This is a genomic window from Streptomyces sp. NPDC053426 (assembly GCF_055585405.1).
This window is the reverse complement of record NZ_JBVJKE010000004.1, coordinates 56013-113683: the sequence shown is the minus strand read 5'-3', so window position 1 is coordinate 113683 and position 57671 is coordinate 56013. Positions and strand designations below refer to the sequence as shown.

The window sequence follows — 57671 nt, the reverse complement described above, 5'->3', positions numbered from 1 at the left end:
CGTCGAAGTGACGGCCGGTGCGGACCGCCGCGTGGCGCTGTCCCGGGCCGGGACCCGAACGGGCTGCTGTGCACGGGGACGCTGACCGTCACCGCCCGCACGGGCACCGACTGGGGCGTGCCGTGGCTCGACCGGCCCGGCTCCTGCCCGGTGACGGTGCGCTGGTCGCGGGCGCCGGGCCTGCCCCGAGGGCTGCCGGACGGCCTGGGACCGGCCGTCCGCGTCGAGGACGCCGACGGACCGGGCAGCACGCTCGACCTGCTGTTCACGTCCAGCCGCCCGGCCGGTTCGGCCGCCATCCGCCTCTCCCCCCGGCCCGGCGCCCTGAAGGGACCGCACTCGGCCCTGCCGTCCTGCCGGGTGGGGGATCGAGAGCGCGTGCCGGCGGCTTTCCCGGTCACCGGCGGCCGCCGGGACGACGTGCGGCCGACGCTGCGGCAGGAGCTCGCCCGCGGGCCCGTCCGGTTCGCACCGCGGGCGACCGCCCCGGACGGGCACTGGTGCACCTTCGCCGACCTGAGCCCGCAAGCCGTGCGCACCGCTCCGTCCTCCCGCACCGTGTCCTGCGACCCGTACCGCCCACCACCTGACCGGTCTGCGCCCCACCGGGCGGCTGCGCCGGCTTCGCGACGCCGCGTACGCCGGTTCCCGCCACGGGCGGACCGGCGACGGTCGCGACGAGTGAGACGGGTTCTCCGACGGTGGGTGCCGACCGCCGGCGGATGACAGGAGGCCCGGCCGCCGGACGCGGCGGCATGGACGGCAGGGCTTCCTCGGACGTCAGTGGCGTCCCGGACGACGGATGGTACGAACCACGCAGAATACGACGGCCGCGGCTCCTACGGCGCCCAAGGCGACCGAGGAAGCGCGGCGGGCGACGGGGCCGCTGACCGGCGCGAGGTCACGCAGCCGGTCGAACACGCTGAGGGGGACGCCTCGCAGGGCGTTGCCCGGCGGGCGCCGCGGCACGCCGGGGTGGGGGCGGGTCGGAGCGGTCGCCCGCACCGTCTCCCACGCGGCGCCGATCCGCCGCAACCGACGGTCGCTGAACTCGTCCCGAAGACGGGGCAGCAGCTCGTCCTCCTCGTCCCGGATGTCCTGGCGGATGAGGCTGAACGCCTGCTGGATCCACTCGGCACGCCGGGGGTCGTCGGGCGACTTCTCGACCCGTGCCACCAGATCGTTGATCGCCTGGTGTTCCTCCTCCACGCGACCGGTGAGTTCCTCGCCGTGGGGGGCCGCACGGCGCAGGAGGGGCCACAGGACGGTCTCCTCCGCGAAGGCGTGGCTGAACACCAGCTGGACGATGTCCTGCCACAAGGCGTCGAGCTCGTCGTCCGCACCACCGGCCAGCCAGCGGTTCATCATCGTGTCGAGCCGGGCGTGGTCCCTGCGCTGGCGCATCAGGATGCTGCCGTTGCCTCCCAGCGCTGCGGAATCCCGGCGGGTGATCGAGATGGTCACGGCCGCTCCTGCCTCGCGGTGACGCCTGATACCCGGACCGGTGCCGTCCTCCGTGCCGGAGGGGCGGCCGGCCCGCGGAGTCCGGGTTCCCGTCACAGGCGCGCCCCACCCTCCGACACCGTTCCTTCTGCGGCCTTGGTCTGCGCGCCTCCTTCGCCCGTGCCGCCGGCGTGGTCCGTCGACGGAGCCTCCGTCTTCCGCCCTCGCCAGGTGCTGGAGGGGCCGTCAGGCGGCCAAAGCGCGTCGAGGGCGCACCGGTGTGTCCGAGGTCGGCGCCCCTGGGCGGCGGGCGGGTCACCGTCGTCTGCCGCCGGCTGCCGTGCCGTCCGGTCCGGTGAGGTTGCGGACACGCTCGCCGATGAGCACGGCGTCCGCCCGCTCGGTTGGCCCACCAGGGGGAATCACGCGGCCTGCGGACATGAGTGGTGGCTGGAAAGCGTCCGTCGTGAACAGACTGAGGACCACGTCTGTGCTCGTCGCCTGAAGCGGGGTACCCCGGCGGCGCGCGGATCCCCCCTCGTTCTCAGGAGGCACGGCCCATGACGTTCAATCCTCTGGAGCAGCGGGGCATCCCGCTGGACCGCCAGCTACGCAGCTGGCGTGAGCTGAACGTGGACCCGATCGACCCCGACCACTGCGACCCGTACACCCGGTGCCGGATCATCACGATGAACGGGATCGAGGTGGAGGCGATCCTGTTCAGCCACCAGCTCGCCCGGCACACGGTCGATCCCGAGATCAAGCGGCAGCTGGCGCGGGTGCGCTACATCGAGGCGCAGCAGCAGAAGGTCGTGAACTGGCTGCTCCCCGGGGTCTCCTCGGTGCTGGAGACGACGATCGCGTACGAGCAGGTGGCGGTGGACCTGACGGCGTGGGTGGCCCGGATGGAGCCGGACCCGTACCTGAAGCAGGCGTACCAGTTCGGTGTGCTGGAGGACTTCGACCATCTGTACCGGTACGCGAACCTGTACGAGATGATCGAGCACCGCAAGGCGGAGTCGATCGTCGACGGCCTGACCGAGGTCATGCCCGGCCGGCCCACGAGGTTCCACCACCGCAATCCGGTCGACAACGTCCGCGACCCCTACGCCAAGGACGAGACGAACCCGCTGTCCAAGCTGCACGCGCTGACGATCATGTCGGCGGAGCAGCAGACCATGAACTTCTACATGAACACCGGCCCCACCTACATGGAGCCGATCGCCCGCCAGCTCTACCAGGAGATCGGGCTGATCGAGGAGGAGCACGTCACCCACTACGAGTCCCTCGTGGACCCGGGCGAGACGTGGTGGGAGCAGCTCGTCAACCACGAGTACAACGAGTGCTACCTCTACCACTCCTTCATGGAGCAGGAGAGCGACCCCGAGGTCAAGGCGATCTGGGAGCTGCACCTCAACATGGAGCTGGAGCACCTGCACGCCGCCTGCGATCTGATGCGCCGCCACGACGGCCGCGACCCCGCCTCCGTGCTCGCGCCCGAACTGCCCAACGTGCTCACCTTCGAACCGAACAAGGGCTACCTGCGGGAGCTGCTCGACACCCAGATGGACCTCACGACACTGGGCGCGGGCTACGTGCGTGAGGCGCACGAGCGTTTCGAGCAGATGCAGGAGCAGATCCACGGCGGCGAGGCACCCCCCAGCGACCGGGTGATCCACGAGCACCAGGACATGTTCGGCCGCGAGTACCGCGTCCAGACCGAGGGTGAACACCCCGACCCCGCGCAGCGCGAGAAGTAGGGAGGCCGGGATGTCCGAGCTGAAGACCCCGCACGCCGGGGACGACAAGGCCGAGGACGACGACGTCGTCTCCCTGCTGATGCGCCAGCACGGCGACATCCGCAACCTCTTCGACGAGGTCGAGGCCACCAGGGGTGAGGAACGCCGCGACGCCTTCCGCCGCCTGGTGCGCCTGCTGGCCGTGCACGAGACCGCCGAGGAAGAGGTCGTCCACCCCTTCGCCCGCAAGGGCTTTCCCGGTGGCGAGCAGGTCGTGAAGGAACGCCTCGCCGAGGAGAAGGCCGCCAAGGAGACACTGGCCGCCCTCGACGAGCTGGACACCGACGACCCGAAGTTCATGCCCCAGCTGCTGAAGCTGCGCAAGGACGTCCAGGAGCACGCGCGGGCCGAGGAACGCTACGAGTTCACCCACATCCGCCGCAGCGCCGGCGCCGGCAGACTGGCCGCGATGGCGAAAGCGATCAAGGCCGCCGAGGCGATGGCACCCACCCGGCCCCACCCGGGCGTCGAGTCCGGAGCGGAGAACATGGCCCTGGGTCCCGTCGCCGCCCTCATGGACCGCACCAAGGACACCGTCCGCAAAGCCATGGGCAAGTAGGTCCGGGACAGCCGGCCGCGACCGGGGCCGGGCCCATGACCCGGCCCCGGTCGTCCCATCGCCTCGGTAGTCCGGCTCCTCGGCGCCTCCCCGGGATCCTGTACGCCGACTGCGTACGCTCGTGGTGTCAGTCCAGGAGTTCCCGTCCGGTGGCGCGGCCCACGATTCCCGCCAGGCGGCCGGTCCGGCGAGGAAGACCGGCGTCGGCACGAGCCGGGAGAAGTTCTCGGATGCGCCGAGTGCGGTGGCCCACGCGGCCTCCACGGCTCCGGAGACGATCAGGACGACCCATGCCACGGTTCTGTGCCTTCGGGCCGACGGGAACGGCGGGCGGGTCAGTCGGTGGTGGTGATGCCGCCGGTGACGGCGATGACCTCCCCCACGGTGAAGCTGGAGTCGGCTTCGGAGGCCAGGTACACGTACACCGGCGCGATCTCCTCCGGCTGCGCGACGCGTGCGAGCGGACCCTCACTGCCCAGGTGGGCCAGACCCTCCTGCGGCATGTTCGGGTCGGCGACGTTCAGCACCGTCCAGGTGGGACCGGGCGCGACCACGTTCGCGCGGATGCCGTCCTTGGCGAGGTGCTCGGCGATGGACTTGGTGAAGTTGACCAGCGCCGCCTTGGACGCCCCGTAGTCGATCATGGTGTCGCTGCCCCTGAGGGCTTCCTCCGAGGCGGTGGCGATGATCGCGTCGCCCGCCCGAAGGTGCGGGCGCGCGGCCTGCACCAGGTGGTAGTAGGCGTACACGTTGACCTTGAACGACCTGTCCCAGTCCTCGAAGCTGAGCTGCGAGAGGTCGGTCTGGCTGTTCAGGTGCGCCGCGTTGCTCACCAGGATGTTCAGCCCGCCCAGCTCTCGCACCGTCCGCTCGACCGTCTCCCGGCAGAACGAGCCGTCGGCGAGGTCGCCGGGCAGGAGCAGGCACCTTTGCCCTGTGGCCCGAACCGCGTCGCGGGTCTCCTCGGCGTCCGGCTGCTCCTCGGGGAGGTACACGATGGCCACGTCCGCGCCCTCGCGCGCGTACAGCAGCGCGACGGCGCGGCCGATGCCCGAGTCACCGCCGGTGATGAGCGCGACCTTGCCGCGGAGCTTGTCCGCCGCGCGGTAACGCTTCGCCTCGTAGCGCGGCCGTGGGCGCATGTCCCGCTCCAGCCCCGGGGCCTGCTGCCGCTGCTTGGGGTAGGGCGGCTTCGGCTCCGCGCCGTTCTGCGAGCCGGTGCTTTCGGTCCTGCCGTTGTCCTGCACGTTCGTGAGCCTCCTGAGGACGTGGGTCACGCTCGGCAGTCAGGTATCCCACGGGCGGCCCCGCACACACCCGGCCAGGCCCGTCGGCTGACGGACGACGGGCTCAAGGGCGTGCTGACCGACCGGCGACCTGCTCCGGGCCCTGTCCACCGACCGGGCCCGACACCGGCCCCCGGACCTCCTGGCCGCCGGGTACGGGAACACGTCGGATTGGCGGGCCCGGGCCCGGGGCACACGGGTCGGTGCATGACCCACGTGAGCGATGGTGACGAGGGAGGCTCCCGATGCTCTTGGCACACCCCGTCGTGCTGAAGAACCTCATCGAGCAGTACGAGACGCTGCGCGCCCTGCACGCCGAGGACGGCACCGAGGAGGCGCGTCGCCGTATGGAAGACGTCGCTTACACGCTGTGCGTGTCGACCGGGACCCGCGACGTCGACGCCGCCCTCGTCGCCGCCCGCCACCGGCTGCCCGGAGCGCGTACCGAAGACGACTCCCTCCTGACCACCTGACTGCCCCCGGCATCGCGCCCCACCACACCATGACCAAGACCGCCGACCTGCCGACGTTCAGCAGCCTCGATGAGCTCACCCGGCTCATCACCCGCCGCCGCGGCCTCTACGTGCGCTGGTCCCGCGGGCCGCAACGCGACCTGCCGAAGACGAGCAGCACGGACGACCTGACCGGGATCAAGCTGCCGGGTCTGTCGGCCAGCCCGCTGGACCTCGAAGACTGGTGGGGCGAGCGACCCGTGCGCGTCTGGGTCGCCCGTCGGCTGTACGACTACTGCCACCTGCCGCACGTCAAGGACGCCCGCGCCCGGCCCTGGGTCCTGCACGGCTCCGAGACGGCCCGCGGGCCGGACAACGAACCACTGGTGACGGAGATCGAACCCCTCGGCTGGATCGCCGACCAGGTGATCACGGACGCCTGCCACATCGTCACCGAACAGCCCGGGCGCTGGGGCCCGCTCGATCGGGACGAGCCTCCTGGGCGGCTCTCGCCCTCCCCGGGGAGGCCGCCGAGGTGGGACGGCCGTCAGTGACCCTCCGGCGGCGTCACCGCCTCCGGGCCCGGTCGCGAGGCACGGGGCCGACGTCCGCCTGTCGGCCGGTGCGGACCGCCGCGTGGCGCTGTCCCGGGCCGGGACCCGAACGGGCGGCCAAGGCGTCGGCGACGGCGCCGGTGGTGAAGGCGTACACCGTCTTGTGCAGCAGGTCGACGACCAGTTCACGACGCGGCCAGGTCTGGGGCGGAGCGCCGGCACCGGTGGCGTTCTCCAGGATCTGGTCACTGGTGATGCGGACGACGGCGAACTTCCCCGACGACCAGGGCCCGCGCAGCCCGGCGTGCGCCATCACCGACCGCAGCACGCCGAGGAGGGCGCCCTGCCCCACGTGCATGGCCAGGTTCACCGGCACGGGCTGACGGCCGGGATACTCCCGCATGCCGGTCAGACGTTCCAAAGTGCGGGCGGGCACGTGGGAGTCACGGCGACCCGTCAGCCGTTGCTCCGCCTTCTCGCCCAGCGTCATCACCAGCACCCCGGCCGTGCCGGCCACCAGCCCCTGCCACAGCGCGCGCTTCATCATGCCGCGGCGAGTACCCAAGGCTCCCCGGCCTACCTGCCGACGCCCCTCGCCATGTGCTGGAGGAGCCGCCCGGCGGGTGCGTTCGGCCTGACGGGGCCGCGGCGCGGTGTCGGGGTGGTTCCGGTGGTGACGTGGACCTTCGACAGGCTCATCGCCGTCCGGCCCGAGGGCCCGAGGGGGGGTGGGTGTCCTTCAGGTGGCGTGTCCGATGCCGTGGCTCTTGGGTGCGCCCTGTCCCTCACCTCGTGCCGGAGGGCCCGTACGATGAGCGCGTGACCAGGAGCACCCGATCCAGCAGCCGCCCGGCCGGGCGGCTGTTCGTGCTGCTGGTGATGGCGGTGCTGGCGGGTGTGCTGGGTATGCACGGACTCGCCCCCGGTGTGGCGGTGGCGGCGCGGGCGGGTGCCGGTCACGAGATGGTGACGGCCGCGGCGGACGGTGTTCCGCACGCGGGCGCGGGGTGCATGCACACGGACGGTGGATCGAGTCACCTCGATCATGCCGACGGGACGTGTGCGGCTGCCGGAATCGGGTCGGCGTACACGCCGCCCGTGCTGACCGGCGGGCTGCCGGCCGCGCCCTCGGCCCCCGTGTCCACCGCGGCGGCCATGAGGTCGTCCCATGACGGCCGGGCGCCGCCCGATCTTTCCGAGCTGCAACTCCTGCGGATATAGAGCGGCCCGCTCGGCACCCCTGTGCCCGGTGATCTCCGGTGACGGGTGCCGTGCTCTCGCACGCTCTGACATCCGTTCCGACCGCGCGCCGTGAACGGCGCGCGCCGAGGAGTTGCACCACCATGATCCACACGCGTTCACTCGTCCGCCGTACTGCCGCCGTCGTCGCCGCGGGTGCGGCAGCGCTCGTTCTCGCCGCCTGTGGCGGGGACGGCGACGGCGACGCCTCGGCCTCGGCCGGGCACGGCGGTCACAACGCCACCGCTTCCGCCTCCGCATCGGCTTCGGCTTCGGCTTCGGCTTCGGCGTCGCAGGGGCGGCACAATGCCGCCGACGTGGCCTTCGCGAAGGGGATGATCCCCCACCACCGTCAGGCGATCGAGATGGCCGACCTCGCGCCCGGCCGGGCGCAGTCGGCCGAGGTGAGGAAGCTCGCCGCGGACATCAAGAAGGCCCAGGGCCCGGAGATCAGGACGCTCTCCGGCTGGCTGGCCTCGTGGGGCGAGGAGGTGCCCGCCGAAGGCACCATGGACCACTCCGCGCACGGCATGGGCGGCATGATGACGGCCGAGGAGATGACCGGGCTCGGGAACGCCTCGGGCAAGGCGTTCGACACCGCCTTCATGGAGCTGATGATCAAGCACCACGAGGGCGCGGTCGAGATGGCGGAGACCGAGCGGTCCGACGGTGCCCACGGGCCGGCCAAGAAGATGGCCGGGGAGATCATCACCTCGCAGAGCGCGGAGATCGAGCAGATGAACGAGCTGCTCGGCGAGGACTGACCGCATCACGCTCCCGGGGAGCCGAAAGAAGGGGAGGGCGGGCCCGATGGCCCGCCCTCCCCCGTCGGGGAAGCGTCTCAGCTCGCGGCCTTGAAGCCGCGCAGCCGCAGGGAGTTGCCGACCACGAAGACCGAGGAGAAGGCCATGGCGGCTCCGGCGATCATCGGGTTGAGGAGTCCGGCGGCGGCGAGCGGCAGGGCGGCGATGTTGTAGGCGAAGGCCCAGAAGAGGTTGGACTTGATGGTGCCGAGCGTCTTGCGGGCGAGGCGGATGGCGTCGGCGGCGGCGCGCAGGTCGCCGCGGACCAGGGTGAGGTCGCCGGCCTCGATGGCGGCGTCGGTGCCGGTGCCCATGGCCAGCCCCAGGTCGGCCTGGGCGAGCGCGGCGGCGTCGTTGACGCCGTCGCCGACCATCGCGACCGAACGGCCCTCGCCCTGGAGGCGCTTGACGACGTCGACCTTGTCCTCGGGCATGACGTCGGCGATGACGTGCTCGGCGGCCACGCCGACCTCCGCGGCCACCGACTCGGCGACGGCCTTGTTGTCCCCGGTGAGGAGGATCGGGGTCAGGCCCAGGGCGCGCAGCCGGGTGATGGCTTCGGCGCTGGTGTCCTTGACGGCGTCGGCGACCTCGATGACCGCCCGTGCCTCGCCGTCCCAGGCGACCGCGATCGCGGTGCGGCCCGCCGCCTCGGCGTCGGCCTTGGCGCGTGCCAGGCCGGCGGGCAGGTCCATGGCCCACTCGGCGAGCAGCTTCTCGCGGCCGACGAGGACGGCGTGGCCGTCGACGATGCCCTGCACGCCGAGACCGGGGACATTGGCGAAGTCCTCGGGCACGGGCAGGGTGCCCACGCGGGCGGTGGCGCCCGCCGCCACCGCCTGGGCGATCGGGTGCTCGGAGGCGTGTTCCAGGGCGCCCGCGAGGCGCAGCACCTCGGCCTCGTCGGTGCCGTCGGCGGTGTGGACGGCGAGCAGGGTCATGCGGCCGGTGGTGACGGTGCCGGTCTTGTCGAGGACGATGGTGTCGACCTTGCGGGTGGACTCCAGGACCTCGGGGCCCTTGATGAGGATGCCGAGCTGGGCGCCGCGCCCGGTGCCGACCATCAGCGCGGTCGGCGTGGCGAGGCCCAGGGCGCAGGGGCAGGCGATGATCAGTACGGCGACGGCGGCGGTGAACGCGGCCGTCAGGCCCGCGCCGTTGCCGAGCCAGAAGCCCAGGGTGCCCAGCGCCAGGGCGATCACGACCGGGACGAAGACCGCGGAGATCCTGTCGGCGAGCCGCTGGGCGGCGGCCTTGCCGTTCTGCGCGTCCTCGACCAGCTTCGCCATCCGCGCGAGCTGGGTGTCCGCGCCGACCCGCGTCGCCTCGACCACGAGCCGGCCGCCCGCGTTCACGGTCGCGCCGGTGACCGCGTCCCCGACGCCGACCTCGACCGGCACCGACTCGCCGGTGAGCATGGAGGCGTCGACGGCCGAGGTGCCCTCGACGACCGTGCCGTCGGTCGCGATCTTCTCGCCCGGACGGACCAGGAAGCGGTCGCCGGCCTTCAGCTCGGCGACCGGGATCTGCTCCTCACGGCTGCCCACCCGTCTCCCACCACCGCCCTCAACCGAGAGCGCTTCGCGCTCGCCCCCGTCGTATCGCAGCACGGTGACGTCCTTGGCGCCCAGTTCCAGCAGGGCCTTCAGCGCGGCCCCGGCCTTGCGCTTGGAGCGGGCCTCGAAGTAGCGGCCGGCGAGGATGAAGGCGGTCACCCCGGCGGCGGCCTCCAGGTAGATGTTCCCGGCGCCGTCGCTGCGGGCGATGGTCAGCTCGAAGGGGTGGGTCATGCCGGGCGTGCCGGCGGTGCCGAAGAACAGCGCCCACAGCGACCACAGGAACGCCGCCGACGTGCCGACCGAGATCAGCGTGTCCATGGTGGCCGCGCCGTGCCGGGCGTTGGTGAAGGCGGCCTTGTGGAACGGCCAGGCGGCGTAGGTGACGACGGGTGCCGCCAGCGTCAGCGACAGCCACTGCCAGTACTCGAACTGCAGCGCCGGCACCATCGCCATCGCGATGACCGGGACGGCCAGCAGTACGGCGGTGATCAGCCGCTCCCGCAGCGGCCGGAGCTCGTCGGCGGGTCCGGCGCTCTCCGTGCCGGGCGCGGGCTCGGCACGTACCGGCTCGGGTTCGCGGGCGGTGTACCCGGTCGCCTCGACCGTGGCGATCAGCTCCGGGACGGACACGTCACCGCTGTAGTGGACCTTGGCCTTCTCCGTCGCGTAGTTGACGGTGGCGGTGACCCCGTCCATCTGGTTGAGCTTCTTCTCGATCCGGGCGGCGCACGAGGCGCAGGTCATGCCGCCGATGGCGAGTTCGACCTCGGCTGTGTCGGGGACCGTGGTGGCCATTGCTGCTCCTCGGGCTGATCAGGACGGAGGGAACGTGGGAGAAGGGGGCCGGGCCCTCGGGCGGGCCCGGCCGGGGCGCGGGCCCGTCAGGCCGCGCGGCCGGTGAGCTCGTAGCCGGCGTCGTCGACGACCTTGGCCAGCAGCGCGTCGTCGGGCTCGTCCGCCGTGGTGACGGTGACCTGGCCGGCCTCGAGGTCGACGTCGACCGCCAGGACACCGTCCAGGGCGCCGATCTCCTTGGTGAGCGTGGCCTTGCAGTGCCCGCAGGTCATCCCGGAGACGTCGTAGACGGTGGCGGTGCCCTTGGTCGCCGTGGTGGTGGCGGTGGCGGTGGAGCAGCTGCCGTCAGGGGTGCAGCAGGACATGGTTCCTCCTAGACGAGACGAAACGAGATGAGGGCGTACCCCTGGGGGGTACCGCCGACGCCAACCAGGTATACCCCCTCGGGGTATGTTTGGCAAACGTCGACGACCCGCTTGCACATACCCCCCAGGGGTATATAGTCGGAGTCCGGTCCAGCAGAAGCGGCGACCCGACACCCACACGAGAGGGCACGTCATGAACACCGGCGTAAAGATCACTGCTTTCGCCGCCGCGCTCGCGGCCACCTTCGGCACCGCCTACGGCGTCGGCACGGCGGTCGATCCCGCCGCCCCGGACCGGGAACCGGCGGCCCACGCGGAACACGAGAGCCCGGCGCCCTCCGGCCGCGGCGGACACGCGGACACGGCCCCCGCGGGCCTGCAGATCTCCGAGGCGGGATACACCCTGGACCTCGGGACGCCCCGCGTGACCGCGGGAGAGAAGAGCGAACTCCGCTTCACCATCCGCGACCGGGACGGACGGCGGGTGACCTCCTACCGGCGCGAGCACGGCAAGGAGCTCCACCTCGTCCTCGCCTCGCGCGACCTGGTCACCTACCGGCACCTGCACCCCACACGGGCGGCCGACGGCACCTGGAGCACCCCTGTCGACCTGCCCGCCGCCGGCACCTACCGGGTCTTCGCCGACTTCACCCCGGCCGCCGAAGGCGCCGACGGCCTCACCCTGGGCGCGGACCTCGCCGCCTCCGGCACGTACAAGGCCCCCGCCCTGCCCGAGCCCGCCGCCACCGCCTCGGTCGACGGCTACACCGTCGCACTCCGCGGTGACCTGCGCCCCGGCAAGGCCTCCGAGCTGACCCTGAGCGTCAGCCGCGACGGCCGCCCGGTCACCGACCTGGAGCCCTACCTCGGCGCCTACGGCCACCTGGTCGCCCTGCGCTCCGGCGACCTCGCCTACCTCCACGTCCACCCGAACGGCGAACCCGGCGACGGCACCACCGAGCCGGGACCCGACGTCTCCTTCACCGCCACCGCGCCCACCGCCGGGACGTACCGCCTCTTCCTCGACTTCCGGCACGACGGCACCGTCCGCACCGCGGCCTTCACCGTCCACGCCGGGAAGACCGCACCCGCCGGCACACCGGAGCCGACGGCCGGTGAGGAGCACGGCGAAGGCGACCACCGGCACTGACCCGAGCCCGGCTTCGCGACGCGGGACGGAACTTCCGGGAACGCCTCCGGCCCCGACCCCATACGATCAACACCGTGGCGGAACTGGTGCGGCCTCTGGGGACCGGCGATCCGGAACGGCTCGGGCCGTGGAGACTGCTGGGGGTGCTCGGGGCCGGCGGCATGGGCACCGTCTATCTGGGGCAGGCGGGACGGCGGCTGGCCGCGGTGAAGACCCTGCGGTCCGAGAACGCGGGCGACCCGCACTTCCTGGCGCGCTTCGAGCGCGAGATACGCGCGGCGGGCGCCGTGCGGAACCCGTGCATAGCGAAGGTGTACGACGCCGACCTCGACGGCCGTGTGCCGTGGTTCGCCGGAGAGTTCGTCCCCGGGCCCACGCTGGAGCGCACCGTCACCGACCGGGGGCCCCTGCCCCCGGAGGCGGTCCGGGTGCTGGGCGCCCTGCTCGCGCACGCGCTGCTGGCGCTGCACGCGGCCGGAGTCGTGCACCGGGACCTGAAGCCGTCCAATGTGCTGCTGACCGCCGACGGCGTGCGCGTCGTGGACTTCGGCATCGCGCGCGTGCCGGACGCGACGACCCTCACCCTGGCCGCGCAACGACCGGGCTCCGCGGGCTACATGTCACCGGAACAGGTCCTGGGCGGTGAACTCGGGCCCCCGAGCGACGTCTTCGTACTGGGAGCGCTGCTCACCTACGCGAGCACCGGCCACCACGCGTTCGGCGCCCAGGCCGCGCTGGTGGACTTCGCCATCGCCCACGAGGAACCCGACCTCACCTCCGTACCGGACGGGCTGCGCCAGGTGCTCGCCCGGTGCCTGGCCAAGGATCCCGCGCCGCGGCCGACGGCGGCGGAGCTCCAGGAGCTGTGGAGCGGGGGCGGCGGCCGTGCGCGGGCGGGCGCGGGCGCGGCGCTCCTCGGACGCGTACCCGCCCGTGTCCCGGTTCCGGTCCCTGTTCCGGCGGACTGGCTGCCGTCGGGCGTCCTGCTGGACATCGCCGCACGCGAGCGCCGCGCCGCCGAACTGGCCGGGCGCCCGGTCCCCGGGGAACGCCCGGGTGGCCGGCGGCCGCCGCGACGGCGCTCGGTGCTCGCCGCCGCCGGCGGGTCGCTGCTGCTCGCCGGCGCGGGCGCCGCGGCCTGGCGGTGGTACGCCGACGACGGCGCCCGCAACGACGCGGCCGCGGCTCCCGTGCCGCGCTGGACGGGCGCTCCCGGCACCCAGCCGGATCCCCTGTGGGAGGTCTCCGGCCTCGCGCCCGAGCCGCCGTTCCCGCCGACCGCGGCGGGAACACTGCTGCTGGCCGCGCTCCCCGGCGACGGCGTGGTGGCTCTCGACTCCCGTACGGGTGAGGAGCGTTGGCGGACGGAGGACATCCGCACCGTGGTGACCGCCGGGCGGCCCCTCGCCCTCGACGGGGACGGCGCGCCGGTCGCCCTCGCACCGGACACCGGGGACGTGCGATGGCGCGGCTCCGGCGGACTGCGTACGCTCCTGGCCGCCGACGGCGACACCGTGTACGGGCTCGACGGCTCCGGCGGGATCACGGCCGTACGCACCGGGGACGGCACCCGGCGCTGGCGGCGTGCGGCGCCCTCCGGCACCGGTACGGCCGCGCAGGCCACCGTCGCCCACGGGCTGCTCCTGCTCACCGGGGACGACGGCGTGGTGCACGCGCTGCGCACCCGGGACGGCGCGGAGGCCTGGCGGCAGGACACCGGCACCGACGCCGCGCTGCGGCCCGCCGCGGGCGACGGCGGCGTCTACCTGGGCGGCGCGCGGCTGCGCGCCCTGCGGCCGGCGGACGGCGAGCGGCTCTGGGAGCTGCCGAGCCAGGACTCCGCCGAGGGTTCCACCGGCTTCGGGCCGCCCACGGTGCGCGGCGGCCATCTGTACGCGGCGGACGGCGACGTCCTGCGCAGGGTGGCGCGCCGGGACCCCGCCTCCGGCGCGGAGTTCGACATGGGCGGGACGTGGGACCCGTTCGGCGGCCCGTCGGGGTCACGGGCCGGTGTCGCCCCCGTCGTCGCGGGCGACGGCGTCCACCTGACGCCGGCCGACCCGGCGGCCGGCGTCCTCGCCGTACGGATCAGCACGATGGAGGAGCAGTACCGCTTCGTCCCGCCGGGCGACCCGGCGGGCGCGTGGCTGGTGGCGGTGGTGCGCGGCATACCGGTCATGCAGTGCGGGGAGCGGCTGTTCGCCCTGCCTCCGCTGTGACTCCGTTGTGACGGCGTGCGGCGACGCGCACCTGCCGTGGTGGCTTAGGCTTTCTCACCGTCCTTGCACCAAAGGGGGGTTGGGGGACCATGAGGGCGCTGAACGGGGCAGACCCACGGCGGTTCGGCCCGTACCGGACACTCGCGGTGCTGCGGGGGGCGGGCACCACGCGCAGCTACCTGGCACGCGGGGGCGACGGACGCACCGTCACCGTCACCGCGGCAAAGCCACGGCTGGCGGCGGTCTCCGTCTTCCGCGGCCGCTTCCGCCAGGAACTCGCGGCGGCGGCACGGCTGGCGGGGCCGTGGGCGCAGCCCGTACTCGACTCCGCCCCGGACGACCCGGTGCCCTGGTTCGCTTCGCCGTTCACCCCTTCCCTCTCGCTCGCCGAGGCCGTGACCCTGGCGGGACCGCTGCCCGAACCGGTCGTACGGGCCTTGGGCGCGGCCCTCGCCGAGACGCTCGAGCGCACCCGCGCGGCGGCCGGCGGGGCGTTCCAGGGACTCGGCCCCGAGGTGGTGCTGCTGTCCGCCGACGGTCCTCGGATCAGCGCGTTCGGCCCGCTGGGCGCGGCCACGGCGGCGGCGGAGGGGCCGGGAGGCGGACTGGCCGTGACCCTCGGCTACCTGACACCGGAACAGGTCGCCGGCCACCGGCCGGGTCCGCCCGCCGACGTCTTCGTACTGGGCACGCTGCTGGCGTACGCGGCCACGGGCACGAACCCCTTCGACGCGGACCACGCCGACGCGCGTCCCGTCGCCGGGGACGTCGCCGGAGACGTCTCCGAGGACGTCCCCGGGAGCGCCGCACGCCATCGGGCCGCCGAACGCATCGCGCACCAGGAGCCCGATCTCGCCTCCGTCCCCGAGGAACTGCGCCCGGTGCTCGCCCGGTGCCTGGCCAATGACCCGGCACAGCGTCCGGAGCCGTCCGTGCTCGCGGCCGTCCTCGCCCCCTCCGGCGCGGCGGCGGCGGTGAGCGCGGGCCGGCTGCCGGCCCGGCTGACCGCCGCCCTGGCGGAGCAGGCGTCGGCCGTGCTCGGGCTGGAGGCGCGGGAGGACCGGGACGACCGGGACGACCGGGAGGAGGCCGTGCCCGCCGTCCCGGCCACGCCGACCGTGCCGGACGGGGGCCCGGCGTCCGAGGCCGGCCCGGCGGGCGAGCAGGACGTCCCACCGGCCCGGCCCGCCACGCGCCGTGCCGCGGGCCCCGACCGCAGGGCCCTGCTGACCGGGGTGCTGTCCGGCGCGGCGGGGCTGGCGCTCGGCGGCGGCGTCACGGCGTGGGCGACCGACGACCGCCCGCGCCCCGCCGCGGCGGGAGAACCGGCCGCGCGAAAGCCGCGCGCACCCGTCCCCGGAGCGCCCCCGGCGGCGCTGTGGGCGTACGACATGCCGGACACGACGTTCTACGGCAGCCCCGCCCTGCACGGTGACGTGCTGCTGCTGCCGGGGGACTCCCTCGTCGCCGTGGACGTCCGTACCGGCAAGGAGCTGTGGCGGCGCAAGGAACCGTCGGGCCTCGCCTCCCACCCCGTGCGGGTCGACGACGAACTGCTCGTGGTGCTGGATGTCCAGGGGCTGTTGTGGCGCTCCGTGAAGGACGGCGCCCGCCGGCACAAAGTCCCCTACGGGCAACTCCTCGAAGCCGGTGAGGACATGCACAGCGCCGAACTGGTGGCCCGGGACGGTGCGGTGGTCTGGTTCAAGGGCGATGTCGAGAAGGAGGCGGGCACCGGCACGAAGACCGGCGGCGCCGACGCGAAGACGCACACCCTGTTCGCGTACGACGTCGTACGGCGCGAACCGCTGTGGCGAAGACCCCTCGCGGAGAACGAGTACGCCTCCTGGACCGCACCGCACCGCGGCCTCCTGGTGTCGTCGCGGGACGCGCCCCGGCCCGAGGACGCGAAGGCACGGAAGAAGCAGCCCGAGGGGTTGCAGGAGTTCTTCGCGCTGGACCGCGCCTCGGGCAGGGAGGTGTGGGCGAGGACGATCGGCGATCTGACCATCGGCGCCTGGTTCACCCTGTCCGGCACGGGAACGCTGTACGCCGCGCAGGACCGCGAGCTGCGGGCGTACGAGCTGCGTACCGGCCGGGAGATCTGGCGGATGCGCCACCCGCGCCCGGACGGCGGGTACGGGGAGCCGGTCCTCGCCGGGGACACCCTGTACGTCGCGGACGCCGACCCGACCGTGTACGCCCTCGACCCGGTCAGCGGCCGGCAGCAGTGGAGCCGTGGGACCGGCTTCCTGGCCGGGACCGGCGCATCCCCCTCCGTGGCCGTCAGCGCGTCCGGCGCGGCCGTGCTGTCCCTCGACGCCGTCCAGGTCACCGCGTTCGCCGCGGCGAGCGGTGAGCGGCTGTGGAAGTTCCAGGCCGTGGGCGAGCAGGACACCGGCGGCCTCGAACCGTACGAGCTGCTGACCGCCGACGGGATCTGCGTGGTCCGGTACGGCAGGTCCTTCTACGGCGTCCCGGTGGAGTGAGCGTCACATGAGCACCGTTCGACCCCTCACCCACGACGACCCAGACCTCCTGGGCCGCTACCGGCTGATCGGCAGGCTGGGCAGCGGCGGCATGGGGACGGTCTTCCTGGCCCGTTCGCCCGGTGGGCGCACCGTCGCGCTCAAGACGGTGCACCCGCACTTCGCCGCCGAACCCGAGTTCCGCATCCGGTTCCGTCTGGAGGCGGAGGCGGCACGCGCGATCGGCGCCCGGCACGGCGCGACCGTGGTCGACTGCGACCCCGACGGGGCCGTGCCCTGGCTGGCCACCGAGTACCTGCTCGGACCCGCGCTCGACGAGGCGGTGCGCCTGGCGGGACCGCTGCCCGAACACACCGTGCGGGCCGTGGGCGCCCACCTGGCGGACGCGCTCGGCGAGATCCACCGTACGGGCATCGTGCACCGCGACCTCAAGCCGTCCAACGTCCTGCTCACCGCGGCCGGTCCGAAGATCATCGACTTCGGCATCGCCCGTGCGCTCGGCGCCCAGCGGCTCACCCGGACCGGACAGGTCGTGGGCACCCCGGCCTACATGTCACCGGAGCAGGCGACGGGGCACGACCACGGCCCCGAGGGCGACGTCTTCGCCCTCGGCGGCGTGCTGCTCTTCGCCGCGACCGGACGGCCGCCGTTCCCGGGGGACGGCGCGGCGGACATCCTGTACCGCGTCCGGTACGGGGAGCCGGACCTGACCCACGTACCCGACGGCCTGCGGGCGGTCATCGCGTCCTGCCTGCGCAAGGAGGCCGCGGACCGCCCGGCGCCGTCCCGGCTCTCCCCGCAACTCGGGGCGCCGGGGGGCACGTTCGCGGAGTCGCTGCCGGAGGCGGTCCTCGCCGACCTCGCCGACCGCACCACACGGCTGTGGGATCTGCACCCCGTCCGCTCACCGGCACCCGGCCCGGACGCCGGTGAGCGGACGCCGACCGCCGTGCCGCCGGACGCGCCGCCGCCACGGCGCCGGGCCCTGTTCGCGCTGGGCGGCGGTCTCCTCGCGGCCGGCGCCCTGACGGCGGGCGCCGTCGCGTACACCCGGCGGGACGCCGGGGACGGCGAGCGGACCGCGGCGGACGCCGCGGCGGGCCCGCCCGAGGCCGCCTGGACGTTCGAGGGGACCTTCGACAACAAGGTCCGGCCCGTGGCGGCGGGCGGTGTCGTCCTGGTCAGGGACGCGCTCCGGCCCCGCTACACCGCCGTGGACGCCGCCACCGGGCGGAAGAAGTGGACGCGGGACCCGCTGCGGGACGTCCTGGGCACGGACGGCGGGCTGCTCGCCGTCCTCGACGAGGACGAGATCACGGCGGGATCGTCCCCGGTCCGCCCCGCGCTCCTCCGGCTCGATCCGGAGACGGGCCGCACGAGCCCGCTGCACGACTCCCTGGGCGACCCCGCCCTCGAACCGACGGCCCTGCTGACGGCCGACCGGCGAACGGTCTACGTCCTGGCCGGACTGCCCGGCCGGGGCGGGGAGCCCGCGCGGCCGTTCCTGAGCGCGTACGACCTCGACAGCGGCGCGGAGCGCTGGCGCGAGGCACTGCCGGAGCAGGGGGTGGGGGCCGAACCGCTGAGCGCCGTCGTCGAGGGCGGGCGGCTGGTCTGCGTCACCCGGCTCGGGCTGACCGTCCGCGCCGCCGACACCGGCCGGACGCTGTACGACGAGCGGCTGGTCGACCCGGCCCGGTACGACGTGGACGAGGAGAGCGACCTGCCGTCGCCGAGCGCGGCCGTGGTACGGGACGGGCGGATCCACGTCAGCCAGGGCGAGGTGCTGGCACTCGACGCGCGCAGCGGTGAGACGCTCTGGCGCTGGGGGGCCGAGGAGCCCAGTACCTGGCCCGGCGGGCCGGTCTACGGTGCGCCGGCCGTCCAGGACGGCGTGGTGTACGTCGTGGCGGCTCCCGAGGACACCCGGGGCACGGCCGAGCAGACCGCCTGGCGGCTGATCGCGCTGGACGCCGCGACCGGCGAGTTCCGCTGGGACCACCGTGCCCCGCTGCGGCTGTGGCCCGGCGAGCCCCTGCTGCGCGACGGGCTGGCCCTGCTGAACCCCTTCGACGAGCGCCGCCTGCTGTACGCGGTGGACCTGCGTGACCACAGGACCGCGTGGACCTACTCCGGCCCCGCGCACGACACGGTCTCCAACTCCCTCGCGGCGACACCCGGACACGTCTACGTCCTCCGGGCGGGCACGCTCACGGCGCTGCCCCTGCGGGGGTGAGACCGGCCCGCACGAGCGGCGGGACCTCCCGCACCGGTCGCAGGAGGCGGGGCACCGGGCCCGCTGCCGGTCCCGGGACGCGGTGCTCGCGCGCTCAGGGCAGTTCGTCGTGCGGGAGGACCGGTGGGCCGGTGTGGTTGCGTACCGTGTGGCGGGTGCGGCGCAGGCGGAGGGCCAGTTGGACCTCGACGGCCTGGAGGGGTTCCTGCCAGCCGGGGCCGAGCAGGTCGGTGATGCGTTCCAGGCGGCGGGAGACGGTGTTCGGGTGGACGTGCAGGCTCTCCGCGGCGCGGCTCGGCGAGCCGCCGGAGGTGAAGTACGCCTCCAGGGTGCGGGTCAGTTCGGTGGTCTGCCGTTCGTCGTACTCCAGGACCGGGCCGATGGTGTTGGCGATGAACGCCGAGGTGTCCGGGGTGTCCGCGAGCAGCAGTCCGAGGAAGCCGAGTTCGCGCAGTGAGGCGGTGCCGCCCGTGCCGCCGAGGGCGGTGAGCGCGTCGAGGCAGCGCCGGGCCTCGGCGTAGGTGCGGTGGATGGCGCCGGGATGGGCGACCGGGCCGGCCGCGCCGACCGTCACCGGGTGGCCGATGACCGCGTTCAGCGTGTCGGAGGCGTGCCGTGCGGCGGTGGACGGGTCGGTGCCGGGCAGCACCAGGACGAGGCAGTCGTCGGCGGTGGTCTTCAGGCCTGCGTGGCGGTGGACGTAGGAGGAGGCCCAGACCAGGACCCTGCCCTGGGGGCCGTCCTCGGGACGGACCACCAGCACGACGTGCGGTTCGTCCAGGGCGACGCCCAGCCGGCGGGCGCGTAAAGCGAGTTGTTCGGGCGCGCGCGGGGAGTCGCCGAGCAGTTCGCGCAGCAGCTCGTCACGGCCCGCGCCCTCGGCCGCCGCCGCGGAGGCCTGCATCCGCAGCAGTACGGCCGTGGACTGGGCGGCGGCCTCCAGCAGCCGCACCCTGTCGGCGGCGGGCCGGGGGCCGGGGGCGAGGACCAGGGTGCCCAGGATCTCCTTGCCCGCGATGGCGGGGCACAGCCACAGGCCGCCGGAGGAGCGGATCGGGGCTCGCTCGGCGTGCACGTCCAGGGTGCGCTGGAACAGCTCGGACTCGTCGGCCTCGGGGAACCCTTCCGTCACCGTCAGGGTGGAGCCGACGGCGTCGCGCACCATGAGGGGGCTGCCGAGCTCGGCGGCGGCGTGGGCGACCAGTTCCTCCAGTTCGCAGCCGTGCAGCACCAGGTCGATCAGCCGGGAGTGGAACCGGTTCAGCCGCCGGGCCGCGGAGGAGGAGCCGAGGGCCCGGGAGGTGTCCCGCTCCAGCTCGCTTATCTCGTCGTGCGCCTGGGTCAGCAGCCGGGCCTTCTTGATGGCCAGGGCGGCCAGGTCGCCCAGGGACGACATCAGGGTGATCTCGTCCGGGGTGAAGTGGCGCACCCCGCGGTCGGCGACGTACAGCGCGCCGACGACGGAGTGCCCCTCCTTCAGCGGCACCGCCATCAGGGCGTGCAGGCCCTCCTCGCGCACCACCTCGTCGATGGCCGAGTCGTGCTCGAACCGCATGTCGGCGAGGTAGTCGGGGGTCCAGAACGGCGCGGAGCGGATCGCCGCCGCGTTGCCCACCCCGCCGATCGACGGCACCGCGAAGCCGACGGTGATGCTGCTGGCGTGTCCGTCGGCGCTCACCACGTAGGAGCGGCCGTCGGCCCGGTCGGTGAGGCTCACCCAGGCCATGTCGAAGCCCAGCAGCAGCCGGGCGCGCCTGGCGATGACCCGGAGCAGGGCGTCCACGTCGTAGGGGAGCGTGAGTTCGCGGGCGGTGTCCACGAGCGCCGACAGGCCCGCCTCGCGCTGCTGGCGGCGGGCGAACAGGCCGTGGATGTCCAGCGCGAGCCCGGCGGCCCGGTCGAGCACGGCCACCGCCTCGGTGGACGCGCCGGCGACCCGCGCCTGTTCCGTGAGGCCGTCGAACCGCTGCGGAGGCGCCTCCATGGCCAGCAGCTCGAGCAGCCTGAGCAACCCGTCGGAGACCAGATGGTCCGCGTCCGCCACCCTCACTCACCCCCCAAGCGAGCCCGGGAGAAGACGCGAGTGTCCACAAACGGGCCTTGGTGAACCTAAATTGTGTGCGCCGCCACCGTCAACAATGGCGGGAACGGGGTCGTCCGCCCCGCTCCGGCGGGCAGTCGCAGCAGGTCACCGAGGGGCCGGTGGCCCAGGCACCGCGCAGGTGCGCAAGGTGGTTGTCCGAACACCTTATGTGTGCGGCCCCCGTTGGACAGCATCGTCGTACGGCTGCCGCTCGGGAGGCCGCCGCGTCAGCTCCGTATCGACAGGGGGAACCGAGTGCCGTACGACCACAGTGACGCGTCGCCGATCTTGGAGCGGGACGTGTCCGAGTCCGATGGACAGGGGCGGTTACAGAGCTTCGAACGCTCCCTGGAACGCAGCCGCCGGTCGCTGCGCCGAAGCGACCGGCCGAAGGAGTTCGCTCTCGCGGGACGCGACTGGGACCTGGTGGACGAGGTGTTCGCGCCGGTCTACTCGCCGTCGACCGAGGTGGCGCTGGAGTTCCTGGGCCTCGTGGGGAACACGGGGAACGCGGGGCGTGACCAGGGGGGTTCGTTCCTGGAGATCGGCTGCGGGGCCGGCGTGGCGGCGGTGCTCGCCGCGCTGGCGGGCCGCTCCCCGGTGGTGGCGGCGGACATCAATCCGCGCGCGGTGGAGAACACCACGATCAACGCCGACCGGCACGGGGCGCGGGTGCGCGCCGTGCACAGCGACCTGTTCTCGGGGCTCGGCGACGAGCGGTTCGACACGATCTTCTGGAGCTCCAACTACGTACGGGCGCCGCAGGACTACCTCTACCGCTCGCTGCACGAGTACGCCTATGTCGACCCCGGGTACCGGACGCACCGCCGCTATCTGCTGCAGGCCCCGGAGCGGCTCGCTCCGGGCGGGGTGGCGCTGCTGCACTTCAGCAGCCGCGGCGACGTGGCGGAGCTGCACCGGCTCGCCGGGGCGTGCGGGCGGGAACTGCGCACGGCGCGGTCGATGACCGTACTGGAGGGCGAGTACGGGAACGACCTCGTCGAGCACCTGCTGCTGGAGATCCACTGAGGAGGAGGCGATGTCACTCTCCGGGTACGACGCCTACCGCGAGGAACTCACCGCCCTCGCCGCGCACGACGGTCGCGTGGTGTGCCTCGCGGCGACACCCGTCGGAGCGGGTCATCCCTTCGAACTGGCCCACCCGGACCGCTTCTTCGGGCTGCCGCGTGCCGCCTCCGCCATGGTGGACGTGGTGTCGGGTCTGGTCACCGCCGGGTTCCGGCCGTTCGTCTGCACCGGCCCCGCGCGGGCCGGCCTCGGTACGGCGGGCAGCCTCGGGCTGCTCACCCGCTATCTGGAGGCGGGCGCCACGGTGGTGACGCCGTACGCCGGTTTCCTGGAGGACTATCCGGTGCTGCGGCGGCTGGCGGGTGTGACGCTGGCGGTGCCCTGCGGTGACGCCGAGACGCGGGCGGTGGTGCGGGAGGCCGTCGGTGCGGAGCGGCCGTTCCACATCCGGGTGGGGACCGTCGTACGGCCGTACCGGTCGCGGGGGGATCTGGTGGCCGGGACTCCGGTTCCGGTCGTGAACTGGGAGTCTCCCGGGGCGTGCGAGGAGTCGGTGTGTCTGGTGTCGGTCGGGGAGGACGGGACGCGGCTGGCGCGGGAGGCCCGGGGGGTGGCGCCGTGGCTCGCGCACGCGCATCTGGTGTATCTGGATGACGCGCGGCTGCGGCTGGCCGCGGGGGAACTGGGGCGGCGGATGCGGCGGTTCGTCGTCACGGGGGCGCGGCATGGGGTCGACGGGGTGACGGAGACGTTGGCTCGGCTGCTGCCCGGGTGTGAGGTGGTCGGGGGGTCGCGGGAGGGTGATGCGGTGCTTGCGGTGGCCCAGCGGTTGAAGGCGCCTGTGTAGCGCGGTGGGCGGGTGGGCGGGTGGGGTTTGCGCAGCCCGGCGTTCGCGGGGTGCCGTCGCGCCCACCCGTGCCGCCATGGGGGCACCTCCCAGGCCTTTAAGGCACTGGGGGAGGCACGACTGCCCGCGGTTACGAGGGTGGGTCCTCTATGAGGGACGACTTGGCCAGTAGGTAGGCCAGTTGGGCTCTGCTGCGGCTGTTGAGGGACTCCGAGGCTTTTCTGATGTGGGTGGAGACGGTCCGGGTGCTGATGCCCAGGCGCTTGGAGATCGCGGCGTCCGTGTGGCCCTCCACCATCAGCCGGAGCACGGCCCTGCGGGTCTCGTCGGTCATCAGGGGCGGTCTGCTCAGCTCCTGGGAGATGCTGACCGGCTCGGCGCGCTGCCATGCCTGGTCGAAGACGGTGGCCAGGTAGGCGACGATCGCGGGGTGCTCGATCGCCAGGGCGGTGGTGTCCAGGTCGAGCAGCGGGTCGGGGATGAAGGCGATGCGCCGGTCGTAGATGATCAGCCGGTCGAAGACCTCGTTGAGGGTGCGGATCTGCGCCCCGGCCACCGTGACCTTCTCGATGTAGGCGAGCGTCGGCCCGTGGGTGCGCACGGTGTGCTGGTACAGCGTGCGCTGTCTGACCCCCCTGGCCAGCAGTTTCAGGTTGTCCGCGAGGACGCCGGCGAGGGTGTCCGAGGGTCTGGCGCCGCCCGGCTTGGCGGTGACCAGCTCCTCCCGGCAGTCGTCGCGGGCCTGTTGCAGGGCGGCCCGGATGACGTCGGTGCCGCGCAGCAGACGTACCGCCGTACCGGATACGCGGTGTTCCTCGCGGTAGACGTCCTCGGCGGCGGTGAGCGCCTCCTGGATGGCGGCGATGGTGTGCTGCTGCACCAGGACGGCGCGTTCGATGGGCCGCCGCAGCTCGTTGCTGGCGATGTCGGGAGGCACGGCGCCCAGCAGCGTCGGGTCCTCGGCCGACGGACGCAGCAAACCTAATTCGACCAGGCAGTCCGGAATGTCACCCGTTATCGGCCCCGTGGTGAGGGCCTCGCGGTAGCGCCGGAGGCCGTTCTCGCACAGCGCCACCACGTTGGGTTGCGGGCTTATGTCCGGGTTTCTGCACATACACACCCCCTTCTGGTTTCTGCACTGCGTGATCGCGATGCTACCCAGACGTCTGTCCGGCCGGTTTCCTGCGGCATAGTTCCAAGGGCGAAAACACCACAGCTTTTCGCCGAACGGAAGGGCGATCGTGAAATTATCGAAGCCGACCGCGAAGGAATTAGCAGGAATTCGCACGGCGACCTTGCCGACGGGATTCGCGGTCCAGATATCGGGCGCGCACAGCATGTCCGCCGCACCGGTCCGAGCCGCCGGAGCCGGACCGTGGCAGTCGGTCCCGGCCGACGACCCGCAGGACGACGGGTGGCCGTGACTCACCCCTGAGGACGCCGACACCGCCAGGGGAGCCGGGCAACTCACTCGACACACGGGGGCGCGTGATGAGCACGAAGGCAGAGACCATCGGCATCGTTCTCGCCGGCGGCCGAGGTGAACGGGCCAAACCGATCACCCTGGAGTCCGCCGACTACATCAGGAGCAAGGCGCTCATCCCGTTCGTCGGCCGACGCCTCATCGAATGGGTCCTGGAGTCCTGCCGGGTGCAGGGGATCCGCCGCTTCTACGTGGTGACCCACGGCCTGGAGAACCGCAACCAGATCAAGTTGCTGCTCGGCCACGGAGAACGCCACGGCGTACGGATCACGTACTCGCGCTCGCGCTTCGACCGCTACAACGTCGGATCCGCCGGCGCCACCCTCCACAACCTCGAACAGTGGGACCTGCAGGGACGCGCGCTGGTGCTGCCCGTCGACTCGCTCTTCGACTTCGACCTGGACGCCCTGCACGCCACCCACGACGCACAGGACGCGCTGGTCACGGTGGCGGCGGTCGCCCGCACCCCGGCCGAGATCGCCCACAAGTACGGGGTGATGCGCACCGACGAACGGGGCCTGGTCCAGGGCTTCGTGGAGAAACCCGGCCTGTCGGAGCTGGGCGAACTGTTCCCGCGGACCCTGGCGGAACCCGGCACCGGGCTCCCCACCAACGCCGGGATGTACCTGGTGGACTGCGGCCGGCTGCGGCTGCTCGCACGGGAGCCGGAGCTGTTCCGGCAGTCGCACCAGCGCCTGGACTGGGGCGGCGACCTGCTGCCCTGGCTGGTCCGTCACGGCCACCCGGTGGCCACCCACACCATCGGCCGCCTCGGCGACCTGGGCAACGTGCCCGACTACCTGGACACCGTGCGGCTCGTGCTCAACGGCGCGTACGAGCAGATGAACCGTCTGATGGACCAACCCGACGACACCGCCCGGCGGCGCTGGATCCACGAGTCCAGCCTGCAGACCAAGGACGACGTCACCGGCACCACCCTCGCCCAGAAGATCGACGAGGGCTCGGTGGTGATCGGGGCGGGCGTCCGGATCGGCCGGGACGTGGAGATAGGACCGGGAGTGCGCCTGGAGAACGCGGACGTCGGCGACGGGGCCGAGGTCCGCGAGGGCAGCACCCTGGTCCGCTCCACCGTGGGCGAATCCGCGGTGATCGGCTCGTACGCCGACATCGCCGACAGCTACATCGGCCCGATGGCCGAGGTCCGCTCCGAACGCATCCGGCCGATCCGGCTGGAACGCCACACGGCGGTCGGTGACGGCGCCGTGCTCTGGCCGGGCTCACGGCTGTGCGGGGTGACGGTCTACCCCCGCCTGCGTGTGCCCGCCCTGGCGGGGGTGCCCGCGCGGACCGAACTGAGGAGCGCCGAGGACGTCCTGCGCTGGGTGTGAGTCCGTCTCGCCCCGGCCCAGACTGACCAGGGAGGGCCCCATGCACAACCCCATCGCCGTCGTGGGCGGAGCAGGCCGGCTCGGCACGCTCGTCACGCGCCGGCTGACCGAGCAAGGCCACCGGGTGCGGGTGGTGAGCCGGCATCCGCAACGCGGCCGGCTGCCCCTCGGAGTGGAGCTCCACCGCGCGGACGTACGGTACGCGGACACGCTGGCCCCCGCCCTGCGGGACTGCTCCGCGATCGTGTTCGCCGTCGAACCCGGAACCGCCAACTCCGGCCCGGACAGTCCCGAGGCCACCATGTACGACGGAGTGCGCAACATGCTCTCCGCCGCCACCGAGCACGGCGAGCGCCCGCACGTGGTGCTGGTCAGCCAGATCTTCGTGACCCGCCGCGAGCACCCGATGAACGCCTACGGCCGGCTCCTCGACTGGCGGCTGCGCGGCGAGGACGCCGTACGCGCCTGCGGCCTTCCGTACACGGTGATCCGGCCGAGCTGGCTGACCGACGACGCGTTCGCCGGCGCCCGGGTCCGCTTCGAGCAGGACGACCGGGGCGACGGCTGGGTCTCCCGTACGGCGGTCGCGGAGGCGTGCGTGCAGGCGATCGGCGTGCCCGAGGCCTCGGGCAGGACCTTCGAGATCTACAACGAGCCCGGGGAGGCCCCGGCGGACTGGGCGCCGCTGTTCCGGCGGCTCACCCCGGACCGGATCCTCGCCTGGACGGGCGGCCGCACCTGACCCCTCCGGAACGACGCGGGCCGGTGCCCCACCACCGCCCTCGTCAGCGGCGCCCGCCGGCACATCCCCCGGGCCGGCGGGCGCCGGTGGGGCTCGGGCCCCGGGAAATCCTCCGAGGAATCCCCCGGTGAAATCCCCGGGAAATCCTCCTTCACGAAAAGCGCCAGCGAACGGCCGCGCCCGAAAACGCGAGAAAAACCTCGACCCGAAGACTCGAAGACTCGAATGATCGAAGGCTCGAAGAGAGGGCCCACCATGTCCGTGGAGCATCGGCAGCAGTTACCCGATGGCATTCCCGAGAGAATTCCCGAGGGAATCCTCTCCGAGGTTCTCTCCGGGGCGCTCGCATCGATTCCGCGCAGCGACCAGCGACGCCGGGGAGAACTCTACGTGCGGGGTCTGCTCACGGTCGCGGGAAAGAAGACCATGCGCGCCCTGGCCGACGGTGCCGGGAACAGCGTGGAGCAGAGCCTCTACCAGTTCATCACCAAGTCCACCTGGCGCAACGGCCCGGTGCGCCGGGCGATGGCCCGGCTGGTGGCGCAGCGGCTCGACCCCCGTGCCTGGGTGGTGCACCCGCTGGTCATCACCAAGGTCGGCCGGCACTCCGTGGGAGTGGAACGGCAGTGGGTCGCGGACCTGGGCCGGGTCGTCAACTGCCAGCAGGCCATGGGTGTGTGGCTGGTCTCCGAGCAGGGGAGCTGTCCGGTGGACTGGCGGCTCGCGCTGCCCGAGTGCTGGACGGACCACCCCGAGCGGCGCGACCGCGCCTCGATCCCGGAGCACGTCGCCTCCTGCCCGCCCGAGCAGTGCGCGATCGGCTCGGTGGCGCGCATGTCGTCGGGCTGGGAGCTGCCGGACCGGCCCGTGGTGATGGATCTGCGGGACGGTGACCCCTACGCCGTCAGCGCCGAACTCAGTGCCCGGCAGGTCCCGTTCGTCCTGCGCATCGACCCCGCCACCCGGTTCGCGCTGCCCGACCCGGTGCGGCCGCCCGCCGGTGACCACGCGGGCCCGGCCGACGCGCTGATCGCGGCGCTCAGCCGGAACTGCCTGCCCGTGGAGTGGTACGACCACACCGCGGACACCGTGCGGGCCACCTCCGTGGGCGCCACCCGCGTACGGCTGCGGCGGCGTTCGGGGCCCGCGCCGGCCGGTGAGCGCCGGGAGCTGGTGCTGCTCGGCGCGTGGACCGACCGGGGCAGGCGGGTCCCCGGCGAGTACTGGCTGTCCAACCTCTCCGGGGCCCAGCTCGGGACGGTGTACCGCACCGCGATGCTCATCCGGCGGGTGGTGCGCGACCAGGCCGAGGTCACCGACGGTCTGGGCGCCCGGGACTTCGAGGGACGGTCGTTCCGCGGCTGGCACCACCACATGACGATGGTGACCGTGGCCCACGCGGCGCACGCGCTGGCGTGGTCCGAGGAGGCCGCCGGGGCGCGTGCGGCCGTACGGGAACGGCGGCCGATGGTGCCGGTCGCATGAGCGCGCCCACCCGCACCGTCGACCTGACGCGCGTCGTCGCGGAGCTGCGGCGCTCCCTGCCGGGCTGGCTGGCCGGGCGCCGCTGGTACGCGGGCAAGCAGGGCGAGGGACAGCACCCGCCGCCCGTCGAACCGGTCCTCGCCGATCTGCTGCACCCGGGCGACCCGGCCCTGGTGCAGCTGGTGGTGCGGGCGGGGCGGCGCGGGCACGAGGAGTGGTACCAGGTCCTCGTCGGAGTCGGCCGGGAGACGGCCGGGGCGCCGGCCGGCGACACCCTCATCGGCCGGGTGCCGGGACCCGACGGTCCCGACCTGCTGCTGTACGAGGCCACCGCCGACCCGCGGCTGATGTCCCGGCTGCTGGCGCGGCTGGCCGCCCGGGACACCGACGGCCAGGTGGAGTGCCACCGGCCGGCCGGCGCGGAGTTCCCGCTCGGCCTGCCGGCCCGGGTGATCACCGCCGAGCAGTCCAACACCTCGGTGGCGTTCGGCGACCGGCTGATGCTCAAGGTGCTGCGCCGCCTGGTCCCGGGCCCGCATCCGGAGCTGGAGCTGCTCACCGCCCTGGAGCGGGACGGTGACGTACCGAGCGCCCGGCCGCTGGCGTGGATGCGGACCACCGACGCGTTCCCGGCCGGCCCCACCACGCTCGCGGTGCTCCAGGAGTTCGTGCCGTCGCGGGGCGACGGCTGGTCCCTGGCCACCGCGCAGGCCGCGGAGTGCGTCGGCGGCGACTGCGCCTCGGTGGCCCCGCTGGGCGGCTTCGCCGAGGAGTCCCGTGCGCTGGGCCGGGCCACCGCACGGGTGCACACGGCGCTGGCGCGGCAGCTCGGCAGCCGGGAGCTGGGCCCCGAGGAGGCCCGCGCGCTGGCCGCCGAGCTGACCGGGCGGCTGGAGCAGGCCCTGGAGGAGGTGCCCGAACTGCTGCCCTACGCACGGCAGTTGCGGACGCTGCACCAGGACCTTCCGGAGCTGGCGGGCCGCGGTCACCGGCCGCTCGTGCAGCGCGTCCACGGCGATCTGCACCTGGGCCAGGTGCTGCGCGCGCCGCACGGCTGGGTGCTCATCGACTTCGAGGGCGAGCCGGGGCATCCGCTGGAGGAGCGCAGACGGCCGCGGCCGGCGGTGCGCGACGTGGCGGCCATGCTGCGGTCCTTCGACTACGCCGCCCACCACGCGCTCTTCGAGGTGCTGGGCGGGCCGTCCGCACGGCGCGGCGGCAGACCCGCCCGCCGGGCCGCGGCCTGGGCGGTGCACAACCGGCGCGCGTTCAGCGAGGGGTACGCCGAGGCGGGCGGAGCCGACCCCCGGCGGTCCCCGGTGCTGCTGCGCGCCTTCGAGGCGGACAAGGCGGTCTACGAGGCGGTGTACGAGGCCCGTAACCGTCCCGACTGGCTGCCCATTCCGCTGGCCGCGATACGCCGCCTCGTCCATGAACGCCCGAGCGCGGCGTGAAATCCGCGACAGGTCAGGAAGTCGCCCGTATTTCATTGCCGCCCGACGGCCCCCATTGACACGATTTCACGAGTCCGGACCGGCGTGGAACAGGAGACAATTCGATGATCCACCAGTTCATTCTGGCCGCACCCAAGCCGGGTATGACGGCACAGGAATTCCAGGACTACTGGGTGAATGTGCACGCCGTGCGGTACGCGGCGAAGATTCCGCAGATCCGGAAGTACATGGTCGACACCGTCGTCGACATCGAGGGCAACCTCGGCTCGCCGGCCCTCCCCCACCAGGGCATCGCCGAGATCTGGCTGGCCAACGGCGAGGAGCAGCTCGCCTCGCTGCAGACCGACGAGTTCCTGAACGGCGCGCGGCTGGACGAGCCCAACTGGGCGGCGTTCTGGCTGACGATCGTGGTCGACACCACCGCGCACGAGATCGTGCCCGGTCCGGGGCCGGGCCGCGACCGGGACTGGGTCAAGCTCACCGTGCTGATGAAGCGCCGCCCCGGTCTCGACCTGGACGACTACCGCAAGCGGAGCCTGGACGGCTACGCCTCCGAGGTCCGCGACGTCCCCGGCCTGCGCCGCTACCTGCACGCGCACACCGTGGACGGCGCCTACGTCTTCGGCGAGGCGGCCTTCGACTCCGTCGAGCAGCTCTGGTTCGACGACGTCGAGGCGCTCCAGCAGGCCTTGAGCTCGCCCCACTTCACCGAGCGGGTCAAGGCGGCACGGGACGAGATCACGGACCCGAAGTACGTCTTCTCGCTCGCCGCGAAGGAGAACTGGATCATCGGCCCCGAGGCCCGCTGATCCCCCCGTTCAGGTGGCCGTGGCGCCGGCCCCTTCCGAGACGGCGCCCGGCCACCGACCCCGCACCGATTACCGAAGGAGCAGGCGTGGCCAGAAGGAACGCCAGGAAGATCCTCGTGATTCTGTCGGAGTACGGCTACTGGGGCGAGGAGCTCGTCGGGCCGCTGCACCACTTCGACCGGCAGGGCTACGAGGTCGTGTTCGCCACCCCGACCGGCAAGCGCGCGCACGCGCTGCCGCCGTCGATGGACCCCGGGTACCTCGATCCGCCGCTGGGCCGCTCGGTGACCTCGGAGAAGGTCGCCCGGCTCACCCAGGAGATCGACGCCTCCGACCGGCTGGACGACCCGGTCGACCTCTCGGCCTGGCTGCCGGAGCGTCCGTACACCGCCGACGACGACTACCTGCGCAAGCTGGAGGCGTACCACCGCGCGGTCGACGTGGTGGCGGAGGAGCTGGAGGAGTACGACGCCCTGCTGATCGTGGGCGGTTCGGGACCGATCGTGGACCTCGCCAACAACGAGCGGGTGCACGAGCTGATCCTGGCCTTCCTGCGCGCCGGCAAGCCGATCGCGGCCGAGTGCTACGGCGTCACCCCGCTCGCGTTCGCCCGCGACTGGGAGGACCGCAAGTCGATCATCTGGGGCAAGCACGTCACCGGGCACTGCAAGGAGTACGACTACAAGGACGGCACCGGCTTCCTGGGCACCGACTTCGTGATGGGCCCGCCGCCGTACCCGCTGGAGTACATCCTGCGCGACGCCACCGGCCCCGACGGCCGCTACCACGGGAACTTCGGCAAGGAGACCTCGGTCATCGTGGACTACCCGTTCATCACGGGCCGTTCCACGCCGGATTCCTATCTGACCGGCGAGAAGATCGTCGAGGTTCTCGAGGACGGGCTCCGCCGCTACGGCTGGTGACGGCCGGAAGAACCCACCGGCGTCTCAGGATTCCCAGAATTCTCAGGAGTCTCAGCGAGAAAAGGAAGAGACATGGCCAGGCAGGGCAATGCGGCGATCATCGAGCAGTTCATCGCCGATGGAATTCCTTACATGTTCGGAAATCCGGGAACGGTCGAGCAGGGTTTCCTGGACGCGTTGGAGAACTACGACGAGCTCCAGTACGTCCTGACGCTCCAGGAGACGGTCGCCGCCGGCATCGCGGACGGCTACGCCCGCGCGACCGGCCGCCCCGCCCTGCTCCAGCTGCACAGCGGCGTCGGCCTCGGCAACGCCGTCGGCATGCTCTACCAGGCGAAGCGCGGTCACTCGCCGCTCGTCGTCATCGCCGGTGAGGCGGGCGTCAAGTACGACGCGATGGACGCGCAGATGGCGGCCGACCTGGTCGCCATGGCCGAGCCGGTGACCAAGTACGCGACCCGGGTGACCGATCCGGGCTCGGTGCTGCGGGTGCTGCGCCGTGCCATGAAGACGGCGATGACGCCGCCGCGCGGCCCGGTCTTCGTCGCCCTCCCGCTGGACGTGCTGGACGCGGTCAACGGTGAACCGGTGGTCCCGAGCACCTTCCTGAGCACCGAGTCGCTGCCCGTGCCCTCGCTCGTGGAGCGGGCCGCGCGGCTGCTGTCGGGCGCCGAGCACCCGCTCGTCCTGGTGGGCGACGGCGTCTCGGCGTCCGGCGGCCAGGAGGAACTGGCGCGGGTGGCGGAGCAGTTGGGCGCCGATGTGTGGGGCGTGGACTTCTCCGAGGTCAACCTGGACGCCCGGCACCCGCTCTACCGCGGGCAGTTGGGCCATATGTTCGGCGAGGTCAGCACCGAGAAGGTGAAGGACGCCGACGCGGTGCTGATCGTGGGGACGTACGTCTTCCCCGAGGTGTTCCCGAACACCGGCAGCCCGTTCCGTGCGGACGCGCGGATCGTGCACATCGATCTCGACGGCTACGAGATCGCCAAGAACCACCCGGTCACCCTGGGGCTGGTCGCCGACCCGAAGGCCACGCTGGCCGCGCTGTCCGAGAAGCTGGAGGACAGCCTCTCCGACGTCGACCGGCTGCGCGCCGCCCGCCACCTGGAGCTGCGCCGCGGCGAGCAACCGGAGCGGCCGGCCGACGACGGCACCCTGCTCTCGGCGTTCCTGCGGGAACTGGCCGACCGGGCCCCCGAGGACCTGATGGTGTTCGACGAGGCGCTGACCGCGGCCGGGCCGCTCAACGCCCATCTGCCCGGCCGGCTCCCCGGCCACTGGTTCTCCACCCGCGGCGGCTCGCTCGGCGTCGGCATCCCGGGCGCCATCGGCATCAAGCTGGCCCACCCCGACAAGACGGTGATCGGCTTCACCGGGGACGGAGGGTCGATGTACACCTTCCAGGCCCTGTACACGGCCGTCCGACACGACGTCGGCGCCAAGTTCGTGATCTGCAACAACCGCAGCTACAAGCTGCTGGACCTGAACATCGAGCAGTACTGGCGCGAGCGCGGCGTCCCCCTGCACTCCCACCCGTCGCCCTTCGACCTGTCCCGCCCGGAGCTGGGGTTCACCGAGCTCGCCCGCGGCTTCGGCGTGGACGCGGTGCGGGTCGACGAGGCGGAGCAGGTGCCGTACGCGGTCAAGCGGATGCTCGCCGACGACAAGCCGTTCCTGGTCGACCTGCGCACCGTCGAGGGGGCCTGAGCCATGTCCGGAACACCGTCCCGCGACGGGGTGCTCTCCGGCCGCCGCATCGCGGTCCTGGCCGAGAGCGACTTCTACGAGCCCGAGATCGCCTACTACCAGCGCCGGTTCGCCGAGGAGGGCGCCCGGGTCGACTTCCTCACCCGGCTGTGGGGCAACAAGGCGATCACCTTCACCGGTCACGAGTACCGGGCGCCGCTGACCGTGACCGGCAGCCTGGAGGACCTCGACGACCGCCGGCTGCGCGAGTACAGCGCGCTGATCGTGCCGTCCGGCATGGTCGCCGACCGGCTGCGCTACACCGAGGACATCGAGCGGCTCGCGCCCGCGACCGACCTGCTGCGGCGGGCGTTCGCCCGCTCCGGGGTCGTCAAGGGGATCATCTGCCACGGCATGTGGCTGGCCTCGTCGATCCCCTACGTGGTCCGCGGCCGCAAGGTCGTCTGCCACAACAACCTCATCGGCGACGTGCGCAACATGGGCGCCAACTACGTGGACCAGGACGTCGTCGTCGACGGCGACCTGGTGACCGCGCGCACCGGCGACCACTGCCATCTGTTCGCCAGGACCATCATCGACGAACTCGTGCTGCGAGGTGCGTGAGACATGACCGGCAATCCCGGCACCCCCGACTTCACCTTCTCCGACACCGTCGCCGGCCGGGTCACCGGCTTCGACGCGGCCTCCCGCGAGGCCACCCTGGCCACCGCCGACGGGCAGGCCGTCACGATGTCCCTCGACGGCGGCCCGGCCGCGGAGCTGCTGCACAACCTGGGCGAGCCCTACCAGGACGCCTCGGGACACATCGACGACCTGCTGACCCCAGGCCGCTTCCTGCTGGCGTACGGCGTCTTCTACCCGAAGGGCGGCGGCCTGCGGTTCGAGGCGAAGCGGCTGATCTTCGTCGGGCGGGACACCGACGACTACCGCTTCGAGGAGAGCGGCTGGTGGATCCGGCAGATCCGGGAGATCGCCGCGTTCTACCGGCGGGCCCAGTTCGGCGACGGACCCGTCGACTTCACCGCCTACCGCACCGAGATACGCCTCGGCGGCGACAAGACCGCGAGCCACGTCCAGGAGACCGACACCATCTCCCGGCTGGTGTACGGCATGGCCTCGGCGTTCCTGCTCACCGGTGAGGACGAGTACCTGGAGGTCGCCGAGCGCGGCACCGAGTACCTGCGCGCCCACATGCGCTTCGTCGACACCGACGAGAACGTCGTGTACTGGTACCACGGCCTGAAGGTCGACGGCGACACCGAGACCAAGCTGTTCACCTCGGAGTTCTCCGACGACTACGACGCGCTGCCGGCCTACGAGCAGATCTACGCGCTGGCCGGCCCGGTGCAGACCTACCGGGTCACCGGCGACCCGCGGATCAAGGCCGACGCGGACGCCACGCTCCGGCTGTTCGACCGCTTCTACCTCGACCCGGAGCACGGCGGCTACTTCTCGCACATCGATCCGATCCTGCTGGACCCGGGGCACGACTCGCTGGGCCCCAACCAGTCCCGCAAGAACTGGAACTCCGTGGGCGACCACGCCCCGGCGTACCTGATCAACCTGTACCTGGCGACCGGTGAGAAGTCCTACGCCGACATGCTGGAGTACACCTTCGACACCATCGTCGAGCGGTTCCCCGACCCCGAGCACAGCCCCTTCGTGCAGGAACGTTTCCACCGTGACTGGTCGCACGACACCACCCACGGCTGGCAGCAGAACCGCGCGGTCGTCGGCCACAACCTGAAGATCGCCTGGAACCTGATGCGGATGCACTCGCTGCGTCCCAAGGCCCGCTACCTGGAGCTGGCCACCGGCATCGGCGAGACCATGCCCGCGGTCGGCAGCGACCGCCGGCGCGGCGGCTGGTACGACGTGGTCGAGCGGCTGAAGGCGGACGGGGAGGACGTCTTCCGCTTCGCCTGGCACGACCGCAAGGCGTGGTGGCAGCAGGAGCAGGCGATCCTGGCCTACCTGATCCTGCACGGCGTCACGGGCCGCGCGGAGTTCCGCACCGAGGCCCGCGACGCCCAGTCGTTCTACAACGCCTTCTTCCTCGACCACGACGAGGGCGCCGTCTACTTCAACACCCTGGCCAACGGCCTGCCGTACCTGCTCGGCGTGGAACGCCTCAAGGGCAGCCACTCGATGTCGATGTACCACGCGGCCGAGCTGTGCTACCTCGCCGCCGTCTACAACAACCTGCTGATCGACGGCCGGGCGATGGACTTCTGGTTCAAGCCCGACCCGGCGGTGCTGCCGGACCGGCTGCTGCGGGTGGCGCCCGACCTGCTGCCGGCCGGCTCGGTCCGCGTCGAGAGCGTGGAGATCGACGGCGAGCCGCACACCGACTTCGACGCCGAGGCCCTGACCGTGCGCCTGCCCGAGACCTCGGGCCGCGTCAAGGTCAAGGTCCGCCTCGCCCCCGGCTCCCCCACGGAGGTGACGGGATGACCGTCAAACTCACGTCCCGGACGGAAGGCGCGGCCTGCGTGGTCGCCCTGGAGGGGGAGATCAACTCCACCACCTCCGGCGGGCTGCAGGCCCAGCTCCTGCCGTTCATCGGCCAGGAGGGCAAGGTCCTGATCGACCTGAGCGGCGTCAGCTACATCTCCAGCGCCGGCCTGCGCACGCTGCTCATCGTGCACCGCCGGGCCCAGCAGGTACGGGCCCGGGTGACCCTGGTCGGCCTCTCCGAGGAGGTGCGGTTCGTGATGTCCGCGACCGGCTTCCTGGACTTCTTCGAGGTCACCGACGACCTCGACGACGCGCTGGAACGTGCGGGCCGATGACCGTCGAGGAGCTGCGCGAGCGCGTCGACGGCTTTCCGACGCGCCGGATCCACGGCTACCGGGTGCGCGCGGGGCGGCCCTTCCCGTACGGCGCCCACCGGGTGCCCGGCGGGATCACCTTCTCCGTGTACTCCGACCGCGCCACCGCGATGAGCCTGGTGCTCTTCGAGCGCGGCGCGAAGGAGCCCACCGCCGAGCTGCCGTTCCCGCCCGAGTTCCGGGTGGGCAGCGTGTACGCGATGACGGTGTTCGGCCTGGACGCCGAGAACCTGGAGTACGGATTCCGCGCCGACGGCCCCTTCGACCCTGCCGCCGGCGACCGGTTCGACGCCTCCAAGGTGCTCAGCGACCCGTACGCCCGGCTGGTGTCGGGCCGTGACGTGTGGGGCGCGGAACCCGACTGGGACGACGTCTACCCCTACCGGGCGCGGATCCCCGACGACGACTTCGACTGGGGCGACGACACCTCGCCGGGCATCCCCACCGAGGACCTCGTCATCTACGAGACGCACGTGCGCGGCTTCACCCGGCACCCCTCCTCGGGGGTGTCGGCGCCCGGCACGTACGCGGGACTGCGGGAGAAGATCCCGTACCTGCGGGAGCTCGGCGTCAACTGCGTGGAGCTGCTGCCGGTCTTCGAGTTCGACGAGCTGGACAACCCGCGCACCGACCCGCGCACCGGGGAACGGCTGCACAACTACTGGGGCTACAACACCGTCTCGTTCTTCGCGCCGAAGGCCGGCTACGCGGCCACGGGCCGTTTCGGGATGCAGGCCGACGAGTTCAAGTCGCTCGTGCGGGAGCTGCACCGGGCCGGCATCGAGATCGTCCTGGACGTGGTGTTCAACCACACCGCCGAGGGCAACGAGCAGGGGCCGACGATCTCGTTCCGCGGCCTCGACAACGCCACGTACTACATGCTCACGCCGCGCGGCGAGTACTACAACTTCAGCGGCACCGGGAACACGGTCAACTGCAACCACCCGGTGGTGCGCGACTTCGTGCTGTCCTGTCTGCGCTACTGGGTCTCCGAGTACCACATCGACGGCTTCCGGTTCGACCTCGCGGCGATCCTCGACCGCGCCCCGGACGGTACGCCGCTGCCCAACCCGCCGCTGCTGGAACAGCTCGCGTACGACCCGGTGCTGCGGCACACCAAGCTGATCGCCGAGGCCTGGGACGCGGCCGGCCTCTACCAGGTGGGCCACTTCCCCAACTACGGCCGCTGGTCGGAGTGGAACGGCCAGTTCCGTGACACGGTGCGGCGGTTCGTCAAGGGCGACGCCGGTCTCGTCGGGGAGCTGGCGACCCGGATGGCGGGCTCCCCCGACCTGTACCAGGGCCGCACCTCGTCCGCCTCCGTCAACTTCGTCACCGCGCACGACGGATTCACCCTCAACGACCTGGTCTCGTACAACGGCAAGCACAACGAGGCCAACGGCGAGGACAACAACGACGGCGCCGACGACAACCACAGCTGGAACTGCGGCGAGGAGGGCCCCAGCGCCTCCGCGCACGTGCGCGAACTGCGGACGCGGCAGATGAAGAACATGCTGACGATCCTGCTCACCAGCCAGGGCGTGCCGATGCTGCTGGCCGGCGACGAGGCCGGCCGCACCCAGCTCGGCAACAACAACACCTACTGCCAGGACAACGAACTCTCCTGGTTCGACTGGGGACTCGTCGAGGGCCCCACCGCAGAACGCGAACTCCTCGACTTCACCAGGTCGTTGATCGCCTTCCGGCACGCCCACCCGGTGCTGCGCAGCGCCGGCCACCCGATCGGCGCCGACCGGGTGGGCAGCGGCTACCCGGACATCAGCTGGCACGGCGTACGCGCCTGGTCGCCGGACTGGTCGGAGCACTCCCGGACCCTGGCCCTGATGCGCTGCGGCCGGCACGCCAAGGACGGCACCGTGCGCGACGACCACGTGTACATCGCGGTCAACGCCCACTGGGAGGGCCACGACCTGGAACTGCCGCACCTGCCGCCCGGCGACGCCTGGCACCTCTTCGCCGACACGACGATGACCGCCGCCCGGCCGCTGGGCGCCGAGACGCCGCTGGAACACCCCGGCCGCTACCACCTGGGACCGCACTCCGCGGTGGTCCTGGTGGGCCGGGCAGCGGACCCCCGCTGACCGCCGTACCACCCGACCGTCCCGCACCGCGACGCAGAAGGAAGGGGCCACCGTGTCCTTCGACATCAGGCTCAGGATCAACGAACGGATCGCCGTCATCGAGCTGACCGGCGAACTCGACGCGGCGGCCGCCGGCCGCTTCCACGACACCGTCGACGAGGCCGCCACGGCGGGCGCGATCGAGCTGGTGATCCACGCCGCGCACCTCTCCTACCTGTCCAGCGCGGGCCTGCGCTCCCTGGTCTTCGCCCGCCAGAAGATGGGCGACGAGGTGCGGATCGCCGTCGTCGGCGCGCCCGAACCGGTCGCCCGGACGATCCGCCTGGCCGGCTTCGACCACAGCATCAGCCTCGTCGACGCGTGAGGGGGCGGGCACCGTCATGGCGATCGACTACGGGCCGGCCTCCACCGGGGTCGCGCACGGCGCGCCGCCCCCCGGCGGCTTCCGCGTCGCCACCGACCCCGCGACGGCCGTGATCAGGATCCCGGCGGCACTGGGCGCCCTGGACCGGGTGGCGACGTTCGTCCTCGACCTGGGGGAACGCGCCGCACTGCCCGCCGGCGCCCTGTACCGGCTGCGGCTGGCCGCGGACGAGCTGACGACCAACATCGTCATGCACGGCTACCGGGGAGCCCCCGGCGAGATCACGGTGGACGGCGGGATCGACCCCGACCAGGTGTGGGTCCGCTTCCAGGACGACGCGCCCGCCTTCGACCCCCGGCAGGGCCTGCGACCGCCCGCCCTGGACCAGCCGCTCGCCGAGCGGCGGATCGGGGGCCTGGGCGTCTATCTCGCGTTCACCGCGGTGGACGGCTTCGCGTACGACCTGGTCGCGGGCCGCAACGTGAGCACCCTCGTGATGCTGCGCCGTGCCGAGCCACGCCCACCGGGCGGCACGGACGCCAGCGACGAGCCGACGGAGTAGACGAGGCGGAGATGGCGCAGACGAAGGTGCTGGTGCTGGACGAGCGGCGCGGCATGCCCCCGGGGCTGCGCGACGCCCTGGACCACGTGGGCGCCGAGGTGCACGTGCACAGCCCCGGCGAGGTGCTGGCCGCCCCGCCGGGGCGGCTGCCCGAGGTGACGGTGCTGCTGGCGTCCGCGGAGCTGGCCCCGCACACCGTACGGTCCGTGGCCCGCAGACTCGACGACGAGGGGCAGCGTCCCTCGGTGGTGGCGTTCGCGGAACACGACCTGCACCTGCTCGACCACCATGTGACCGCGGGCGCCGACTACCTCGCCCCGCCCTTCCACCCCGACCTGGTACGGGCCCGGCTGCGGGACTGCCACGAACGGGCCCAGTTCAGCCGGACCATGGAGGACGTCGCCGCGCACGCGGAACTGCTCAGCTACGAACGGGAGCTGGAGATCGGCCGGGAGATCCAGCTCGGCTTCCTGCCCGACTCCCTGCCCAGCCCGAAGGACTGGGAGATCCACGTACGGTTCCGGCCCGCCCGTACGGTCGCCGGCGACTTCTACGACGTGTTCGAGATCGTCAACCGGCGCCGGCTCGCGCTGGTCGTCGCCGACGTCTGCGACAAGGGCGTCGGGGCCGCGCTGTTCATGGCCCTGATCCGCTCGCTGCTGCGGCACACCGCCGAACAGAGCGGGCTGCAGAGCCTGATCGCCGCCGAGCTGATGGGCGAGGAGGCCGGCTGGGCGGAACACAGCCGCGCCATCCCGGTGGTGGGGGCGACCCCCCTGCTGAACGCGGTCGCGGGCACCAACAACTACCTGACCCGCAACCACATCAGACAGGGCTACTTCGCCACCATGTTCTTCGCCGTCCTCGACCCCGCGACCGGCAACCTGGTCTACATCAACGGCGGCCACAACCCGCCCGTGCTGCTCAGCGCCGACGGCGGCGAACCGGTCCTGCTGGAGCCCACCGGGCCCGCCGTCGGGGTCATCCCGGACGTCGACTTCTCCCTGGGCTACGCCCGCATCGGCCCCGGCGACACGCTCTTCATCTACACCGACGGGGTCACCGAGGCCCGCTCCGCCGACGGCGAGTTCTTCGGCGAGGAGCAGATGGTCGGGCAGCTCGGCGAGGCCGCGGTGCGGGGCGAGGAACTCCTCGACCACATGGACGGCGCGCTCAGCGAGTTCGTGGGCCGGGCCGAGCAGTCCGACGACATCACCATGATGGCCGTCCACTGGAACCCGCCCGGAGCACCCGCCGCCTGACCAGCCGCCGCGCCGGCGGATCCGACCCCTCAGCAACCGGTGGAGACCATGTCGCAGATCATCACCGTGCACTCCTATCGGGGAGGCACCGGCAAGTCGAGCACGGCCGCCAACCTCGGGCTGCTGCTGGCGGCCTCGGGCCACCGGGTGGCGCTGGTGGACACCGACATCCACACACCCGCCCTGGACGTGATGTTCGGCCGCACGGACACACGGCCGCGCCGCTCCCTGAGCGACTACCTGATCGGCCGCTGCGAGATCGAGGACGCGGTGTACCCCGCGGGCACGGACGCCGGACACGACGGCTTCTTCCTGGTGCCGGCCCGCAGCAGGTCCGCGGCGGCGGCCGAGATCCTCGGCCGCGGATACGACGTGGGGCTGCTGCGGGAGGGCTTCGACCGGCTCATCGACTCCCTCGCCCTGGACGTGCTGCTGCTCGACACCCACGCCGGGTTCAACAACGAGACGGTGACGGCGATCGCCGGCTCGGACGCCCTGGTGGTGGTGACCCGCGCGGACCGGCTCGACCTGGCCGGCGCCCGGGAGACCGTGTCGCTCGCGAACCGGCTCGGTGTCGCCCGGCTGGCCGTGGCCGTGAACATGGCGCCGGGCGGCACGGTCCACGACCGGCTGCACGAAGAGGTCGAACAGGCCTACGCCACCCGCGTGTCGGCCGTCCTGCCGTACGCCCCGGAGATGGTCTCGCTCGCCGGGGAGCGGCTGTTCTGCACCGCCTACCCGCACCACCCCGTGGTGGCGGGCTACCGCCGGATCATCTCGGACGTCAGCAACGGCACCACCGCGATCCGCCGCTGACCACCGCTCCAAGCGACCGCACCCGGGTGCGAGGAAGAGGCATGTGATGCAGGAGAAGCCCGCCGCAGGGCGGTTCGCGCCGTCCGTGGGACGCATCCCCGTGGTGGACGTGCGGCCCGTGGCCGACGGCGGACGCCGGCCCGTGCGCGCCGTGCCGGGCGAGGTCTTCGAGGTGTCGGCGACCGTGTTCCGCGAGGGCCACGACGCGGTCGCCGCGAACGTCGTGCTGACCGGCCCCGACGGCACCGAGGGCGAGTGGACCCCGATGCGGCTGCTCGCCCCCGGCACCGACCGGTACGCGGCCGGAGTGCGCGCCGACCGGGAGGGCGACTGGACGTTCCGGGTGGAGGCCTGGTCCGACCCGGTCGCGACCTGGCGGCGCACCGCCGACCTCAAGGTCCCGGCCGGCGTCGACGTGGAGCTGGTGTTCCAGGAGGGGGCGCTGCTGCTGGAGCGCGCCGCCGACGCCTTCACCGCCCGCGAACGCGTCCCGCTGACCACCGCCGCGCACACCCTGCGGGACACCCGGACGGCCCCCGAGAAGCGGCTCGCCGCCGCCTGCGACCCGGTGGTGACGGCCCTGCTGAACGCCCGCCCGCTGCGCGAACTGGTCACCCGCTCCCACGAGTTCCCGCTGCGGGTGGACCGGGAGCGGGCCCTGTACGGCGCCTGGTACGAGCTGTTCCCGCGCTCCGAGGGCGCCCTGCTGCCCGCCGCCCCCGGCACCGGCACGGCGGCCGAACCGCCGCGCTCCGGCACCCTGCGCACCGCCGCCAAACGGCTGGAGGCGGTCGCCGACATGGGCTTCGACGTGGTGTACCTGCCCCCGGTGCACCCCATCGGCACCACCCACCGCAAAGGAGCCGGCAACACGCTCGTCGCGGGCCCGTACGACCCCGGCTCGCCGTGGGCGATCGGCTCCGCCGACGGCGGGCACGACGCCGTCCACCCGGACCTGGGCACCCTCGACGACTTCGACCACTTCGTGGGCCGGGCCGGCGAACTGGGCCTGGAGGTCGCCCTGGACTTCGCCCTGCAGTGCTCCCCGGACCACCCGTGGGTCACCGAGCACCCCGAGTGGTTCCACCGCCGCGTGGACGGCTCCGTCGCGTACGCCGAGAACCCTCCCAAGAAGTACCAGGACATCTATCCCCTCGACTTCGACACCGACCCCGACGGGCTGCACGAGGAGTGCCTGCGGATCCTGCGGCACTGGATGGCGCACGGGGTGCGGATCTTCCGCGTCGACAACCCGCACACCAAACCGGTCGGCTTCTGGGAGCGGCTGATCGACGCCGTGCACGCCACCGACCCCGACGTGCTGTTCCTCGCCGAGGCGTTCACCCGCCCGGCGATGCTGCACACCCTGGCCCGGATCGGGTTCCACCAGTCGTACACGTACTTCACCTGGCGCAACTCCAAGGACGAGGTGGAGTCCTACCTGTCGGAGCTGGCCGGGCTCGGCGGGGAGGAGCAGGCCGCGTACCTGCGCCCGAACCTCTTCGTGAACACCCCCGACATCCTGCACGCCTACCTCCAGTACGGCGGCCGTCCGGCGTTCGCGGCGCGGGCCGTCCTGGCCGCCACGGCCGGACCCTCCTGGGGCATGTACGCCGGGTACGAGCTGTACGAGAACGTGCCGGCCGGTCCGGGCAGCGAGGAGTACCTGCACTCGGAGAAGTACCAGTACCGGCCGCGCGACTGGGAGGCGCACGAGGCGGCCGGCGACTCCCTGGCCCCGCTGGTACGCACCCTGAACACCCTGCGCCGCACCCACCCCGCCCTGCGCCAGTTGCGCAACCTGCGCTTCCACCACACCGACGACGACGCCGTCGTCTGCTTCTCCAAGCGCGACGACACCGACTGGGTCCTGGTCGTCCTCAACCTCGATCCGCACGGGGTGCGCGAGGCGACGGTCTCCCTGGACCTGCCCGCCCTCGGCCTGGACCGCTCCGACACCTTCGCGGTGTACGACGCGCTGTCCGGCGCGACCTGGCAGTGGGGCCGGGACAACTACGTACGCCTCGACCCGCAGCAGCACGTGGCCCACATCCTCACCGACGGGAACCCGCAGCCGTGACCACCGCACCCCACGCACCGGCCCTGCCCGCCACCGCCCGCAAACGCCTCGTCACCGGCGAGACCAGCGACCCGCACGCCCTGCTCGGCCCGCGCCCGGTCGAGGGCGGTGTGCTGTTCCGGGTGCTGCGTCCGCTCGCCCGCGCCGTGACGGTCACCGACCCCTCGGGCGGCACGCTGCTGGAGCTGCGGCACGAGGGCGAGGGCGTCTTCTCCGGTCTGCTGCCGGTGCCCGCCGTCCCCGACCACCGGCTCTCCGTCGACTACGGCGGGCACGTCCACACGTACGACGACCCGTACCGCTTCCTGCCCACGCTCGGCGAGCTGGACCTGCACCTGATCCGGGAGGGCCGGCACGAGGAGCTGTGGCGCGTGCTCGGCGCCCGGGTCCGCACCCACGACAGCGGCTGGGGGCCGGTGAGCGGCACGTCGTTCGCCGTGTGGGCGCCGAACGCCCGCGCCGTACGGCTGGTCGGCGACTTCAACGTGTGGGACGGCCGCGCGCACCCGATGCGCTCGCTCGGCGCCAGCGGGGTGTGGGAGCTGTTCGTGCCGGGCGTCGGCGAGGGCTGCCGCTACAAGTACGAGATCCTCGCCCCGGACGGACGCCGGTTCCTCAAGGCCGACCCGCTGGCCGCGCACGCCGAGGCCGCGCCCGGCACCGCGTCCCTCGTCCACGACTCCCGCCACCGCTGGGGCGACGCCGACTGGATGGCGCGGCGCGCCGCGTCGGCGGTGCACCGGGAGCCGATGAGCGTGTACGAGCTGCACCTCGGCTCCTGGCGGCCCGGCCTCGGCTACCGGCAGCTCGCCCGCGAACTGCCCGCGTACGTCAAGGCGCTGGGCTTCACCCACGTGGAGTTCCTGCCGGTCGCCGAGCACCCCTTCGGCGGCTCCTGGGGCTACCAGGTCACCTCCTACTACGCGCCCTCCTCCCGCCTCGGCTCCCCCGACGACTTCCGGTACCTGGTGGACGCGCTCCACCAGGCCGGCGTCGGCGTCATCGTCGACTGGGTGCCGGCCCACTTCCCCCGGGACGACTGGGCGCTGGCCCGCTTCGACGGCACCCCGCTGTACGAGCACCCCGACCCGCGCCGGGGCGAGCACCCCGACTGGGGCACCCTCGTCTTCGACTACGGACGGGCCGAGGTGCGCAACTTCCTGGTCGCCAACGCCCTGTACTGGTGCGAGGAGTTCCACGTCGACGGGCTGCGCGTGGACGCCGTCGCCTCGATGCTCTACCTGGACTACTCGCGCCCCGAGGGCCAGTGGCTGCCCAACGCCTACGGCGGCCGGGAGCACCTGGAGGCGGTGGAGTTCCTCCAGGAGGTCAACGCCACGGTGGCACGCCGCTGCCCCGGCGCGGTGACCATCGCCGAGGAGTCCACGGCGTGGGACGGGGTGACCCGGCGCACCGACGAGGGCGGGCTCGGCTTCCACCTGAAGTGGAACATGGGCTGGATGCACGACTCCCTGTCGTACATGGCCCAGGATCCCGTGCACCGGCAGTACCACCACCACGCGATGACCTTCGCGATGGTCTACGCGTACGCCGAGAACCATCTGCTGCCCGTCTCGCACGACGAGGTGGTGCACGGCAAGGGCTCACTGCTGACGAAGATGCCCGGGGACCGCTGGCGGCAACTGGCCGACCTGCGCGCCTACCTGGCCTTCATGTGGGCCTTCCCCGGCAAGCAACTGCTGTTCATGGGCCAGGAGTTCGCCCAGGACACCGAGTGGTCCCACGACCACGGCCCGGACTGGTCGCTGCTCCGGCACGGCGCGCACGCCGGGGTGCGCGACCTGGTGCGCGATCTGAACCGGGTCTATCTCGGCGACCCCGCGCTGTGGAGCCGGGACACCCGGCCGGAGGGGTTCCGCTGGATCGACGCCGACGCGGCGCAGGACAACGTGTACTCCTTCGTCCGTCACGGCGACTCGGGCGAACTCCTGGTCTGCGTCTTCCACTTCCAGCCCACCGTCCGCCACGGCCACCGGATCGCGCTGCCGCACGCCGGTGACTGGACCGAGGTGCTCAACACCGACGACACCGCCTACGGCGGCAGCGGGGTGGTCCGGCGCGATCCGGTCCGCGCCGTGGAGCGGCCGCTGCACGGCTTCCCGGCGAGCGCCGAGATCACGCTGCCGCCCCTGGGGGCGGTCTGGCTGCGGCCCCTTTGAATCCAGCTTCGAATCCCGCTTCGAATCCCGCGAGCGATCAGAAGGAGTGACGACCGTGCCTGCTCCACGTCTGAGGACCACCCCGCTGCCGGGGATCGGGGTGCAGTACGAGCTCACCACCCGGCGGCACGACACCCTGTCCGTCATCGCCCACCGCGACGGCGCCCGCACCCTCAACGTCCACCACGACGACGACCCCGACTCCTGCGCCCTGTCGATGAGACTGACCGGCGCCGAGGCCCTGTCCCTCACCGACGCCCTGCTGCCGAACCACAACAGCCCCAACCTGCTGCACACCAGCGACTTCGGGCTGCTCGCGGAACGGGTCACCATCACCGGCACCTCGCACTGGAACGGGCGCACGCTGGGCGAGACGCAGATGCGCACCCGCACCGGGGCGTCCATCGTCGCCGTGATGCGCCGGGCGCACGCCATCCCCTCACCGGGTCCCGAGTTCCGGCTGCGCGGCGGCGACACGGTGATCGTGATCGGCACCCGGGAGGGCGTCGACGGCGCGCACGACATCCTCGATCGGGCGTGATGACGTGCACTCGGCCGTGTTTCTGATGGAGTTCGGCGCCGTCGTGCTGGCGCTCGGCCTGCTGGGCCGGTTCGCCGTACGGATGCGTCTGTCGCCCATCCCGCTGTACCTGCTCGCCGGGCTCGCCTTCGGGCACGGCGGGCTGATCCCGCTGGGCGGCAGCGAGGAGTTCATCCAGGTCGGTGCCGAGATCGGCGTCGTCCTGCTGCTGCTCCTGCTGGGTCTCGAGTACTCCGCGGGCGATCTCGTGGGGCATCTGAAGGTGCACGCCCCCGCCGGGGCGGTCGACTTCCTGCTGAACGCCCTGCCGGGCGCGGCGGCGGCGCTGCTGCTGGGCTGGGGCCCGGTGGCGGCCGTGGTCCTCGCCGGCGTCACCTGGGTGTCGTCGTCCGGGGTGATCGCCAAGGTGCTCGGGGACCTCGGGCGGCTCGGCAACCGGGAGACGCCGGTGATCCTCAGCGTGCTGGTGCTGGAGGACCTGGCGATGGCCGTCTACCTGCCGATCCTCACCGCGATACTGGCCGGCGCGGGCTGGGCCGCGGGCGGGCTCACCCTCGCCGTCGCGCTCGCCGCGGTCGGCACGGTCCTGCTGGTCGCGGTCCGCTACGGCAGGGTGATCTCCCGGTTCATCTCCAGCGACGACCCGGAGAAGCTGCTGCTGGTGGTGCTGGGTCTGACCCTGCTGGTCGCGGGTGTGGCGCAGCGGCTGCAGGTGTCGGCGGCGGTGGGGGCGTTCCTGGTCGGCATCGCGCTGTCCGGGGAGGTCGCCGAACACACCCACCATCTGCTGATGCCGCTGCGGGACCTGTTCGCCGCGGTGTTCTTCGTCTTCTTCGGGCTGAGCACGAATCCCGCGACCATGCCGCCGGTGCTGCTGCCGGCGCTGGCGCTGGTCGTGGTGACCGTCGCGACGAAGGTGGCGACCGGGTACTGGGCGGCGCGGCGGGCCGGGGTCGGGGAGCGGGCGCGGTGGCGGGCGGGCGGGGCGCTGGTGGCGCGCGGGGAGTTCTCGATCGTCATCGCGGGGCTCGCGGTGTCCGCGGGCGTCGAGCCCGCGCTCGGGCCGTTGGCGACGGCGTACGTGCTGTTGCTGGTGGTCATCGGGCCGTTGGCCGCGCGTTTTGTGGAGCCGTTGGCCGGGCGGGTGTTGGGGCGTGGGGCGGAGGAGGCGCCGGCGGGGGGTCGGGCGTCGCGGGAGCCGGTGGCGGCGGTGGACTGAGCTTCTGGGGGTGGAGCGGGGGGTGTCGCGCGGCCCGGCGCCGACGGGGTGCCGTCGCGCCCACCCGTGCCGCTGGGGGTACCTCCCAGGCCCTTAAGGCACTGGGGGAGGCACGACTGCCCGCGGGAACGTCGTAGCTGCGGGCAGTCGTGCCGCTGGGGCGATGGGGGCACCTCCCGCTCGAGCGGAGCCGAGAGTGGGGGAGGGTGGGCGCAGCGGCACCCGGTGAGCGCCGGTGAGCGGGATCGGCTCCCGGGCGGCGGCGCGACTGTCCGCGGGGAGCGGAGAGCGGAAGGTCTCCTACCATTCGGAACGTCGTGAGCGACATACGGAAGTCGGCCGGTTCTGCGGGTGGATTCAGGCCGCCCCGGCCGGCCGGATTCCCCTGGCTCACCTGGTGACTTGCGCCGGCGGCGGCCCGTAGCGGTGTTTTCCGGTCCGCTTCACCGCAAGGGTTCGGCCATAGGTTCCTCGCACCCGAGGCGGCCGTGCGGTTCGGCGCAGGTGCCGCCTCCCGAGTCTCCGAGAGGAATCCGTATGCGCATCGCACGCAAGCCGGGCCGGCTGGCGGCCTTCGGGCTGGCCCTGGCCGGGCTGCTCGCCCTGTCCCCCGCCGGCCCCGCCGCCGCGGCACCCGAGACCGCCCGCGGGCTCACCGTGACCGACGCCATCACGCTGCCCGGCACCAAGGTCTACCCGGAGGGCGTCGCCCTCGACCCGCGGACCGGTGACACCTACATCACGTCCTTCGCCACCGGATCCGTCTACAGAGCCCCGCAGGGCCAGACCCAGGCCCAGGTCTTCCTCCCCGCGGGAACCGACGGCCGGGACACCGCCATGGGCACCGACGTGGACGAGCAGGGCAGGCTGTGGGTGAACGACCGGGACGCCGTCACCCTGTACGACACGGCCACCGGCGCCCGGCTGGCCCGCTTCGTGACGCCCACCCCGGGCCAGTCGGTCCTCAACGACCTGGACCTCACCCCGGACGGCACGGCCTACATCACCGACTCGCTGCGGCAGCTGGTCTACCGGATCACGCCCTGGCAGATCGCCGAGGCCGTGTCCGCGGGCGGGGCCGACCGCACCCTGTCCACGGGCTTCGACCTGAACTCCCTGGTCGCCCCGCACGCCGAGGGCACCATCACGCTCAACGGCATCGAGTCCGACCACACCGGCGGCTTCCTGATCACCGTGGACATGGCCACCGGTGACCTGTTCCGCCTCGACCCCGCCACCGGCGGGGCGGTCAAGGTGGCGGTGAAGGGCGGTGCCGGCCTCGCCACCGCGGACGGGCTGCTGCTGGAGAAGGACCAGCTGTGGATCGCCCACTTCGGCACCGACATGATCAGCAGGCTGACCCTGTCCCACGACGGCACGGCCGCCGTCGTCGAGAAGCAGCTGGGCAACCCGGCGCTCCAGCACCCGACCACGATGGTGCGCAAGGACGGCTCGATCCACGTGGTCCGCAGCCAGTTCGGCTCCGCCACGCTGGACCTGCCGTTCAACATCGGCCGGATATCCGGGATCTGACCGGCACACGACGGCCGCGAGGGCGCCGGCGGGTCCGGCGCCCTCGCGGTGTGGTCGGCGGGGTTCAGCTCAGTCGCGCGTACCGCCCGGAGACCACCGTCGACTTGTCGATGGCGGCCAGGAAGTCCTGTGTCTCCGGCGCGCCGAAGAAGCCCTGCATCGTCGCGTCGGCGTCCTCGGGGGTGGCCCAGTGCACGATCACCAGGAACTCACCCTCCTCGCTGCGGGTCACCTCCCGGCTGAGGAAACCCGGCCGCTTGGCCATGTAGCCGGTCTCGACCTTCTCGTCGAGCCGGGCGAACTCCTCGGCGTCCGTCCCGGGCGTCAGCTTGAACCGGACGGTCTCCACGGTGCTCATGTCGCTCTCTCCTTCGGTCTTCGGTCGTCGGTCGGTGTCGGGTGTCACGCGGACGGGCCGGGGCGCCGGAAGGCGCCGGCGTGGGCCGTCGCCCACTCGGTGAACGTGCGCGGCCGCCTGCCCAGCAGGTTGCGCACGGTCGGCCGCACCACCGAGTCGTCGAGGGTGCCGTCCGCGTAGTAGCGGAAGAAGGCGTCGATGTACTCCTGCGGGACCGAGCCCTCCATGGTGCGCCGCGCCTCGTCGTCGGACAGCCCGGTGAAACGCAGCGGACGGTCCAGGACCCGGGCGAGGACACGGACCCGGTCGGCGGGCCGCAGCGCCTCGGGCCCGCTGAGCGCGTGGGCCTGCCCGAAGTGGTCCGGGTCGAGCAGCACGCGGGCGGCGATGGCGGCGATGTCGTACGGGTCGACCATCGCCACGGACACGTCGGGGAAGGCTTCCCGCACCTCGTCACCGGCCGCCAACTGCCCGGTCCACTGGAGGGTGTTGGACATGAAGCCGCTGGGCCGCAGGATCGTCCAGGACACGCCCGAGGCGCGTACCGCCTCCTCGGAGCGGATCATGAAGCGGGAGATGGCGTTGTCCAGGTCGCCGTCGGGTGCGGCGATGCTGGACAGCAGCACCACGTGCTCCACTCCGGCCGCCCGCGCCTCGGCGAGCAGGCCCGGCATGTCCGCGTAGCCGGGCAGCAGGAACAGCCCGCGGGCCCCGTCGAGCGCGGACCGCAGGGAGGCGGGGCGGTCCAGGTCGCCGACCGCGGACTCGGCGCCGTCCGGCAGCGCGTCCGCGGCGGCGGGCTTGCGGAGCAGTGCCCGTACCGGCCGTCCGGCGCGGGCGAGTGCGGCGACCAGTTCGCCGCCGACGTGCCCGGTCGCCCCGGTCACGAGAATCATCGCGTCTCCTTTGCGTTCAGGCGGTGTCGAGGACGAGCCGGCCGCGGACATGGCCCTGTTCGCCGAGCGCGTGGGCCTCGGCCGCCTCGTCGAGCCGGAACACCCGCTCCACCGAGGGCCGCAGCCGCCCGGCCGTCAGCAGCGGGACGATCCGGTCGCCGAGCAGCGTGGCGTCCGGACGCACATACGTGAACCCGGCGCGCACACCGTGCTGTTCGGCGGCCTGGCGGTGCTCGGGGCCCTCGCCCTTGAGCGTGACGACGATCCCGCCCGGCCGGACGACGTCGAGCAGCCGGAAGAACTCCGCGCCGCCCACCGGGTCCACGGCCACGTCGACGTCCTTCACCTCGCGGACCATGTCGTGGCTGATGACGTCCGCGGCGCCCAGGCCCCGGACGAACTCCCGGTTGCGGGCCGAGGCGGTGCCGATGACCTCGGCGCCCGCGTCCGCCGCGAGCTGCACCGCGACGTGCCCCACGCCGCCCGCCGCGCCGGGCACCAGCACCCGCTGCCCGGCGCGCACACCACCGTGCTCGAAGAGGGTCTGCCAGGCGGTGAGCGCGACCATCGGCACCGCGGCCGCCGCCGTGTGGCCGAGCTCCGGTGGGGTGCGGGTGAGTTCGTCCTCGGGTGCGACGGCGTACTGGGCGTACGCGCCGGCCGGGCCGGGGAAGCGGGGCATGCCGAAGACGGCGTCGCCGACGGCGAACCGTCCGGCGCCGGGGCCGGTGGCGGCCACCGTGCCCGAGAGGTCCCAGCCGAGCACGGCGGGGAAACCGGGCACCCCGACGCCGTGCCCGGCACGGGTCGCCCAGTCGATGGCGTTGATCCCGGCCGCGTGGACCCGTACCAGGACCTCTCCGCGGCCCGGGACCGGCACGGGCAGATCACGCGTCCGCAGGGTGTCGGCCGGGCCGAAGCCCTCGATGACGGCGGCGCGCATGGTGGCCTGTTCTGTCATGCCGTCCGGCTTTCCTCTCGTACGTCGTCCGGGGTGCGGCTCAGGGAGCCAGCTGGAGGTCGTGGAGCGGTGCGAGGTCCACGATCATCTGCTTCTGTTCGGGCGTCAGCGGCAGGGGCGCCTCGCCGGCCCGCGCCTCCTGGCCTATCTCGGTGAAGAACTCCTCGAGGTAGGCCGGGGTGAACATGAAGAGCATGTGCGCGGTCTGCAGGCCGACGTTGCGGAAGCGGTGCCGGGTCCCGCGCGGCACGAACACGAAGTCGCCGGTGCCCGCGGTGAACGTCTTCTCGCCGTTCAGGAACTCGATGGTGCCGCTGAGGATGTAGAAGGCCTCGTCGGCCCGCGGGTGGATGTGCGGCGGCGGTCCGCCGCCCGGCGGCACGGTGGCCTCGGCCAGGGTCAGCGAGCCGCCGGTGTTCTCGCGGGTCGCCTTGAAGGTGTAGATGGCGTCACCGAACCAGAGGGCCGGGCCGGCGCCCGCCGGGTGGTGGACGACGGCGCCTTCCGGGTGGTCGCCGACCGGTGCCGTACCGGTCTCGGCCGTGGTCGTCATGAGGACTCCCGAGGGATGAGGGGGATGGGTCAGAGACGGAACAGGCCGGGGTCGTCGACGACGACGTCCAGCAGGACCGGACCGTCCGCGTGCAGGGCGTCCCGCAGCGCCGCCCGCAGGCCCTCGGGCGAGTCGATCCGCTCGCCGCGCACGCCGAAGCCGCGGGCGATCTGCGCCATGTCGACGCCGCTGAGGTCGTAGCCCGCCTCCCAGGACTTCTGGTCCTGCAGGTAGTACTTGAGGGACAGGTAGCCGGCGTTGTCGGGGATGACGTAGGTGACCGGCAGGTTGTGCCGCGCCGCGGTCCACAGGGAGTGCAGCGTGTACTGGGCCGAGCCCTCGCCGACGACGACCACGGCCCGGCGGTCGGGGCGGGCGAGCGCGTAGCCGACGGCGCCGGCGAACGGGAAGCCGAGGGCGCCGCTCGCGGTGGCGAAGTAGCCGTTGCCGGCGCCGAGCGGGATCTGCTCGTGGAAGTCCGCGCGGGCGATGGGCAGTTCCTCGAACAGTACGGCGTCGTCGGGGAGTTCCTTGGACAGCAGGTGGAAGAGGTACGCCTGGGTGAGCGGGGACGACGCCTCCGGCACCGCCACCGGCTCGCGCACCGGCGTCAGTTCGGCGCGGGGGCGCTGCCGCACCAGCGGTACGAGCCCCTTGACCACCGCGCCGGGCGGGGCGATGAAGGCGCGGTCGGCCAGGGTGGCCGCGGCTGCCTGCGGGTCGTCGGTGACGTGCAGGAACTCCACGTCCGCGGTGAGCGTCGGGCGGGGGCTGCGGTCCAGGTCGGCCGGTGCGGTGGAGAACAGGTCCCAGGCCGTGAACAGGGTGAACGCCGGCCCGCCGAGGACGACGACCACGTCGTGCTGGGCGGCCAGCCGCTCGTTGATCAGCTCGGGGATGGGCGGCAGCACACCGGCGAACAGCGGGTGGTCCTCGGGGAACGCGCCGCGGTTCCACACCGGGGCGCCCCACACGCGCGCGTTGAGCTTCTCGGCGAGGGCGATCAGGTCGGCGCGGGCGCCCTGCGCGTCCACCGGGCCGCCCGCGATCAGGCCGGGCCGCTCGGCGCCGTCGAGGGCCGCGGCGATCCGGTCGAGCGCCGCCGGGTCGGGGACGACGGCGCGTTCCACGCGCGCGACGCGCAGCGGCTCGGGGTCGGCGGGACGTACCCAGTCGTCCTCGGGCACGGAGACGAACACCGGCCCCTGCGGCGCCTGCCGGGCGATCTGGTACGCCTGGGCGATCATCGCCGGGACGTCCTGCGGCCGCGCGGGCTCGCCGGCCCACTTGATGTACGGCTTGGGGAGCTGGGTGGCGTCCTTGGCGACCAGGAAGGGCTCGCCGAGCAGCATCTTGCGGGCCTGCTGCCCGCCGAGGATCACCATCGGGGTCTTCGCGGACGCGGCGGTGTAGACGCTGCCCATCGCGTTGGCGAGGCCCGGCCCGCCGTTGATGATCACCAGCGCGGGCTCTCCGGTGGCCTGGGCGTAGCCGTCGGCCATACCGACGACGGCGGCCTCCTGCAGGCCCATCACGAACCGGAACTCGCCCTCCAGCCAGTTCTCGAAGAGCTTCATCTCACTGTGGCTCGGGTTGCTGAAGACGGTCGTCAGACCCAGCTTGCGCAACACGTCCAGCGTTGCGTCGCGTACGGTCCGGCCGCCGGCGTCGGTCACGGTCACGGTCTCTCTCCAGGGGGTTCGGCACGGTGGGAACGGAAGGGACGGCGCAGGGCCGGGCGGGGCCGGGGCCCACCCGGCCCCCGCGCCGGGGGACGCGGGGGCGAGGTGGGCGCCGGGGTCAACCGCGGGTGGTCAGGGGCGCGCCGGCCGCCGGATCGGCGACGGGCGCGGGGGCCGCCGGGTCGGCGACGGAGGCGGGGGCCGGGGCCTCGGGGAGCTTGAGGAAGCGGGTGCCCCATACGGCGGGCAGCGCGATCACCGCCGCGATCAGGGCGACCAGGGGCACGTCGGCGACACCGTAGGCGTCGAGCGCCCAGCCGCCGACGGCCGCGCCGGAGGCGACGCCGACGTTGGCCGCGGAGGCGCCCAGGGTCGCCGCCAGGTCACCGCCCTCACCGGCCAGCGAGATGACCCGGAGCTGGAGCGACGGGGTGACACCGAAGCCGACGATGCCCCAGCCGGCCAGGGCCAGGCCGACGAGGAGGGCGTTGCCGCCGAAGGTGTACAGGCCGAGCAGCGCCACGATCAGGACCAGGTTGCCGACGAAGAGCGTCATGGAGGCGTTGATGTCGGCGAACCGCCCTCCGGCGATCGTGCCGATCGCGCTGAACACACCGAAGACCAGCAGGAACGCGCTCACCGCGCCGCCGGAGATGCCGGTGACGTCCTCCAGGAAGGGCGCGAGGTAGGTGAAGGCGACGAACTGCGAGCCCATCAGCAGCACCCCGGCCGCCAGCATGGCCAGGACCCGCGGGTGGAAGGCGTGCCGGGCCTGGGCGGCGAGGCCGCCGGAGCCGCTGCCGTGCACGGACGGCACGAACGCCAGGATCGCGGCCAGCGCGAGGACACCCAGGACGACGACACCGGCGAAGGTGGCCTGCCAGCCGAGCCCCTGCCCGAGCAGCGTGCCGAGGGGGACACCGAGCACGGTCGACACGGAGATCCCGCCGAAGACCAGGCCGACGGCCTGCCCCCGGTGCTCCGGGGCGACCAGGCCGGTCGCCACCGCGGAGGCCGCGCCCAGGAACAGGCCGTGCAGCGCGCCGCACAGCGCGCGGGCGACGATCAGCAGCCCGAACGCCCCGGCGAAGACGGCCACCAGGTTGCCGAGGACGAACACGCCGAGGGCGGACCACAGCAGGACGCGCCGGGGCATGCGGATGGTCGCCGCGGTGATGAGCGGACCGCCGATGGAGATGCCGAGGGCGTAGGCGGTGACCAGCAGTCCGGCCGTGCTGAGGGACACGTCCAGGTCGTCGGCGATCAGACCGAGGACACCGACGATGACCAGTTCGGCGGTGCCGATGACGAACGCCCCCAGGCCCAGGGAGGCGAGTGCGAGCCTGCTGCGCCGCGCGCCGGGCTCGGTTGCGGTGGCGGTACTCATGGGTGAGCCCTTCCTTCGACTCGATGACGGGGTGGGGCGCCGGTCAGGCGTACTGCAGGTTGAGCTCGGCGATACGGCCGTCGCGCACGTCGAACTCGTAGTTGGCCTCGAAGCCGCCGGTCCCGCCGGGGGCGAAGCGGACGAGCAGGGTGGTGCCGCCCGGCTTGGGCGTGTTCTTCAGGACGGTGAGCCGCCCGCCGATCACCTCGTTGTCGGCCCAGTCCCGGATCTCGTCCCGGCCGTTGAACTCCCGGCCGACGTCGATGAGCCGGGCGTCCGGGTGGAAGGCGTCGACCAGGGCGTCCAGGTCCTCGGCGGCCACCGCGTCGACGTACGCCTGCGCGGCGGCGGGGACCTCCTCCGCACCGGCGGCGGCCTCCTGCGGCGACGGCGCGCCGTCGGCCGAGCGGCTGGTGGCCGGGGCCTCGGGGGTCTCCGAGGCGGCGGACCCGGTGTCCGAATCCGAACACGCCGTCAGCAGGGCGGCGGTCAGGGCGAGCGGGAGCAGTATGCGGTGCCTCACGGCACTCTCCTTGTCTGTAAGGGCTGGGGACGGCACCGGGTCACCACGGGATCCTCCGCCGGTTGCGGAAGAACCCGCCGGTGGGCCCGGAGTCGGGCAGCGTGGCCAGCCAGGTCACCGTGTCGGCGCCCTTCTCGACGCCGGTGGGCGCCCAGGACCCGCCCATGTCGGTGCGCACCCAGCCGGGGCAGACGGCGTTGACCTTCACCGCGGGCCCGGCGGCGGACGACACCACCAGCGTCAGCGCGTTGAGCGCGGCCTTGGAGACGCCGTACGCGGCGGGCGACGGCACGTTGTCGGTCATGGCCCCCAGCCCGGAGGAGACGTTCACCACGCGCCCCCAGCCACGCCGTGCCATCGCCGGCACGAAGACCTGGCAGGTGTGGAAGGCGCCCGTCAGGTTCACGTCGAGGGCCTCCCGCCAGGTGGCCTCGTCGAGCTCGAAGAACGAGTCCGTGGGATAGACGCCGGCGTTGTTGACCAGCACGTCGACCTCGACGCCCGCGTCGGTGAGCCGCCGCGCGCACGCGTCGACGCTCGCGCGGCTGGTGACGTCCAGCTCCTCGACGCGGATCCGGGCGCCGGCGCCCTTGATGCCCCGGGCCGCCTCCCGGCCGCGCGCGGTGTCGCGCGCGGCCAGGACGACGTCGAGGCCGGCCCGGAGGAGCTGGCGGCAGGTCTCCAGGCCGATGCCCCGGTTGCCGCCGGTGACGAGTGCGGTGCGGGTCGTGGTGCGGGTCATGGGGGGCCTGCTCAGACCTTGTAGCGCTGCTTGACGTCCTCGGCGAAGCCGAGGTAGTCGCGCAGCGGCCAGACCTCCTCGAACTCCAGGTACTCGCGCATCGGCAGCCGGCCCAGCGCGGTGCGGTCCAGCTCCTCGGCGTCGGGCGAGTCGATGATCGCGATGACCCGCTTCTGCGCGGCCACCTTCCAGATGCCCACGCAGAAGCCGGAGTCGACCGTCTCCTGGGCGTGCACGGCCTCGTCCTGTTCGAGCTCCCAGAGCTCGTCGAGGGTGATGCGGCCCTCGTGGTTCCACTTCATCTGGACGTAGAAGAGCATGGCGGACTCCCGTCGTACGGAGGGTCGGTGAACGGGGCGGACCTCAGCGCGCGGCGCGGTCGCGGATGAGTGCGGTCAGGGCGTGGTCGGCGCCGAAGACCTCGGCGGCCAGGTCGAGGGGGGTCTTGCCGTCGTGGCCGACCGCGTCGAGCCGGGCCCCCGCTTCGACGAGGGTGCGCGCGCAGTCCTCGTAGCCGTGCCACAGGGAGTCGTGCAGCGGGGTGTAGCCGTTGGTGGCGCCCTGGAAGTCCAGGTCGATGCCGTCCTGGCGGACCAGGTCGGCGGTGATGCCGGCGTGCCCGTTGTAGACGGCCTTGTGCAGCGGCACCGCGCCGAAGGTCGGCTCGACGGCGTTGACGTCGGCGCCCGCGGCGAGCAGCAGCCGCACGATCTCGGTGTGGCCGTCGCGGGAGGCGACCAGCAGCGGGGTGTGGCTGTCGTTGAAGCCGCCCAGGTTCGGGAAGCGCTCGTCGACCTCGGCACCGCCGTCGAGCAGCTTGCGGACCCGTTCCGTGTCGCCCTCGGTGACGGCGGCCATCAGCTCCTGGCGGCCCACGGCCTCCTCGTCGCCGCGGCGGCGGGCGTCGAGGTGCCGCTCGGCCTCCAGCAGCCGCTCCTTGCCGAAGGTGTTGACGTTCAGCTCGTACTCGAAGTGCTGCTCCAGCGAGAAGCCGTAGTGCGTGTACACCTTCAGGCTCGCGCCCCGGTCCAGCAGGTACCGGGCGATGTCCGGGAACTTGTACCAGAGCGCGTCCATCAGGGCGGTGTGCCCGGTGGTCGGGGCGACGGCGTCCACGAACGCGCCGGCCTCGACCAGGGCGCGCACCACGTCGAGGCTGCCGCCCTGGCAGGCCTTGTGCAGCGCGGTGGCGCCGGCCCGGCGGTCCGCGGCGAGCACGTCGGCCCCCGCCGCGATCAGGACCCGTACGGTCAGGACGTCGGCCTGGCCGGCGGCGATCATCAGCGCGGTGAGGCCGGAGGCGTCGTCGCGGGCGTTGGGGTCCGCGCCGGCGTCCAGCAGCCGTAAGGCCCCGGCGGTGTCCCGGCCGCGCACGGCGGTGATCAGTTCGGTGCTCATCAGGCGGCCGCCTTGTCCGTGGTGTCCCCGCGCAGCGCGCGGATGATCTGGGACGGGTCGGTGTACGACTTCCAGCGGACGATCTTTCCGCCGCGGACGGAGAGCAGCTGGACGAATTCGATCTCGAATTCGACGCCGGTCTCCCTGACCACCGAAACCTCGTGGATCACACCGGCGGCCTGCGTGCCGTCGACCACGAGGTTGGTCAGCTTCTCGAATTTCACCTCGACGGCCTCGGTGAAGATCTTCAGGGTGCCGAGCACGGCGTCCCGGCCCCGGTAGGAGCCGATCCACTTCATGTCGTCGTTGTAGCCGGGCACCGGCGCGTAGTTGATCCACTCGACGTCCTCGGCCAGCGTGTCGAGCGCGGTGTCGAAATCGCCGCCGGAAAGCGCGTCGAACCACCGCTGGGCGACTTTCCGGGTCTCTTCGGTGAGGTCACTCATCACGTCTCCTAGACGGGGCGTTCGGGAATCACCGGAAATGATTCGCGGACCGCTGTTCAAGCGGCAAGAAAAGGGGTGTCGACTTCCTGACCTCAGCCCCGCCCGGACTGCGCCTCGGCGGCCCGGGCGAGCAGGTGCTGGTTTCCGTCGGCCCAGGTGGCGGTCATCTCGACGCCGTTGATGCGCCAGCCCTCCCCGGTGCGCGCCAGGTCGAAGCGGTACCTGCCGCCGAGGATCCACAGCGGGCCGCCGTGCTCGTTCGGCATCCGGTGGGTGGCCTGGAACATGGCGGTGGCCACCGCCGTGTCGCCCTCGACGTCCACGAGGTAGTTGCTGAGCAGGTGCTGGGTGGTGGTGAAGCTGCCCAGCAGCC

51 protein-coding genes (1 of these 51 only partly in view) are annotated in these 57671 nt (G+C 72.8%); 32 read left to right on the top strand and 19 right to left on the bottom strand.

Annotated elements, in window-relative coordinates; all coding sequences use genetic code 11:
* Positions 1–780: 780 nt before the first annotated feature.
* The gene (locus tag ACZ62B_RS09930; RefSeq protein ID WP_468719889.1) at positions 781–1464 is read right to left on the bottom strand and encodes a hemerythrin domain-containing protein; all 684 of its coding nucleotides are present in this window, start codon (positions 1462–1464) and stop codon (positions 781–783) included.
* 539 nt (positions 1465–2003) lie between these two features.
* On the opposite strand from ACZ62B_RS09930, the gene ACZ62B_RS09925 reads away from it, so the two are divergent.
* Both ACZ62B_RS09925 and ACZ62B_RS09920 read left to right on the top strand, forming a co-directional pair.
* Entirely contained in the window at positions 2004–3203 is a 1200-nt protein-coding gene (locus tag ACZ62B_RS09925) for a hypothetical protein (protein ID WP_469689729.1), read from the top strand.
* Between the two features lie 10 nt (positions 3204–3213).
* Entirely contained in the window at positions 3214–3801 is a 588-nt protein-coding gene (locus ACZ62B_RS09920) for a hemerythrin domain-containing protein (protein WP_344565094.1), read from the top strand.
* A 335-nt stretch (positions 3802–4136) separates the two neighbouring features.
* Here the strand turns inward: ACZ62B_RS09920 and ACZ62B_RS09915 are convergent, their stop codons facing one another.
* Positions 4137–5048 (bottom strand): SDR family oxidoreductase, encoded by a 912-nt coding sequence (locus tag ACZ62B_RS09915; protein ID WP_344566065.1) that lies wholly within the window; start codon positions 5046–5048, stop codon positions 4137–4139.
* A gap of 284 nt (positions 5049–5332) precedes the next feature.
* On the opposite strand from ACZ62B_RS09915, the gene ACZ62B_RS09910 reads away from it, so the two are divergent.
* Positions 5333–5560, top strand: a complete 228-nt coding sequence (locus ACZ62B_RS09910; protein WP_344566061.1) for a DUF5133 domain-containing protein — start codon at positions 5333–5335, stop codon at positions 5558–5560.
* Positions 5561–5589: 29 nt separating this feature from the next.
* Positions 5590–6093, top strand: a complete 504-nt coding sequence (locus ACZ62B_RS09905; protein WP_469689726.1) for a DUF6098 family protein — start codon at positions 5590–5592, stop codon at positions 6091–6093.
* Positions 6094–6106: 13 nt separating this feature from the next.
* Here ACZ62B_RS09905 and ACZ62B_RS09900 read toward each other — a convergent pair whose 3' ends face one another.
* Complete coding sequence (locus ACZ62B_RS09900; protein WP_344566066.1) at positions 6107–6640, bottom strand: hypothetical protein; 534 nt, start codon at positions 6638–6640, stop codon at positions 6107–6109.
* Between the two features lie 272 nt (positions 6641–6912).
* Here ACZ62B_RS09900 and ACZ62B_RS09895 point away from each other — a divergent pair, with 272 nt between their 5' ends.
* Both ACZ62B_RS09895 and ACZ62B_RS09890 read left to right on the top strand, forming a co-directional pair.
* The gene (locus ACZ62B_RS09895; protein WP_468886408.1) at positions 6913–7314 is read left to right on the top strand and encodes a DUF6153 family protein; all 402 of its coding nucleotides are present in this window, start codon (positions 6913–6915) and stop codon (positions 7312–7314) included.
* A gap of 122 nt (positions 7315–7436) precedes the next feature.
* Complete coding sequence (locus ACZ62B_RS09890) at positions 7437–8096, top strand: DUF305 domain-containing protein (RefSeq protein WP_469689724.1); 660 nt, start codon at positions 7437–7439, stop codon at positions 8094–8096.
* A 77-nt stretch (positions 8097–8173) separates the two neighbouring features.
* On the opposite strand, the gene ACZ62B_RS09885 is transcribed toward ACZ62B_RS09890, so the two are convergent.
* Complete coding sequence (locus ACZ62B_RS09885) at positions 8174–10489, bottom strand: heavy metal translocating P-type ATPase (RefSeq protein WP_469689722.1); 2316 nt, start codon at positions 10487–10489, stop codon at positions 8174–8176.
* 86 nt (positions 10490–10575) lie between these two features.
* On the bottom strand, positions 10576–10854 hold the full coding sequence (locus ACZ62B_RS09880; RefSeq protein ID WP_073932956.1) for a heavy-metal-associated domain-containing protein: 279 nt from the start codon (positions 10852–10854) through the stop codon (positions 10576–10578).
* A 193-nt stretch (positions 10855–11047) separates the two neighbouring features.
* Here ACZ62B_RS09880 and ACZ62B_RS09875 point away from each other — a divergent pair, with 193 nt between their 5' ends.
* The 4 genes from ACZ62B_RS09875 (at position 11048) to ACZ62B_RS09860 (ending at position 18948) form a co-directional block, all read left to right on the top strand.
* The gene (locus tag ACZ62B_RS09875; protein WP_344566050.1) at positions 11048–12004 is read left to right on the top strand and encodes a hypothetical protein; all 957 of its coding nucleotides are present in this window, start codon (positions 11048–11050) and stop codon (positions 12002–12004) included.
* A gap of 74 nt (positions 12005–12078) precedes the next feature.
* Positions 12079–14223, top strand: coding sequence for a serine/threonine-protein kinase (locus ACZ62B_RS09870; RefSeq protein ID WP_469689719.1), 2145 nt, complete (start codon positions 12079–12081; stop codon positions 14221–14223).
* Positions 14224–14312: 89 nt separating this feature from the next.
* Complete coding sequence (locus ACZ62B_RS09865) at positions 14313–16712, top strand: outer membrane protein assembly factor BamB family protein (protein WP_469689717.1); 2400 nt, start codon at positions 14313–14315, stop codon at positions 16710–16712.
* Between the two features lie 7 nt (positions 16713–16719).
* Entirely contained in the window at positions 16720–18948 is a 2229-nt protein-coding gene (locus tag ACZ62B_RS09860; RefSeq protein ID WP_468882045.1) for a protein kinase domain-containing protein, read from the top strand.
* Positions 18949–19042: 94 nt separating this feature from the next.
* Here ACZ62B_RS09860 and ACZ62B_RS09855 read toward each other — a convergent pair whose 3' ends face one another.
* Positions 19043–20992, bottom strand: coding sequence for a helix-turn-helix domain-containing protein (locus ACZ62B_RS09855; RefSeq protein WP_468719856.1), 1950 nt, complete (start codon positions 20990–20992; stop codon positions 19043–19045).
* Between the two features lie 339 nt (positions 20993–21331).
* Here ACZ62B_RS09855 and ACZ62B_RS09850 point away from each other — a divergent pair, with 339 nt between their 5' ends.
* The gene (locus ACZ62B_RS09850) at positions 21332–22060 is read left to right on the top strand and encodes a methyltransferase (protein WP_469689713.1); all 729 of its coding nucleotides are present in this window, start codon (positions 21332–21334) and stop codon (positions 22058–22060) included.
* Between the two features lie 10 nt (positions 22061–22070).
* Complete coding sequence (locus ACZ62B_RS09845) at positions 22071–22907, top strand: transketolase (protein WP_344566014.1); 837 nt, start codon at positions 22071–22073, stop codon at positions 22905–22907.
* Positions 22908–23037: 130 nt separating this feature from the next.
* Here ACZ62B_RS09845 and ACZ62B_RS09840 read toward each other — a convergent pair whose 3' ends face one another.
* Entirely contained in the window at positions 23038–24021 is a 984-nt protein-coding gene (locus ACZ62B_RS09840; RefSeq protein WP_468882053.1) for a LuxR C-terminal-related transcriptional regulator, read from the bottom strand.
* A gap of 377 nt (positions 24022–24398) precedes the next feature.
* Here ACZ62B_RS09840 and ACZ62B_RS09835 point away from each other — a divergent pair, with 377 nt between their 5' ends.
* From ACZ62B_RS09835 to ACZ62B_RS09740, 20 genes are all read left to right on the top strand, one after another.
* Positions 24399–25739, top strand: a complete 1341-nt coding sequence (locus ACZ62B_RS09835; RefSeq protein ID WP_344566010.1) for an NDP-sugar synthase — start codon at positions 24399–24401, stop codon at positions 25737–25739.
* A gap of 40 nt (positions 25740–25779) precedes the next feature.
* Entirely contained in the window at positions 25780–26481 is a 702-nt protein-coding gene (locus ACZ62B_RS09830) for an SDR family oxidoreductase (RefSeq protein ID WP_344566008.1), read from the top strand.
* Between the two features lie 255 nt (positions 26482–26736).
* Positions 26737–27966, top strand: a complete 1230-nt coding sequence (locus ACZ62B_RS09825; protein ID WP_382052060.1) for an IS701 family transposase — start codon at positions 26737–26739, stop codon at positions 27964–27966.
* Positions 27963–29420 carry a maltokinase N-terminal cap-like domain-containing protein gene (locus ACZ62B_RS09820; RefSeq protein ID WP_469689708.1) on the top strand — a complete coding sequence of 486 codons (1458 nt, stop codon included), beginning with the start codon at positions 27963–27965 and terminating at the stop codon, positions 29418–29420. The genes ACZ62B_RS09825 and ACZ62B_RS09820 overlap by 4 nt, the downstream gene beginning before the upstream one ends.
* 104 nt (positions 29421–29524) lie before the next feature.
* Positions 29525–30229 carry an EthD domain-containing protein gene (locus ACZ62B_RS09815; RefSeq protein WP_344566002.1) on the top strand — a complete coding sequence of 235 codons (705 nt, stop codon included), beginning with the start codon at positions 29525–29527 and terminating at the stop codon, positions 30227–30229.
* 86 nt (positions 30230–30315) lie between these two features.
* Complete coding sequence (locus tag ACZ62B_RS09810) at positions 30316–31152, top strand: type 1 glutamine amidotransferase domain-containing protein (RefSeq protein WP_344566000.1); 837 nt, start codon at positions 30316–30318, stop codon at positions 31150–31152.
* 72 nt (positions 31153–31224) lie between these two features.
* Positions 31225–32862 carry a thiamine pyrophosphate-binding protein gene (locus ACZ62B_RS09805; RefSeq protein ID WP_344565998.1) on the top strand — a complete coding sequence of 546 codons (1638 nt, stop codon included), beginning with the start codon at positions 31225–31227 and terminating at the stop codon, positions 32860–32862.
* A 3-nt stretch (positions 32863–32865) separates the two neighbouring features.
* Positions 32866–33465 carry a DJ-1/PfpI family protein gene (locus ACZ62B_RS09800; protein ID WP_073932969.1) on the top strand — a complete coding sequence of 200 codons (600 nt, stop codon included), beginning with the start codon at positions 32866–32868 and terminating at the stop codon, positions 33463–33465.
* 3 nt (positions 33466–33468) lie between these two features.
* The gene (locus ACZ62B_RS09795) at positions 33469–35316 is read left to right on the top strand and encodes an AGE family epimerase/isomerase (RefSeq protein ID WP_344565996.1); all 1848 of its coding nucleotides are present in this window, start codon (positions 33469–33471) and stop codon (positions 35314–35316) included.
* Entirely contained in the window at positions 35313–35654 is a 342-nt protein-coding gene (locus ACZ62B_RS09790) for an STAS domain-containing protein (RefSeq protein WP_085571321.1), read from the top strand. Before ACZ62B_RS09795 ends, ACZ62B_RS09790 begins: the two co-directional genes overlap by 4 nt.
* Positions 35651–37795, top strand: a complete 2145-nt coding sequence (glgX, locus tag ACZ62B_RS09785) for a glycogen debranching protein GlgX (RefSeq protein WP_468882061.1) — start codon at positions 35651–35653, stop codon at positions 37793–37795. Before ACZ62B_RS09790 ends, glgX begins: the two co-directional genes overlap by 4 nt.
* A gap of 52 nt (positions 37796–37847) precedes the next feature.
* Positions 37848–38159 carry an STAS domain-containing protein gene (locus tag ACZ62B_RS09780; protein WP_073932973.1) on the top strand — a complete coding sequence of 104 codons (312 nt, stop codon included), beginning with the start codon at positions 37848–37850 and terminating at the stop codon, positions 38157–38159.
* Between the two features lie 16 nt (positions 38160–38175).
* Complete coding sequence (locus ACZ62B_RS09775; protein WP_344565991.1) at positions 38176–38721, top strand: ATP-binding protein; 546 nt, start codon at positions 38176–38178, stop codon at positions 38719–38721.
* Positions 38722–38732: 11 nt separating this feature from the next.
* The gene (locus tag ACZ62B_RS09770) at positions 38733–39983 is read left to right on the top strand and encodes a PP2C family protein-serine/threonine phosphatase (protein ID WP_344565989.1); all 1251 of its coding nucleotides are present in this window, start codon (positions 38733–38735) and stop codon (positions 39981–39983) included.
* A gap of 48 nt (positions 39984–40031) precedes the next feature.
* Positions 40032–40799 carry a MinD/ParA family ATP-binding protein gene (locus ACZ62B_RS09765; RefSeq protein WP_073933058.1) on the top strand — a complete coding sequence of 256 codons (768 nt, stop codon included), beginning with the start codon at positions 40032–40034 and terminating at the stop codon, positions 40797–40799.
* A gap of 46 nt (positions 40800–40845) precedes the next feature.
* Positions 40846–42879, top strand: coding sequence for an alpha-1,4-glucan--maltose-1-phosphate maltosyltransferase (locus tag ACZ62B_RS09760; protein WP_469689690.1), 2034 nt, complete (start codon positions 40846–40848; stop codon positions 42877–42879).
* Positions 42876–45059 carry a 1,4-alpha-glucan branching protein GlgB gene (glgB, locus tag ACZ62B_RS09755; RefSeq protein WP_468882068.1) on the top strand — a complete coding sequence of 728 codons (2184 nt, stop codon included), beginning with the start codon at positions 42876–42878 and terminating at the stop codon, positions 45057–45059. The genes ACZ62B_RS09760 and glgB overlap by 4 nt, the downstream gene beginning before the upstream one ends.
* A gap of 55 nt (positions 45060–45114) precedes the next feature.
* Positions 45115–45600, top strand: coding sequence for a cation:proton antiporter regulatory subunit (locus ACZ62B_RS09750; protein WP_344565982.1), 486 nt, complete (start codon positions 45115–45117; stop codon positions 45598–45600).
* 4 nt (positions 45601–45604) lie between these two features.
* Positions 45605–46819, top strand: a complete 1215-nt coding sequence (locus tag ACZ62B_RS09745) for a cation:proton antiporter (protein WP_344565981.1) — start codon at positions 45605–45607, stop codon at positions 46817–46819.
* Positions 46820–47356: 537 nt separating this feature from the next.
* The gene (locus tag ACZ62B_RS09740; RefSeq protein WP_469689686.1) at positions 47357–48352 is read left to right on the top strand and encodes an SMP-30/gluconolactonase/LRE family protein; all 996 of its coding nucleotides are present in this window, start codon (positions 47357–47359) and stop codon (positions 48350–48352) included.
* 64 nt (positions 48353–48416) lie between these two features.
* Here the strand turns inward: ACZ62B_RS09740 and ACZ62B_RS09735 are convergent, their stop codons facing one another.
* From ACZ62B_RS09735 to ACZ62B_RS09680, 12 genes are all read right to left on the bottom strand, one after another.
* Positions 48417–48710 carry an antibiotic biosynthesis monooxygenase family protein gene (locus ACZ62B_RS09735; protein ID WP_143203827.1) on the bottom strand — a complete coding sequence of 98 codons (294 nt, stop codon included), beginning with the start codon at positions 48708–48710 and terminating at the stop codon, positions 48417–48419.
* A 44-nt stretch (positions 48711–48754) separates the two neighbouring features.
* The gene (locus ACZ62B_RS09730; RefSeq protein ID WP_469689684.1) at positions 48755–49606 is read right to left on the bottom strand and encodes an NAD(P)H-binding protein; all 852 of its coding nucleotides are present in this window, start codon (positions 49604–49606) and stop codon (positions 48755–48757) included.
* 16 nt (positions 49607–49622) lie between these two features.
* Positions 49623–50567 (bottom strand): NADP-dependent oxidoreductase, encoded by a 945-nt coding sequence (locus ACZ62B_RS09725; protein ID WP_344565975.1) that lies wholly within the window; start codon positions 50565–50567, stop codon positions 49623–49625.
* Between the two features lie 40 nt (positions 50568–50607).
* Positions 50608–51120: a cupin domain-containing protein gene (locus ACZ62B_RS09720; RefSeq protein ID WP_344565973.1), complete on the bottom strand. Its 513-nt coding sequence runs from the start codon at positions 51118–51120 to the stop codon at positions 50608–50610.
* 29 nt (positions 51121–51149) lie between these two features.
* Positions 51150–52802: a benzoylformate decarboxylase gene (gene mdlC / locus ACZ62B_RS09715; protein WP_344565971.1), complete on the bottom strand. Its 1653-nt coding sequence runs from the start codon at positions 52800–52802 to the stop codon at positions 51150–51152.
* Between the two features lie 118 nt (positions 52803–52920).
* Positions 52921–54189, bottom strand: a complete 1269-nt coding sequence (locus ACZ62B_RS09710) for an MFS transporter (protein ID WP_344565967.1) — start codon at positions 54187–54189, stop codon at positions 52921–52923.
* Between the two features lie 43 nt (positions 54190–54232).
* Positions 54233–54712 carry a nuclear transport factor 2 family protein gene (locus tag ACZ62B_RS09705; RefSeq protein ID WP_468882077.1) on the bottom strand — a complete coding sequence of 160 codons (480 nt, stop codon included), beginning with the start codon at positions 54710–54712 and terminating at the stop codon, positions 54233–54235.
* Between the two features lie 40 nt (positions 54713–54752).
* Complete coding sequence (locus ACZ62B_RS09700) at positions 54753–55454, bottom strand: SDR family NAD(P)-dependent oxidoreductase (protein ID WP_468719826.1); 702 nt, start codon at positions 55452–55454, stop codon at positions 54753–54755.
* An 11-nt stretch (positions 55455–55465) separates the two neighbouring features.
* Positions 55466–55774, bottom strand: a complete 309-nt coding sequence (locus ACZ62B_RS09695) for a muconolactone Delta-isomerase (RefSeq protein ID WP_073932985.1) — start codon at positions 55772–55774, stop codon at positions 55466–55468.
* A 43-nt stretch (positions 55775–55817) separates the two neighbouring features.
* Positions 55818–56852, bottom strand: coding sequence for an ankyrin repeat domain-containing protein (locus ACZ62B_RS09690; protein ID WP_344565960.1), 1035 nt, complete (start codon positions 56850–56852; stop codon positions 55818–55820).
* The gene (locus tag ACZ62B_RS09685) at positions 56852–57298 is read right to left on the bottom strand and encodes a nuclear transport factor 2 family protein (protein WP_344565958.1); all 447 of its coding nucleotides are present in this window, start codon (positions 57296–57298) and stop codon (positions 56852–56854) included. The genes ACZ62B_RS09690 and ACZ62B_RS09685 overlap by 1 nt, the downstream gene beginning before the upstream one ends.
* A 92-nt stretch (positions 57299–57390) precedes the next feature.
* On the bottom strand, positions 57391–57671 hold the 3' portion of the coding sequence (locus tag ACZ62B_RS09680) for a nuclear transport factor 2 family protein (RefSeq protein WP_344565956.1). It continues 187 nt past the right edge of the window; only the last 281 of its 468 coding nucleotides appear in the window; the start codon falls outside the window, past its right edge; its stop codon occupies positions 57391–57393.

Bases quoted from the DNA above. Each gene is read 5' to 3' on its own strand.
- ACZ62B_RS09815 (WP_344566002.1), top strand. From the start codon at position 29,525: ATGATCCACCAGTTCATTCTGGCCGCACCCAAGCCGGGTATGACGGCA.
- ACZ62B_RS09800 (WP_073932969.1), top strand. From the start codon at position 32,866: ATGTCCGGAACACCGTCCCGCGACGGGGTGCTCTCCGGCCGCCGCATC.
- ACZ62B_RS09760 (WP_469689690.1), top strand. From the start codon at position 40,846: ATGCAGGAGAAGCCCGCCGCAGGGCGGTTCGCGCCGTCCGTGGGACGC.
- ACZ62B_RS09805 (WP_344565998.1), top strand. From the start codon at position 31,225: ATGGCCAGGCAGGGCAATGCGGCGATCATCGAGCAGTTCATCGCCGAT.
- ACZ62B_RS09835 (WP_344566010.1), top strand. From the start codon at position 24,399: ATGAGCACGAAGGCAGAGACCATCGGCATCGTTCTCGCCGGCGGCCGA.
- ACZ62B_RS09720 (WP_344565973.1), bottom strand. From the start codon at position 51,120: ATGACGACCACGGCCGAGACCGGTACGGCACCGGTCGGCGACCACCCG.
- ACZ62B_RS09790 (WP_085571321.1), top strand. From the start codon at position 35,313: ATGACCGTCAAACTCACGTCCCGGACGGAAGGCGCGGCCTGCGTGGTC.
- ACZ62B_RS09845 (WP_344566014.1), top strand. From the start codon at position 22,071: ATGTCACTCTCCGGGTACGACGCCTACCGCGAGGAACTCACCGCCCTC.
- ACZ62B_RS09900 (WP_344566066.1), bottom strand. From the start codon at position 6,640: ATGATGAAGCGCGCGCTGTGGCAGGGGCTGGTGGCCGGCACGGCCGGG.
- ACZ62B_RS09825 (WP_382052060.1), top strand. From the start codon at position 26,737: ATGTCCGTGGAGCATCGGCAGCAGTTACCCGATGGCATTCCCGAGAGA.
- ACZ62B_RS09725 (WP_344565975.1), bottom strand. From the start codon at position 50,567: ATGACAGAACAGGCCACCATGCGCGCCGCCGTCATCGAGGGCTTCGGC.
- ACZ62B_RS09920 (WP_344565094.1), top strand. From the start codon at position 3,214: ATGTCCGAGCTGAAGACCCCGCACGCCGGGGACGACAAGGCCGAGGAC.
- ACZ62B_RS09740 (WP_469689686.1), top strand. From the start codon at position 47,357: ATGCGCATCGCACGCAAGCCGGGCCGGCTGGCGGCCTTCGGGCTGGCC.
- ACZ62B_RS09875 (WP_344566050.1), top strand. From the start codon at position 11,048: ATGAACACCGGCGTAAAGATCACTGCTTTCGCCGCCGCGCTCGCGGCC.
- ACZ62B_RS09735 (WP_143203827.1), bottom strand. From the start codon at position 48,710: ATGAGCACCGTGGAGACCGTCCGGTTCAAGCTGACGCCCGGGACGGAC.
- ACZ62B_RS09700 (WP_468719826.1), bottom strand. From the start codon at position 55,454: ATGACCCGCACCACGACCCGCACCGCACTCGTCACCGGCGGCAACCGG.
- ACZ62B_RS09730 (WP_469689684.1), bottom strand. From the start codon at position 49,606: ATGATTCTCGTGACCGGGGCGACCGGGCACGTCGGCGGCGAACTGGTC.
- ACZ62B_RS09860 (WP_468882045.1), top strand. From the start codon at position 16,720: ATGAGCACCGTTCGACCCCTCACCCACGACGACCCAGACCTCCTGGGC.
- ACZ62B_RS09830 (WP_344566008.1), top strand. From the start codon at position 25,780: ATGCACAACCCCATCGCCGTCGTGGGCGGAGCAGGCCGGCTCGGCACG.
- ACZ62B_RS09795 (WP_344565996.1), top strand. From the start codon at position 33,469: ATGACCGGCAATCCCGGCACCCCCGACTTCACCTTCTCCGACACCGTC.
- ACZ62B_RS09880 (WP_073932956.1), bottom strand. From the start codon at position 10,854: ATGTCCTGCTGCACCCCTGACGGCAGCTGCTCCACCGCCACCGCCACC.
- ACZ62B_RS09685 (WP_344565958.1), bottom strand. From the start codon at position 57,298: ATGAGTGACCTCACCGAAGAGACCCGGAAAGTCGCCCAGCGGTGGTTC.
- ACZ62B_RS09925 (WP_469689729.1), top strand. From the start codon at position 2,004: ATGACGTTCAATCCTCTGGAGCAGCGGGGCATCCCGCTGGACCGCCAG.
- ACZ62B_RS09820 (WP_469689708.1), top strand. From the start codon at position 27,963: ATGAGCGCGCCCACCCGCACCGTCGACCTGACGCGCGTCGTCGCGGAG.
- ACZ62B_RS09910 (WP_344566061.1), top strand. From the start codon at position 5,333: ATGCTCTTGGCACACCCCGTCGTGCTGAAGAACCTCATCGAGCAGTAC.
- ACZ62B_RS09690 (WP_344565960.1), bottom strand. From the start codon at position 56,852: ATGAGCACCGAACTGATCACCGCCGTGCGCGGCCGGGACACCGCCGGG.
- ACZ62B_RS09840 (WP_468882053.1), bottom strand. From the start codon at position 24,021: ATGTGCAGAAACCCGGACATAAGCCCGCAACCCAACGTGGTGGCGCTG.
- ACZ62B_RS09765 (WP_073933058.1), top strand. From the start codon at position 40,032: ATGTCGCAGATCATCACCGTGCACTCCTATCGGGGAGGCACCGGCAAG.
- ACZ62B_RS09710 (WP_344565967.1), bottom strand. From the start codon at position 54,189: ATGAGTACCGCCACCGCAACCGAGCCCGGCGCGCGGCGCAGCAGGCTC.
- ACZ62B_RS09885 (WP_469689722.1), bottom strand. From the start codon at position 10,489: ATGGCCACCACGGTCCCCGACACAGCCGAGGTCGAACTCGCCATCGGC.
- ACZ62B_RS09695 (WP_073932985.1), bottom strand. From the start codon at position 55,774: ATGCTCTTCTACGTCCAGATGAAGTGGAACCACGAGGGCCGCATCACC.
- ACZ62B_RS09865 (WP_469689717.1), top strand. From the start codon at position 14,313: ATGAGGGCGCTGAACGGGGCAGACCCACGGCGGTTCGGCCCGTACCGG.
- glgX (WP_468882061.1), top strand. From the start codon at position 35,651: ATGACCGTCGAGGAGCTGCGCGAGCGCGTCGACGGCTTTCCGACGCGC.
- ACZ62B_RS09775 (WP_344565991.1), top strand. From the start codon at position 38,176: ATGGCGATCGACTACGGGCCGGCCTCCACCGGGGTCGCGCACGGCGCG.
- ACZ62B_RS09770 (WP_344565989.1), top strand. From the start codon at position 38,733: ATGGCGCAGACGAAGGTGCTGGTGCTGGACGAGCGGCGCGGCATGCCC.
- ACZ62B_RS09890 (WP_469689724.1), top strand. From the start codon at position 7,437: ATGATCCACACGCGTTCACTCGTCCGCCGTACTGCCGCCGTCGTCGCC.
- ACZ62B_RS09905 (WP_469689726.1), top strand. From the start codon at position 5,590: ATGACCAAGACCGCCGACCTGCCGACGTTCAGCAGCCTCGATGAGCTC.